The following is a 47,028-nucleotide window of genomic DNA, read 5'->3' as shown; positions in this document are numbered from 1 at the left end:
TAACGTCGTTGCCAAGTGGACCGGCTCCCGGCACGATTGGAAAGGCGCGATGACGCAGTTTGCACTGCTTTACCCGGAGCGATTCAATATCGGAATCTGAGTCTCAACCCGCCTCACACACGAAATTCCGGATACCTCCAAACTGAGGGACGATTGGTTGAAACAGACCAATCCTCCACTGAAGCCAGCCAGCGTGGTGCGGCGCCTCGCTGTCCTCTCCCATGTCTTCAGCATCGCCCGGAAGGAATGGGGCATGGAAAGTCTGCTCAATCCCCTCGAGCTGGTGCGCAAGCCACCGCCCAACAATGCACGCACCCGCCGGATCGCTGCTCCCGAATCTGACACGGAGTCTGCTCGTCAGACGGAAGCCGGGGAGTTGGAGCGTGTCGTGGCGGCAAGTGGTTCGGACTTGCTGCCTGCCATTATTTGGCTCGCCGTCGAAACGGCGATGCGACGCGGGGAAATCGTCGATCTCCAGTGGGAGCACGTTGACCTACGCCGACGGGTCGCACACCTCCCGGAAACCAAGAACGGGAGTTCCAGAGACGTTCCCTTGTCGACACGTGCCGTCGAAGTGCTCAAGGAGCAACGAAAAGCTGCCAAGACGCGTAGCGGCGACGACAGGGTCTTTCCAATTCGCAGTGATGCGGTAACACGGGCGTTCGAACGTGCTGTTGAACGTGCGCGGTCTATCTACGTAACCGAATGCAAAGATGCTGGGACGGTGCCCAGCAAATCCTACCTCGAGGATCTCCGGTTCCACGATCTTCGCCATGAGGCAACTTCTCGCCTGGCGGCGATATTCCCAGTGCACGATCTGGCGAAGATTACTGGACATCGCGACCCGCGTATGCTCATGCGGTACTACCATCCTCGAGCTGAGGATCTGGCGAAACGGCTTAAGTGACTGTCGTGTTGCCCAGGCTCGGCAGTTTTCCGGGGCGGTTGATGTCACCGACCCGTGAGCGTAAAAGGTCCACGATGAATCCCGAACTAGCCGCCGAATTGGCTGACGAGGCGCAACTGAAGGCCGCTATACGCGAGTTGCGTAAGCTGCGAAAAGAAAGCGAGCCTCTTAACCGCGCATGGTCCGATACGCGGGTCGCCAGACTCAGGTACGAGCGGGAATACGTGTCCGTGGTCAAGCAGCTAAAGGAACGGGAGGACCGTATTATGGACGAGCTATGGCCCTATCTCGATAAGATTGAGGCACTAGAGAAACAGGTGAGGAAGCTAGATCGCAAGATGCGGAAAGCGCGGGCGTGATGCATGCCGCGGTGCGTGATGAGGTGTTTCGCGAGGCGTACGCCATCAAGTTTTCGCAACACGCTTTCGTGCTTTTTGCAGGCGCCTCCATCCCGTCCTAAAACGGAGTCAATTCGCATCAGCGGAAATTGGAGTGTCATAACCCGCCGACCTTGTTGGGTGCTACAGATGGTGCTGCGCCAAGGACACAAGCGCCGGGCAGGACCGTGCGCTTTCCTTGTCGTTTTGCTCGGCGACGGCAGCTGCAATGTGCAAAACGTATACGCAATTCGTATTGAACATGGTTTAGATTGAGGTTTTCAGCTATTCTTGAAACACTGGCGACCGCACAGTTACGGGGAAACAATGATCGAGTTCATCAAAAAAAACAATCGCGATACAGTTATATTATTCGTCCACGGTTTTACTGGTGGAAAAGAAACATGGAAGAACGCAGAGCATGGTTATTTCTTCGACCAGCTTTCGCAGTTTCCCTCCATCAGCGAGAATTTCGACATTGCCACATTCGAATATTTCACAAAGCTCTCGAGTCTCTTTGTGGAAATCAATTCGACAATTGGTCGATTGAAATCTCTTTTCACGAAAATTCAACCGAAATCAAAGAAAAATGTCAGTATCGAAGAAATTTCCGCTCTGCTTGGATCACAAATAAGATTCGCGTTGGCCGCGTATGACAATATTATTGTGGTAGCTCACAGTATGGGCGGACTGGTCACCAAGGCATGCATTTTGAATGATCTTCGTCAAGGTCAAGCGAGCAAAATTAAACTCCTCCTTTCGTTGGCAGTTCCCCACTTGGGGGCGAACCTGGCGACATACGGGAAGCTCCTTTCGAATAACAAACAGATAAACGATCTCGCGCCGCTCAGTGAACTATGTCCCACAATGAACAATGAGTGGGTTAAGTATAATTCGAAGCCGGCAATTAAATATTTTTATGGGTCTTATGACGATATCGTCACCAAAGAGAGTGCAATCGGGACCGACAACCTACCCCAAGATACAATAGCCTGCGATGATGATCATCTCAGTATTTGCAAACCTGGTGGGGCGTCAAGCATTGCCATTACTGCGACCAAACAATTTCTAGATGACTTTGTTAAGCAGAGGGAATTGGAAGCTGGATTAACTGCGAAGCGCTTAGTGGATCCAAGCCAATACAAAGACGAAACGTTTGTTCTTAAGCTCATGTTGGCGGATGTCCACAATGCCACAGTTAAGCACTCGAAAGAGCACTTTCTAAATGCGGAGTACGCAAGAAAGCTGTTCAGCAGCACTGCTGATCAGGAAAAACTTCGGTTGCTCTACGATAGAATACGCACGCTCTATCAGAATTGTTACGAAAGCTTTGTGAGTGGCAAGGGCGGAGATTCCACGTTATTGGTGAACGAGGTCCATCAAAAGATCGTATCAGAGGATGCCAACTACTTGAAGACAGCCTTGCCGATGCTCCAAGGGCTGCACAAAATGGGGATGCTCCACCAAATCGCAAATGATCTTCAGGACGACGTGTGGTGGAGCGAGGATCAGTCGATAGAGGCGCTTGAGGCCTTAAAAGTCGAACTTGAAAAAGACAGGTGATTTTCATGCGACCTTTACCCTACGTGGTTCCTGACAGCAGTAGATTTTTGAATGTTGGAATTTTGCTTTTGATGATAAACGTACTTGGGAAAAGTCAGCAGGGTAAAATATTGCTTAATAACGAGCGACTGTTGATTTTTATGTATCTTGTCAAGAATCCAGTCATCTTGGCGCAGCTTTTAATCCGTTTAGGTTCATCGAGGGTTGATTTGGCGACCGAAGACGTTCTCTCCGTTTCCAGTTTATCCGTCAACATGGACTCTTTGTTTGACCACCGCTGGATCAAAGGCTTGCTCAAGCACCTCGCATCTTTGGGTTTTTTGGCAGCAGATTACAGGAAGGCAGATGGGTTCGTTTATTCATTGACTGAGAAAGGAGAGCAGGCAGCTCAAGCATTGGTCGGGAACCATTTCGAGAAAGTACGCCGACTCCTTTACGCACTCGAGCCCGCAAAGACGCAGTCTACATCGTCCCTAAACAAAATCCTTAATGAAATATTTAGAAGGTGACGTCAGTGGAACAAAATAAACCCAGTCTCGTTATTAACCGACTTGTCCTCGTTGGAAGAAGAAAAAACTACGTTATCCCTTTTGCTGAGGGGGTAAATATCGTTTATGGCGACTCGACTACTGGGAAATCGAGTGTGCTGGAATGTATTAACTATCTTCTGGGCTCCTCGAAATTCGTCTACGATCGGGAAATTGAGCTGTCGGTCCGGTTTGTTATGATGGAGGCCAGATTAAATGATCTGCCATACGTTATTAAGCGGGATATATTCAAACCGAATGATCCAATTGAAGTCTATGCTGGCAATTTGGACTCTGTCGAATTGACTTTCCCGAAGAAGTTTACGCCTAATTTCGGCTTGCCGGAGTCTGCGGATGGATTCTTTTCGGATTTTATGATGATGGCTCTTAATATACCAAATATTAAGATGCGTCAAGCTCCATCGAAGGTCGACTCCGCAATGATTCGACTTAGCTTCCGAGATGTTTTCAAATATTGTTATCTCAAACAGGATGACGTAGGGAGCAAAGCGTTGCTGGGCGGTAGCAATTATGCCGTTGCAGTCAAAAACAAAGAAACGTTTAAGTATCTATTCAATCTCCTGGATACCAACGTTTCTGATGCTCACGAGGAACTTTCCAGTCTTGTTAAGCGACGAGATAATGTAAAGGAAAAGTACGATGTAGTATCCGACTTCTTGAGAGAAACCGAGTTTGAATCGGAGTCAAACCTTACTGACGCCCATGAAGCAGTCGCGCTTCAGGAGGAAACTCTGAGGCAGCAGTTGAATGGTGTGAACGCGGCAATGATCGCTGGCAGTGAAAGTTATTCATTTTTAAAAGAGACTCTCCTTGAGCTTTCGGCAAAAATTTCATTGGCGGAACAGGATAGAGCCGCTTCCGAGCGCGCCGTCGATCGCTATGTGAGACTTAGAAACGATTACCAAGTTGACATTGAAAAACTTAAATCGATACGGACGTCTAAGTCAGTTATCGGTGCTCAAGTCGACTCATTTTCATGTCCGCTTTGTGATAGCACTGTTATGTTGGGCGAGATTAAGGTGGAGTTTTCGATCGATGATGGTGATCGTGCGGCCCAAGAAGTGAATGTGCTCGTCAAACGAGTACGCGACCTGAAAGATCTCATTCAGGTCGAGCAAGACAAGCAAGGAATGCTGACGGCGGAGTTGAAATCGCTGAGTGAAGAGCGGGATCGGGCACGCCGACTTCTCGATGAAGAGACGGCAGAAATGATTACGCCGTATCTGTCAGAGCGTGATGGCTTGTCTGCTGAAATCGCCAAACTCGGCGAGAGCCGAAAGCAACTTCGCCAAGCAATAAAGGTGCGCAATCAGCAAAAAGGGATCCTCGCTGAAACCGTCGCTCTCGACGAACGTATCGTGGGGATGCAGGAGAAACTTGATCTGTTGAAAGCGGCAGCTCCCTCTATGGAAGGAATTTTGTCGAAGATCGGAGATTTTTTGAGTGCGTACTTGCGTAAAGTTAAGATCAAGGACCAGCGCGAGGTATCGATTAGTAAGCGGACAATACTTCCAGTGCTCCGATCGCGAGATTATAGTGACATCACCTCCGGCGGCCTTCGGACGATACTCTCCATCGGCTTCTATCTCAGCATATTGGACACGGCGGTTGATTCAACCTGTAATCTGCCGACCTTTCTAATGGTAGACACTGTCGGGAAATATTTGGGTAAGACCCAAAAGCAATATAACGAAACAAATCAGATCGAAGATCGAAGAGAAGAGGTATCCGATCCAAGCAAGTACCTCAACATGTACAGCTATATGTTTTCACTAGCAGATCGCGCGAAACAAAAAGGCGTTGCAACGCAAATTATTGTCGTCGACAACGATGTGCCGCCGGCAATCCAGACGCAGTTCGCAGATTCAATTGTCGCCCATTTCAGTAGTGAGGGGATCGATGGCCTTTCCCGCGGGTTAATTGACGACGCTCACCTGCTCAGTTACTAGAGCGACCTGCTGACTTGATCTTCTCCGATCGGAGAAGATCAACATGCGTCTGGCAATCGATATGGCGAGCGCCTGATAAGAACCTCGTACGGTTGGCGATAGGCAATTCCCGGGCGCCAGTGTCGACAGTGGGCGGTATTGTCTTGGCGTTTAGGTTCACCCCGCAGGTAGCGAGTGCCTGTCGGCGGCGTTGGTGAAATCCGGGTGTTAGAAGACTCGTATAACGCCGACGCCGCTGCGTATCCCGAGTCCCCAAAGCATGTGGTTCGGCAGCGTAGAAGCAATAAGCCATCCAACGCGGGTGGCCCGTGGGGCGTGTTACCTGGGGCGCGACTGGTGACGCTCTCTTTCGGCAATACGTATGGCTTCATCGCGTGCAACAGCGGCCTCATATTTCCGTTGAGTGTTAATCCTGCGGCCCATTTGAATCGCCCCTGCGCGCCAAGTAAAGCAAGAATAGCCGTTCCGACGAATGGTACCGGAACGTAGCCTGAGACTGTGCCGTTCACATCTATGGGCCGCGGCCAGACATCTGCTTCGGGTAGCCCGAGGCACTCGTATATCGCCGACGCTTCCCAAAATGCATAAATCTCGTCCGGCACCGTAACAAATTCCATGCGTATTTACGTACATACATATGTACACAAGTCATTGTTTTTAAAAGAATATTGACGGTATCGGACGCTCGTTCTAAATTACTCCACACAATTCGTGACGGCAATCTCGGATCGTTCGCCATGATGACACTAGAGCCGCTGGGCCAAGTCAGCGAAGAGATAACCCAGCATTAGGCGTCGGGAGTTAGCGAGCAGGGCGGATAACGCGCAAAGCCGCTGTGATCGCTGACTCGGTACTCCGCTAGTCACCCGAATAGGGTCCTCGCACGTGGGGAACGACACCCCACACGCGCTCTTGCTCGTGTATGAGAGGAAAACGTGAGCTCCCTACCAGCCACGGACGGCGGATCCCCGCGCGTCATATTCATCGAACAGCTTGCCGACCTGATCGGCAAAACTCCCGCCACCATTCGCACCTTTGTTTCGAAGGCGCAATATCGGCACCTCATCCCTGCTCCGTTCAAAATGCCGCACAGCCGCAGGCTGTGTTGGTACGAGCACGAGGTTTTCGCCTGGATTGAACAGAGCCATCGGGGCCAGCAATGACGCGCCTCGCTGATACCAACAAGCCGGCTCCTTCTGCCACGACAGGCGAAACCGAAAACACTGCGGTTCTGCTGTGGGCAAAACGCGGGTGGATGATCGCATTCGCTGCGTGCCTGACGGCCGTAGTTCTCATTCACCCCTTCAACTGGATTTGGCTGGCTTCGGCGGCGGTCTGCTTGGTCATCGCCTTGAGCACGCATGAGCGTCTCAACGCCGTTAGAGGCGCTCCGTGTAGGTGGAGGGACGTATTCGATTATGAAGACCCCCTCACTGCATGGCTCAACAAGCGAACTTCCAACTCCCGAGAGGACAAGTGATGGACATGAAGCAAACCGCAAAATCAGCCGGGGTTGAGATCGCAAAACGCCTCTTCCTTCCGTTCTACGCGTTTCGAAAGAACGTGCAATCGTTCAAGGCAGCAAAGCAGCAGCACGACGAAAACATCGTCTACATCAAGGAGCTGTACGCACGCGCGAAACGAAACGCTCGCGCCGAACAGCAAGGCGAAGGCGATACCGCTAAGGAGCAGGGGTTCGAGGAAATGATGCGCAGCCGGTCCGTCGGCGCACCAAGCATTGCTGACCTGCAGCGACGGTTTCTCTTTCAGAAACGTCTCGCCATTGGAACCGGCGCGGTTTTCCTCCTGATGGCCGTCTATGCCCTTTCACGCGGCAACTTGTTCGGCATCTTCACGCTAGTGGCCGGGCTGCCGGTGATGTTCATGGCCAGCCTGACCGCGCAATTCCGCCTGTGGCAACTGCAAAACCGGCGGCTGTCGCGAGCTGAGCGTGGCGGCCTGAATGACTTCATGCGAGAGCCCGGTTGGTTTGTCAGCGTCATCGATCCGGAGCTCTGGAAACAACGGAAAGGAGAACGAGCATGAAGCGCAAAGCAGCACTTTTCATTGCCGCGCTCTTGAACGGTTTGGTCACGTTGCCCGCATTTGCCCAAAGCACGTCACTTGGGGAGATCACGCAGGCTGCGCAACGCTCAGGTGATCTCAGCCGGCAAGCCCTAGTCGGCGTCTTCGGCAACGTGGTGAACAACCCGCTCGCAACAGGTGGAGCTGGAGGCGGCGATACGATCTTCGCGAGTCTGTTCCAGGTGATGAACGGTGGACTACTTGTCGTCGGGGCCTTCTTCGCCTGCTATACGTGGTTCAAAAGGCTCTCTCAAGCCGCTCATAGCGGAGCGGTCTACGGAGAAAACAAAGGCACCATGTGGGGGCCGATCCGCCTCGTGTGGGGATTGGCATCGCTGGTGCCGACGGCGAACGGCTGGGCACTCTCGCAACTGCTGATGTTATGGGCCGCTTCGATTATGGGTGTCGGTATCGCCAACATGGGGACCGACGCAGCAATCCAGGCCTTTTCGGACGGGAAGGGCATGGTGCTGCAACCGGCAATGCCCAACACGATACAGCTCGCGCGAGACCTGTATCAGGCGAACCTGTGTATGCACGCTTACAACGCAAGCCTCTCCATGGTCGCCGCGAACGGGGGCTTTCCGCCGGACCAGAAGGAATACGTGCAGATCACATCAGGCACCCAAGGCCTCGTATTGCGTAACTCCATCGGCACAAAATACTGCGGTGGTGCGGATATCGATACGTCGAAGCTGACTCCGCAAGACCAATCCACCAATTGGTTCAGCGGCACCATTGATACAACCACGCTGTACCAAGCTCACCTGCAGGCCCTCGGAAACATGGAAACCGCGCTGTCGCCGGCGGCGCAAGCATTCGTCAACGCCGTTATCGATCAGCAAACGAACGCCAGCGCCATCCTTCCGGATGCAGAGGTAGCAATCCAGTCGGCCGCGCAACAATATGAGGCCACGATTCAGAGTCAGGCAGCGACAAGCACGGGCAACATCAGCAGCCTGGCCGGTCAGCTCAGTAGCTCGATCAAGGAGGCGGGTTGGTGGTCGCTCGGCGCGTGGTATCAGACGTTTGCGCAGGCCAATAGCAAGCTCTCCGATGCGGTGTCAGCCGTCGCTCGTGTTTACAAAGAGAAGGCGGGAGGGGACGTAGGCGTTTCCCAGCTGCGCGACCAGGTCGACAGGGCGTTCCAGCTTCAAGAAGCCGGCTCGACGACAGCCCAGCCGTTGGGTAACGCGGGAAATGCCAGTGAAAAAGATGGTGGTAAGGCCCTCAGCCAGATCTTCTCGGGCTTTGGACAGAAGATCATTGCCGCGATGAACAGCAGCGGAGAGGCAGAGCGTGGCACCGTAAACCCACTCATCAAGATGAAAAACCTGGGGGACTATGTATTGGGGGGCGTTGACGCTGCTTTCGGTACGTGGGTAGGCCTGAACGTAATTGTCGCGGGTGCGAATGCGAGCATCTGGGGCACACTGGCGAACTTCGCCGCCGGCCTCGGTGCATCTGCCGGAGCGGTACTGCATGCGACGGAGCCGATGTTGTTCACGCTGCTCATTCCGCTCCTGTTCATTGGTGCCGGCTTGTCTCTGTACCTGCCCATGATCCCGTTCATCACCTGGTTCGGGGCCGTCATCAATTGGCTCGTGATCGTGTGCGAAGCCATCGTGGCCGCTCCTCTGTGGGCAATGACGCACCTGGGCGGTGAGGGCGATGGCATGGGTCAACGCACGACGCACGGGTATATCTTCCTGCTAAACGTGACGGTGCGCCCGATCCTGATGGTTGTTGGCTTCTTCTCCGGCGGAGCCGTCCTGGTTGAAGGCGGAACGGTACTCACGAAATTCTTTGGAATCGCGGTCGCGAACGCCCAATTCGATTCGTTGACGGGCATCGTTAGCGTCATCGGGTACCTCGCGATCTATTTCATGCTTGGCGCGAATCTGATTCACACGAGCTTTAGCCTGATCTTCGTTGTGCCCGACCAAGTGCTCAACTGGGTAGGTGGCGTGGCGACGGCGACACTCGGCCGAGAAACGACTGGCGAAGTGCGAGGCGCGCTCGCGGTGTTTTCTAGCAAGCTTGAACGAATCATGCCGAGCACCCCCAAGCGCACCCCTGATAAAGGCGGAAGCCGCCCAGGTCAAAGCGATGGAATGCACTCTTGAGGAAATAAGTTATGCTTAATTTATCAATCGTGTTGGTTCCGGTCGTGCTGGCCCTCGTGTCGATCGTAGGCCTCGTCTTCAGTGGAATTGGGCTGTTCGTGGGCGTAGGCGTGCGCGACGGCATGCCGTGGATCGTAACGTCCGGTGCCGGGCTGGTCATCGCCATTGTCTGGATCCGGATGTTCGCAAGCCATCTGGCCGCGAAACTGCAGCGACAGGTTCAACGCATCGCCCCTCCGGGTTTTCATCCGGCCGTCGAGGCCAGCGACCCGACCGAAGGTCAATACGTAGGGATCTCGACGGAGACCGGGAGCGTGGTAGTCGTTGACAAGAAGAAGGGCATCGCCAAGCAGATGCCGATCGACAAGGTGTCGCGGTGGGAATTCGAAGATGCCCAACGGGGCAGCACATACCTCGTGCTGTGGTTCAACGATCATGCGTTGCCATCGACACGGGTGCTTGTACCACGTCGAAGTGTCGATGACACGGCATCGCGGTTGCAGTTGACGTTGGGGTTCTAGCAAACAAGACCGGGCCTGATGGCCCGGTTTTTCTATACGAGCGTGGCGCGGATCTCGTGCAACTCAAAGATCTCATGCTCCGCCACGCCTCGCCGGTGCAGCTTGAGCGCGGCCGCCGATCGCAGCACCTTGGTGCTCGAGCTGCTGCTCGAGCAACGGGCCCAGCAGAATCACCTAGCCTTCGGCATCGAGGGCCCGGAGCTGCGTCGGGCTCTCGAACGCCCAGCGGTCGAGGATCTGCCAGCCGCGGTAATGGAACGCTGGCCAGCGTAGCCGGCGTCAGCACGCCGGCCGCGATCGACAGCGGCCGGGCGGGTTCGCATGGGCTCTCCAATCGATCGCAGATAGGTGATCATCCGCGTGTTGTTGCCGATCGACGTCGACGGGAAGCCGCCGTTCTTCCGCAGCTCATCGACATGTTCCGGCGAAAAACCCATGTCGGCCAAGGCCGCATCGTCGTCCTTCGCAAGCGCTTTGTTGGCTGCACGCATGAGGTCGTTTGCCGACTGCATACGTGCGATTTCGATCCGGATTGCATCCGGACTGATAGCATACTCAGTTGCCATGTCATCACCTCTAGTCTAGGTGGTGTTGTGGAAGTCCCGTCCGCGTGTTCCAGCACGCGGGCGGGGCGTCTGATCCGAATCAGGTAGACGGTGGGGCCTCCTGGTCCGGCTGCTGCTCGCCGAGCTCGGCGAGAATATCGGGCTGTAGCTCGAGCTGGCCAGCGTAGACCAGCGGTGTGCCGCAGCGAGTGTGATCGTCACTCATTGCCTTTCCTGATCCGTGCCTGTAGCTCGACTCGTTTCCTGGCAAAGCTAGCTTCTGCTTCTTCATTGGATACCCATTTGGTATTCGGATCGTCCGCCTCTTCAAGGCCCCTGCTAACCTCTTCCGAATACCACTGGTCATAGGCTGCTGCGTCGGCAAGCAACTGCAACGTAGGCTCGTGTCGAGTGGTGACCCGCTCGAGGATCAAGCAGTAAGCCTGCAGCGGCGACAGCCCTTGCTCGGCCAGAATGGCCGCCGCCTCGTCGTGGAGCACGTCGATCCGCGCCTTGGCCTCGTCGTCGGTCATGATCAATACCTCGCTTCCTTTTGGTGTCGGACGGTCAAGATTTGCCCAAGTCATGGCTTGCTGGGGCGGCGGGGCGTTTGCCGGTGAAACTGCTGCGCTGCGGCCGCTTCCCTGGCACGCCGCAGCGCTTCCTGCTCGGTGTCTCGGAGCCGGACCTCAATTCGACGTTCGACCATGATGTCGATCGCGCGTCGCTTGAATTCTTCGCTGCCCGTGAGCTCGAATGTGCCCCCGTACTTTTCCGCTGCCAATTGCAGCGCAGTCGTGATTGATACGTCGTCGCGTTTGCCTTTTGCGAGCACGTCAATACGTCGCCCGAGATCGATGAAAGCGTCGCGGCCGTCGTCCAACCGATAGATAACGGCTCCGTCCCGGCGAACGCGGAAATGCAGTCCATCAGCGACGCTTCGTGCAACCGGATCGACATCGTCAACATAAATGATGCCGTCGGCATCATCGTTGGCCAGCGCTCGCACCAGCTCTCGCGTCCGTCGCTTCTCACTGTAGACGAAGCCGCGTAGCTGGCCGATAGCCGCACTGTCGCCGGCGGCCGCCTGGCGCTCGACCCACTCGCGGTACGACAGTCTGCGATTCGTCGGGTCTGCGCATAGTGCCTCACGCTCCCTGCGGATCTCGCGTCGCAGCCGATCGCGGTCCCGCAGCGTCTCGAATGCAACGACGCTGTACAGCACCTTGCGGGCCGAAGCATACGGGACAGTCTCTCGGATCTCGAGCCTCTTCTGGCGGGCAGCTTCGCGGATATCCGAGAATCGCTGCCGCACGGTAGCCGGGTCGAGTCGGCGATATACGAACGCACTCTTGTAGTCACCGTATCGGGCGCGCAGCTCGCGTCGCGCTTGTGCGCGCTCCTGGCGCCGATCCTCCCGCATCTTCGGGTCACGTTTCGGCGGTCGATCCTTGTCGTAGGTCAGAACAGCACCGATCGTCGACGCGGACGGCTCGAACGGCCCGATCCGTTTGGTCAGCCGCGCTTTACCCAGCGCCTCGTGCATGTCGCTGGCCTTGATCGGCGTCGTCGCGACGGCCGCGAGATCATAGATGGCGAAGCCATGCCCCTTCTCGCGGATCTCGAGCCCGTACTTAGCGAGCAGATTGTGCAGTTGACGCCACGTCAGCTGGTCATTTTTCAGCGCGGCCAAGAGCGCTTTGCGCGGCTCTCCGCGCGCATAGGTAAACAGGCTTTCCTGATCAGCGTGCCGCTCCATGTCGGCCGCCGGCGTCGGTCGCTTGCCTTTCGTCGCAGGGTTTTTGCTCGCCCAGTCGATGACGAAGTGACCGCTGCGTTGAAAAACGGCGTAGGGGCCGTTGTCGTGCTGCCAGCCGTATCGGAGCTCGAGCTCGCGCATCGCGCGATCCAGCTTGAAATAGTCGCGCTCGGGATAGACCGCCGCGAACGTATCGGGATTCACGCGATTCACGGCAATGTGCAGGTGCGTATTGTCGGTGTCGCGATGCACGGCAAAAACGTACTGGTGATCCGCCATGCCGACGGCATCAAGCGCGTGTGCGCCACATTCGAACGCCTGTGCATCGGACGGTGATTCATTCGCCGGCCAAGACAAAACGACGTGGTACACGGCGTCCTTAACCCGGGCATTCTGGATCGCCACAGCCTCCATTTCAGCCGCAGCAGACGACAGTGACAAGCAATTGTGTTCGCACGCGACGCCAGTTGGCGTTACGAGACGTTCGGCTTGGCCGAGGAGTCGCCCGGACCAGAGTTCTGCGAGGGCTTCCGCTTCGGCCTGGCTATGCGCTGGCTGAATCGCTTTTTCCTCGAGCCCAAGAAGGGCACGCCGCGAACGTGCCTTTTGTTGGAAATCGCGATCAATTTTCGGCGACTGTCGAAGGTAGTTTGCTGCTGCCCGAAGATGCTCTCGAGCACGCTGAAGAGTCTTGAGATGTTTTTCCCGATCGAGTGGGGCGCTGGGATCAACTTCGTCGCCCAGATATTTCCTCTCTTCATCGCGATTGGTGATGTATTCCACCAAGTCCTTGAAACTCGATTTCAGGTCTTCTCGTCGCGGCGGGATTTTAGCCAACATTTTCAGTCACCGATGCGGGCAATTGCCTCACGAATTTTGACGAGGATGGCAGCGTATTCTTTCGACAGCACTCCGCCGCCTTCATTGAACAGATGCTTCTGCAGACCACCGAGGCGGCAAAGCTCGTTCAGGATGTGCGTATCGATCTTCGTGCGCGTGCGACGGCCAAGCGCTGCCGCGAGCACGAATTGGCCGACGCTCATGCCGCAATCGCGTGCCTTCTCCCGGACCGAAGCTTCCTCGTCTTCATAGCACCGAATTGGTGGAAGCATGCCGGTCCTCCTTCGTTGTTCGCTCGTACTCATTGTTACGCCCTCTCTCTCGAAGTCAGGGTCTCGGGGCGAAGCCCTGAGCAGGGACGGTAGGCTGCGCATAGGGAGTGAAACGACTGGTGCGCTGCCGGTTGGAATGGCGCCAATTTGGCGGTATTACAAACCCTACCCTGTCACCGAAGTTACGCTGTTGTTTGTGGAAGTTTGAAGGTAGCTCGCGTGAACAATTTTTTGAAGCAAAATCGAAGGGTGCGAAGAGGGACTCCGAATAGTTCAAAGCAACTCTTTTCGGCACACTACTCGGTGGATGAAAATGTGTTGTTTCTGCCAGACAAGTGCCAATCAATACGATGGCTTTCGACTGACACGCGAGTCGCGTTCGCGGCCGATACATTGCACACCAATGGAGATATGTCGATGAACATCACGGATCGAGCCGGTAGCGTCCCAAGCGGCGCATTGACGGACGATCAGCTAAGCGATCTCGAACTGGCAGAGGATCTCATCGACACGATGTACAGCATCGTATGGAGTCGCATCTGCAAACAACGCGCGATGCGCGAGCAGAGTGCAGCATCCATCGACGATTTGCGAAAGGTGCTGAGGCAGTGCGATCGCGATCGTCGTTTGCTGAGATTTCATCGACAAGATCTGGTTGCGATGCAAACAATCATCAAGCAATACGGCGCTGGAATACGCGATCAGTTGGCGATGCATTGAAACTTGGATGGAAGGTTGTCGAGGACGTAGACGATACGCGACGTGCCTGGAGCTATGCCGCTGCGGTAGACGCTGGCTTCGACCCTCGGTCGTGTGCATGGAGCGACGTTCCGGAGGGCTCGTGGGCGGCTCGTCTCGACCTAGCCAAACGAGAGCCGATAGGAACGCGGCCGAGTGCAGAAGCCGCCAAGAAAGGCGGATGCGAGAACGTGAGCGCCCAGAGGTTAAGGAACGCCTCAGACCCGGCTTTCTTGGGGAGGCTGCTGCTCGTGTACCCGCTCGCGCCCAAATGGCTTTGCGGGCGTTCGAATGCATAGGTCGGGCATCCTTCACACGCTGATGGGCTGAACCATCGGACGCAGCCTTTGGAACTCGCCAGCGTCGCCGCGGGCTTGGGGGCAGGGAAGGTGGCATAGGCCCGCTTCCTGATTCCTTTCGCTAAGGCTGCCTATTCCGCGCCAGTCAATGACCCCTTTGGCCGGTGCTCCCCCGTTGGGTGCTCGCCGTTCTGGCTGCATGTGGCTTCTGCGCCTGCCATTGTCAGCCTCTGCACGTGGAGCTACGCGCAACCAACGCTTAGGAAGGTTCGAGGCCGCTCCGGCGTTAAAGATTTTAAATATAGGGTTAAATCGCGCGCGCGTTACGGTTTTCCCAAACCAATGCTGTCGCGGGTCTCCGCGCAGGTTGTGCATCTAAATGCACGTACCGTGTGCATCTGAAAGCACGTGCTAATTCACAGGCCTCATGCATGTGAAAGCACGTGCCGATTCACAGAAACGGGTGAATTATCCACAGCCCGAAAGCACGTTCTTTCTCGGGCGTTTATGCTTTTTGATGCTACCTACGAGGTCGGCAATCTCGGCCTTGGCACCTTTCGGGCCGCGGGCGTAGAACGTTAGCGCGTCCGCGTCGGCGTCAAAGACCACCCGGTAGTCGGGCAACTCGTTGGACGCTGCAAGCTTCTTCACGTCTCCCCGGAAGTTTCGCAATTGCGCAGTGCTACCGCTCTTCTCGTGCAGGGTCTTGAGGCTCACGCGCCATTTGGGCTGTGCTCCGCAGTGCTTGCGGGCCAGCTCGTAGATGCGTCGGTCTATCGGCTTACGCAGGCGGAAATAGTCACGGCTGAGGGTCAATACGTGCATGGCTTCTACATTGCGAAACAGCCAGTCGGGCAAGGTCACCTCCATTGCCACCATGCGGCCGTCGCTGTCGCGTTCGACGACCTTTGCCGAGTCAACCAACCCAAAGAACCCGCGCTCCCGTCTGCCGGCCGTCTCGATGTTGGTCTCGATTCGCGTGCCGGTGAGCCGTCCAAGCATTTCGCCCATCCGCCTATAAGTAGTCCCACTGGCGCGACCCTTGGTGCGCCGGTTTGTCACGCGCAGGAAGTCGTATGCGGTGAAGCGCACCGTGCGCGTGATCTCGCGACCACGGTTCTTCGCTTCGACCCACTGGCTAACGCAGTAGATCCAAAGGTCTTTGTCGTGAATCGTTGCACACCCGTAGGTGCCCGGCATTACCTTGACGATCGTGCCGTTGCGCTCGTAGGTGCGCACTCGCATATCCCCCGCCTTCAGCGCGAACAGCGGATGTTCCATACTAGCCAGGTCATCCTTTGGCGCAGCATCGAGAATGTCGGCTACGAAGAAATCTCGCTGGCGTAGACGGTCGGGGGAAAGATGGTTCGTCCCTCGTTCCTTGAATCCTGAATGGCTGGGGTGGCCTACATTTGTGTGGAATTGACAGTCCGTTCTTGCCTCGGGCGCTGATCTCTGTACGCCCTGGTCGGATTCCGCCAAAACGCCGAGCATCCCTTGAAGACTCGTCATTGCGAACCTCCAAGGCTGTGCCCGAACCCCTGTCTCTTGGCGTCGCCCTCAATCCATCCCGAAAAGTACGAAAGTGGGTCGAGATTCTGCGGGCACGGAGTCATTGGGCGACCCGCCTCGCCGGCGTCAAATCCGGCTTGCCATGCCGATGGGTCGATTTGAACCATCATCGTCATTGCGCGCCTCCTGCCAACCCGAACGGGGATGTGGCTTGGGGCGCGTTTGCCTGAGTTTGCAGTTTCGCTACCTGCTGGACCTTCGTCGGCCGGCCTCGGCGGGGGCGCCGATTGGTGGGGTTGGACGGGTCATCAGCACATTGCCGATCGATGAACGCTGCAACATCAACCAGGCGGAAAGCGCGTTTCCGGCCGACTTTGAACGACGGGACAGGGTATGTGCCGGCGCTCAGCCGGTTACGGATGGTCTGGGGGGCTTCGCTGGTGATCTCTGCCACCTGTGCGACGGACAGGGCGGGCGGATACAGCGACGATAGATATGCGAGCGAGGTGCCAGCATGACTGGCGGCGGACAGAGGTTTGGAGCGTTGCATGGACGTACGCCTTCTGCAATCGCCCCATCGCCTGCCGTACGGGTCAGGTGGCAAAAGGAAACGTACGTATTCATCAACGGTGCCCCCGCGCCCAAGGGTATGTGCAGATGTCGCGGTGTGCGGCGCTGTGTGTTCGTTCCGGTCTTGCAGCTATCCTCTCAGGGAAGCGTCCGCGCGCGCATCTGTACATTGAGTCGGTACTCGCCATCGATCCGTTGATTTCTCGATGGTTTTCCTCGCAGGTTCTTCTTCGTTCCACCGGGGCCTGCTCCGACGGCAGAACGTCCTCAAAGAGGCATCAGTGCTCTGTCGCTGGCTCTGCCCGGAAACGTCAACCGGGGTTACTTCCGGTCTGACGGTCTGCTAACGCAGATTAGGGAGCAAGCTGGCCAATTAGCGACAGCCAAAGCGCTGACTAACCCGATTGTACCGGGCTGTACCGATATAATTCAAATCTCGCGAGATGAGAAGCGCGCCTGACGTGGTTTCGACGAACTATCCAGGGCGGACTGTCCGCCAAACCAACGGGCCATCTACGGCGGGAACAAATTCATGACCTCGACAGAAAATCAGATCGAACAGGACTTGATCACCAAGCTCGGCGACCTCAAGTACAGCTACCGGCCCGATATCCGCGATCGTGCCGCTCTCGAAGCCAACTTCCGCGCGAAGTTCGAGGCGCTCAACCGGGTTCGACTGACAGACAGCGAGTTTCAGCGCCTGCTCGACGGCATCATTACGCCCGACGTTTACAACGCCGCTCAGACGCTGCGCAACATCAACAGCTTCGAGCGCGACGACGGAACGCCGCTGAACTACACCCTTGTCAACATCCGCGACTGGTGCAAGAACGACTTCGAAGTGGTCAATCAGTTGCGTATCAACACCGACAACAGCCATCACCGGTACGACGTGATGCTGCTGGTCAACGGTGTGCCGGTAGTGCAAATCGAGCTAAAGACCCTGGACGTCAGCCCGCGTCGGGCCATGCAGCAGATCGTCGATTACAAAAGTGCCCCCGGCAATGGGTACGGCAAGACGCTGCTGTGCTTTGTCCAGCTCTTCATTGTCAGCAATCGCACCGATACGTGGTACTTCGCCAACAACAACGCGCGCCACTTCAGCTTCAATGCTGACGAACGCTTCTTGCCGGTTTACCAGTTCGCGAGCGAGGACAACAAGAAGATCACGCAATTGGACAGCTTTGCCGAGAAATTTCTGGCTAAGTGCACATTGGGGCAGATGATCAGCCGGTACATGGTGTTGGTGGCCAGTGAGCAAAAGCTGCTCATGATGCGGCCATACCAAATCTATGCCGTCAAGGCCATCGTGGACTGCATCCACCAGAATTGCGGCAATGGCTACATCTGGCACACCACCGGCAGCGGCAAGACGCTAACCTCGTTCAAGGCCTCGACCCTGCTCAAGGACAACCCGGACATCGACAAATGCTTGTTCGTGGTGGACCGCAAAGACCTGGATCGCCAGACCCGAGAGGAATTCAACCGTTTCCAGGAAGGCTGCGTCGAAGAGAACACCAACACTGAAACGCTGGTGCGCCGCCTGCTGTCTGACGACTACGCAGACAAGGTTATCGTCACTACCATCCAGAAGCTGGGTTTGGCGCTCGACGGCACCAACAAGCGCAACTACAAGGAACGCCTTGAGCCACTGCGCAACCAACGCATGGTGTTCATCTTTGACGAATGCCATCGCTCGCAATTCGGCGAGAATCACAAGGCCATCAAGGAATTCTTTCCCAACGCCCAGTTGTTCGGCTTCACCGGCACGCCCATCTTCGAGCAGAACGCGAGCTATCAACAAGTCGAGGGGCAACAGGCCAGCTACCGCACCACGGACGACCTCTTCCAGCGCTGCCTGCACCAGTACACCATCACCCACGCTATCGAAGACCGCAATGTCCTGCGCTTCCACGTGGACTATTTCAAGCCCGAGGGCAAGAACCCGCCTAGGCCTGGCGAAGGCTTGGCCAAGGCGAAGGTCATCGAAACTATCCTCGCCAAGCACGATGCTGCCACCAACGGGCGTAAGTTCAACGCCGTACTGGCCACTGCCCGCATCAACGACGCCATAGAGTATTTCGAGGCGTTCAAAACGCTTCAAGCCAAGAAGCTGGAAGAAGACGATACCTTCCAGCCGCTGAACGTCGCTTGCGTATTTTCCCCGCCCGCCGAGGGCAACAGGGACGTGCAGCAGATTCAGGAAGACCTGCCGCAGGAAAAGGAAGACAACCAAGAGGACCCGGAGGGCAAGAAGGCCGCGCTCACTCGCATCATTGCCGACTACAACGCTCGCGTTGGCACTAACCACCGTATCGGCGAGTTCGATCTGTATTACCAGGACGTGCAAAAACGCATCAAGGATCAGCAATACCCCAATGTCGATCTGTCGCATGCCCAGAAGATCGACGTCACTATTGTGGTGGATATGCTGCTCACTGGCTTCGACTCCAAGTACCTCAATACCCTGTACGTGGATAAGAACCTCAAGCACCACGGGCTGATTCAGGCGTTCTCCCGTACCAACCGCGTCCTCAACGACAGCAAGCCCTACGGCAACATCCTGGACTTCCGTCAGCAGCAAAAGCCCGTGGAAGAGGCCATTGCGCTCTTCTCCGGCGAGAAAATCGACAATCCGCGCGAGATCTGGCTGGTAGACCCTGCTCCCAAGGTCATCGACAGCCTGCAGACTGCCACCCAGAAGCTGGCCGACTTCATGCAATCTCAGGAGCTGGCCAATGCACCGGAGGAGGTGGCTAACCTCAGGGGAGACGCTGCGCGTAGCCAGTTCGTCAATCTGTTCAAGGAAGTACAGCGCTTGAACACCCAGCTCGACCAGTACACCGACCTCTCCCAAGAGCAAAGGACGCAGATCGCCGGAATCCTGCCGCCCGATCAGTTGCAAGGCTACAAAGGTGCGTACCTCGAGACAGCCAAGCGTCTCAAGGAGCAGCAGGACAACAGCGAGCAAGCCTTGCCCGAGGTGCAGCAACTCGATTTCGAGTTCGTGCTGTTTGCCTCCGCTGTCATCGACTACGACTACATCATGGGGCTGATCGCCCGCATGACGCAGCAAAAGCCGGGCAAGCTTACCCTCAGCCGCGAGCAGCTCATCGGCTTGATTCAATCCGACGCCAAATTCATCGGCGAGCGCGAGGACATCGCCGACTACATCCGTGGCCTGCCGGTAGGCCAAGCGCTGGACGAAGCCGCCATTCGCGCTGGGTATGAGCGCTTCAAGGCCGAGAAGAAGGCCCGCGAACTAGTCGACATTGCCACCAAACACGGGCTCGAAGGTGCTGCGCTGCAGGCCTTTGTCGATGAGGTACTTCGCCGCCGCATCTTCGACGGCGAACGCCTGAGTGAGCTGATGGTACCGCTCGGGTTGGGCTGGAAGGCCCGCACCCGGAAGGAACTGGCGCTGATGGAAGACTTGACGCCGCTGCTGCGCAAGCTCGCCCAAGGACGGGAGATTTCGGGACTGAGTGTGTATGAGCAATAAGGACAAGAGCGCGATGAGCGAAGAGAAAAACGAAAAGCGGGCGCTTGTGCCACGGCTCCGGTTTCCTGAGTTCCGGGATGCGGGGGAGTGGGAGACCGTGCCAATGGGGAGTCTGTTGGTGCGAAATCCAGAATATGGGGTGAATGCACCAGCCGCTCCCTATTCGGAAGATCTTCCAACTTACTTGAGGATCACCGACATTGACGATGATGGTCGTTTTCTCTCCGAGTCAAAAGTTTCGGTGGATATTGTTGCAACAGATGATAACTATCTAGAGTCGGGGGACATCGTCCTTGCTCGCACCGGAGCGAGTGTTGGCAAGTCATACAGATACCGAAAGGAAGATGGTAGGCTCGTGTTCGCAGGTTTCCTGATAAGAATTAGACCGGAACCGAAGAAGGTTAACTCTATATTTTTAGCCAATTTTCTCACCACACAACAATACTGGAGTTGGGTCGGTGTGACGTCTGCGCGAAGTGGTCAGCCTGGAATAAATGGGACAGAGTATTCATCGTTACCCGTTCCGGTGCCATCGAACGAGGCGGGCAATAACGGCTTATCAGAACAGCAACGCATTGCTGACTGCCTCTTTTCCCTTAACGAGCTGATCGCAGCGGAAGGCCAGAAACTGGGCACTCTCAGGACTTATAAGAAGGGTCTAATGCAGCAGCTTTTCCCTCGTGAAAGCGAGACCCTTCCCCGTCTGCGCTTTTCGAAGTTTCAGAACGCGGGGGAGTGGCAAAAGCGAAAAATATCAACCTTGCTCAATAGGTCGATTAATCCGGTCGATGTAGACGCAGGCGCAATGTATCAGGAAGTTGGCATTCGCTCGCATGGAAAAGGGATATTTCACAAAGAGCTTGTGAGTGGAAAATCGCTAGGAACGAAAAGGGTATTTTGGGTTAAAGAAGATGCTTTTGTCGTAAATATTGTTTTCGCTTGGGAGCAAGCTGTTGCAGTAACGTCAGCAGCGGAAAAGGGAATGATCGCCTCTCATCGGTTTCCTATGTATACGGCGAAACCAAACAAGACGAATGTCAACTTCATAAAGTATTTTTTTCTTACGAAAAAGGGGAAGGAATTGTTGGGAATAGCTTCCCCCGGAGGCGCTGGGAGAAATAAGACTTTGGGGCAGAAGGAATTTGAAAATTTGGAATTTTTGCTGCCGAGCACTGTTGAAGAGCAAAATGAAATTGCGAATTTTCTTTCTTCAATAGACACGCTGATTGCGATCCAAAGCCAGAAGGTCGATGCCCTGAAAAACCACAGGAATAGCTTGATGCAGCAACTATTTCCTATGCTGAATGAGGTGGGGGGATGACAACGGACCAAGCCTTCGCCGACTTGCCAGCCCTGTCTGCGCAATTGCGGCAGGTGTTGGAAGAAAAGAAGGCCATCCTGCTTTATGCCTACAACGGCACCGGCAAGACACGGCTGTCGATGGCATTCAAAGACATTGGCAAGGAGGGCGATGCACGCGACACCCTCTATTTCAACGCCTTCACGGAAGACCTGTTTCACTGGGACAACGATCTGGACGGCGACAGCGACCGCAGGCTCACGCTCAATGGCACATCGCGCTTCTTCGCCGGCTTGGCCGAATTGGAGATGGATAACCGCATCCGCCCGTTGTTGCAGCGCTATGCGGACTTCGATTTCCGCATCGACACGCAGGAGTGGGTAGTGCGTTTCTCGCGCACGGTGGACGGGCAAGTGATCGACAACATTAAGGTCTCGCGCGGTGAGGAAAACATCTTTGTCTGGTGTTTTTTTCTTGCCGTCGTCGAGCTGGCTATGGACTCGGAGATGGAGGTTTACCAGTGGGTCAAGTACCTCTATATCGACGACCCGATTTCGTCGCTGGATGAGCACAACGCAATTGCTGTGGCTAGTCACTTGGCTCAACTTCTCAAGCGGCCCGACAGCAAGCTCAAGACCGTTCTATCGACGCACCACACGCTGTTCTTCAATGTGCTGTGCAACGAGCTGAAGAATGCTAAGCGATATTTCATCAACAAGTGCTCAATCGGTGGCGGTTACGTGTTGCGGGAAGAAAAGGGGGACACGCCGTTCTTTCACCACGTCGCCGCCTTGGCCGAGCTGTATCAGGCCGCGCAGGAAGATCGGTTGTTCACACACCATTTCAACATGCTGCGCACGATCTTGGAGAAGACGGCGAGCTTTCACGGACACAAAAACTTCTCGGTTTGTATTAAGCGAGAAGACGACGATCCGGATGGCATCCTGCACACCCGCCTGATCAACATCCTGAGTCACGGCAATTATTCGCTCTACGAGCCGCAGCAGATGCTGGACGAAAACAAGATGTACTTCAGGAAGATCCTGCATGACTTCCTAAACCGGTATCCCTTCAATCCCGAACTATTCCCTCAGCCTGCTGAGGCAGCCGACGCGCCATGACCGAATTCGAAAAACAGAAACTGGGCAAGACCCTCTGGGCCATCGCCGATCAACTGCGCGGCGCGATGAACGCGGACGACTTTCGCGACTACATGCTGGCTTTCCTGTTCCTACGCTACCTGTCTGATAATTACGAGGCCGCCGCACAGAAGGAACTGGGGCCGGACTACCCGACCCAGCTCGACAGCTCGGTTTCCACGCCGTTGCAGCTTTGGTATGAGGGTAATTCGGAGGATGTGCCTGAATTCGAAAAGCAAATGCGTCGCAAGGTGCATTACGTGATCGAGCCGCAATACCTGTGGGGCAACATCGCGAAGATGGCGCGCGAACAGAGTAAGTACCTGTTGGACACGCTTCAAAAGGGCTTTGAATACATCGAAACAGAATCCTTCGCCAGCACCTTTCGGGGACTGTTTTCCGAGATCAACCTGGCCTCGGACAAGCTCGGGAAGAATTACGACGAGCGCAATGCGCGCTTGTGCAAGATCATCAGCGAAATTGCGAAGGGTCTGACGCAATTTTCCACCGACAGTGACGCGCTGGGCGATGCCTACGAATATCTGATCGGCCAGTTTGCCGCCGGCTCCGGCAAGAAGGCCGGCGAGTTCTATACGCCTCAACCTATCTCCAGCATTCTCTCGGCCATCGTAACACTGGATGGACAGGAGCCCGCCACAGGCCAGCGTAAGCATATGGACAGCGTGCTGGACTTCGCCTGTGGCTCGGGATCATTGCTGCTCAATGTGCGCCACCGCATGGGACCGCACGGCATCGGCAAGATTTACGGCCAGGAAAAGAACATTACCACCTACAACCTGGCGCGCATGAACATGCTCCTGCACGGTGTGAAGGATTCGGAGTTCGAAATCTACCATGGTGACACCCTGCTCAATGAGTGGGACATGTTGCGTGAGACCAACCCGGCCAAGATGCCGAGGTTCGACGCAGTGGTGGCCAACCCGCCCTTTAGCTACCGGTGGGAGCCCACCGAAGCACTGGCCGAGGACGTGCGATTCAAGAATTACGGCTTGGCACCCAAATCGGCTGCGGACTTTGCCTTCCTGATGCACGGCTTCCATTTCCTGAAGCAAGATGGGGTGATGGCCATCATCTTGCCGCATGGCGTGCTGTTCCGAGCTGGCGCGGAGGCGCGCATCCGCACCAAGTTACTCAAAGACGGCCACATCGACTCGGTGATCGGCCTGCCCGCTAACCTGTTCTTCTCCACCGGCATTCCGGTATGTATTCTGGTGCTGAAAAAGTGCAAGAAGCCGGACGACGTGCTGTTCATCAACGCAGCTGAGCATTTCGAGAAGGGTAAGCGGCAGAACCAGTTGCTGCCCGAGCACATCGACAAGATCATCGACACCTACAAGTTCCGCAAGGAGGATGCACGCTATTCGCGGCGGGTGGGTATGGAGGAAATCGAGAAGAACGATTTCAATCTGAACATCTCGCGCTACGTGAGCACCGCAGAAGCCGAGGAAGGGGTCGACCTCGCGGCGGTGCATTCTGAACTGGTTTCGCTGGATAAGAAAATCAAATTGGCTACCGAGCAGCACAACGGATTCCTCAAAGAGCTGGGACTGTCTTTGCTGCGGTGATTACCCACGGGCCGACGCTCCAAATCTGCTCCACTTGACTGCGGATTTTTTCGGTACGATACCAAATCCCAGCGTGTACTCGGATCTACCGAAATTTGTGCACGGCCCGAAATATTCGGCAACCAATTGATTTTCAAGGGTTTTGATCCGTTTCTGAAAAGCTCTTCGGAATCAAGACCTTTGCTCAGATGGAGCGAAGCGGGTTGAAACCTCATTCGCAATGCGAAGGTCGTGAGTTCGATCCTCATCCGCTCCACCATAAATTCCAGTAAAAACAACGCACTACGTCTCGCGATGTAGTGCGTTGTTTTGCTTTCGGGTGCAGAGTTTCGCGCTACGCGTGTGGCAAATTTTTGGCAGACCGCTCGCGCCGGAGCCTATCCGGAACCTTGTGTGTGAGGCATAAACTGATGGCCAAGGAGCCACTTTATGCCACGCAAACGCAAGGAAGAAGTGACGATTGAACCGGGCAAGGGCTTGAACCTTGACCCGGAGCTGATCAAGCAACTGGTGCCCGGGACGCTGGACCGGGCGACGCTCAACGAGCAGCTTGCCGCGCTCAAGAAGGCGATCTTCGAGCGCGCACTGGGCGGCGAGTTGGCCCACCACCTGGGCTACGAGAAGGGCGAAGCCAAGCCGGCTGGCAGTACAAACCACCGCAATGGCACGAGCCGCAAGCGCGTTGCGACCGACGACGACCTGCTCGACGTCGAGATTCCCCGCGACCGCGAAGGGACGTTCGATCCGGTGCTGATTGCCAAAGGCGAGCGGCGCTTCACCGGATTCGACGACAAGATCATCGCGATGTACGCGCGCGGCATGAGCGTGCGGGAGATTCAGGGCTTCCTGCTGGAGATGTACGGCATCGAGGTGTCGCCGGACTTCATCAGCACGGTCACCAACGCGGTGATCGACGAAGTCCGAGAATGGCAGCAGCGGCCGCTCGAGCCGATGTATCCGGTGGTGTTCTTCGACGCGTTGCGCGTCAAGATCCGCGACGAAGGCGTGGTTCGCAACAAGGCGATCTACCTGGCGCTGNCGACGACCTGCTCGACGTCGAGATTCCCCGCGACCGCGAAGGGACGTTCGATCCGGTGCTGATTGCCAAAGGCGAGCGGCGCTTCACCGGGTTCGACGACAAGATCATCGCGATGTACGCGCGCGGCATGAGCGTGCGGGAGATTCAGGGCTTTCTACTGGAGATGTACGGCATCGAGGTGTCGCCGGACTTCATCAGCACGGTCACCAACGCGGTGATCGACGAAGTCCGAGAATGGCAGCAGCGGCCGCTCGAGCCGATGTATCCGGTGGTGTTCTTCGACGCGTTGCGCGTCAAGATCCGCGACGAAGGCGTGGTTCGCAACAAGGCGATCTACCTGGCGCTGGGCGTGCGCCGCGACGGCACACGCGACGTACTCGGNGATTGCCAAAGGCGAGCGGCGCTTCACCGGGTTCGACGACAAGATCATCGCGATGTACGCGCGCGGCATGAGCGTGCGGGAGATTCAGGGCTTCCTGCTGGAGATGTACGGCATCGAGGTGTCGCCGGACTTCATCAGCACGGTCACCAACGCGGTGATCGACGAAGTCCGAGAATGGCAGCAGCGGCCGCTCGAGCCGATGTATCCGGTGGTGTTCTTCGACGCGTTGCGCGTCAAGATCCGCGACGAAGGCGTGGTTCGCAACAAGGCGATCTACCTGGCGCTGGGCGTGCGCCGCGACGGCACACGCGACGTACTCGGCCTCTGGATCGAGCAGACCGAAGGCGCCAAGTTCTGGTTGCGGGTCGTGAACGATCTGAAACTGCGTGGCGTGCAGGACATTCTGATCGCCGTCGTCGACGGCCTGAAGGGCTTCCCGGAAGCGATCAATTCCGTGTTCCCGGAAACGACAGTTCAGACCTGCATCGTGCATTTGATCCGGAACTCGCTCGACTTCGTGAGCTGGAAAGATCGCAAGGTAGCCGCCGCCGCGCTCAAGGAGGTGTACCGGGCGCCGACGGCCGAGGCGGCCGCCGTGGCGCTGGACGCGTTCGACGCCGGCCCATGGGGCACGAAATACCCGCCAATCGCCGCACTCTGGCGGCGAGCCTGGGAGCAGGTCATCCCGTTCTTCGCCTTCGCGCCGGATATCCGAAAAATTGTATATACGACCAACGCCATTGAGTCGCTGCACATGCAGCTTCGGAAGATCATCAAGGCGCGCGGTCACTTCCCGTCGGACGAGGCCGCGCTCAAGCTGATCTGGTTGGCCCTGCGTAACGTCGTTGCCAAGTGGACCGGCTCCCGGCACGATTGGAAAGGCGCGATGACGCAGTTTGCACTGCTTTACCCGGAGCGATTCAATATCGGAATCTGAGTCTCAACCCGCCTCACACACGAAATTCCGGATACCTCCCGAGCGACCAAAGAAAGGTGTGACCAAATACCTCCCCGAGCGTGATCGGGTCGTGTTCGCAAGAAATGACACCAACATGCAAGGTCTTTGTACAATCCATCAAGACACGCGATATGCCGCGCGTCAAGACTACAGCGAGCAGCGCTGTGCCGATTGCGCCACCGGCACGCTGTATCGCGTTCAGTCCACTCGTTGCCCTGGCAACCTCATGCTTTCTCAATGTGCCTAGTGCTGCGCTTGTTGCCGGCATCATCGTCGACCCCTTGCCAAGCCCCTCGATAAATAGCGCAACTTCAATGCTCCAGATTGGCGTTGTGTTGCCTATCATACTCAGGATTAGAATGGAAAGGGTAATACACCCGATTCCCACCAGAACGACTTTACCAGCGCCGATTTTGTCGGTGAGATAGCTCGCCAATGGCATCGACGTTACTGCTCCCAGTGCCTCCGCAGCCATCAGGACACCAGTGTCGAGGGCCGAATATCCGCGCACCATCTGAAAATACAGCGGGAGCAAAATCGAAATGCCGAAAACGGCCGCGCTCAACAGAAAGGTGGTGCAGGCGGCACTCGCAACGACCCGGCGACCAAACAGCCGTACATCAATCAACGCGTCGTCGCGGCGAAGAGCGTGCACAACGAATCCGCCGATCATTGTCAGACCTCCGATCACGCAGCCAGCGTCAATAAGCGACTTGAAGCCACCCGCAGATGTGGTTTGAGCAAGGCCATAGACAAAAATTGCGAGGCCTGGCGAAAGGAGGAGTACGCCGAGCCAGTCCAAAGTGTGGTGTGGTTTTGGCTCGTCATGGTCGAGCACGCGATGCGCGGCATATAACGCAACTACACCAACAGGAAGATTAAGGAAGAAGATCCAGCGCCAGGAAACATCATCAACCAGCCAGCCGCCCAAAGTCGGTCCCAAAATGGGGCCCAGCACAATTGGTACGCCTACGATGCCCATCAGGCGTCCCATTCTTTGCGGGCCGGCGATGTGGCTAAGGACCATCATACCGGTTGGCAGAATCATCCCGCCGCCCAACCCTTGTAGCACGCGGAACAGGATTAGTGTCGACATCGACCAAGCGGCCCCCGACAGGGCCGATCCGGTTACAAACACCAGAATCGAAGCCAGATAGAGGCGCTTAGTACCGAAGCGGTCGGCCGCCCAACCCGTAAGGGGGATGATCGTGGTGAGGGCCAGCATATAGCCGGTCGAGACCCACTGGGTCATTTCCAGCGGTGTCTGGAAGGCCTTCGTTAGTCCGCGGATTGCGACATTAACGACAGTCGTGTCGAGAATCGACATGAAGGCGCCCAGAACGACTACGCCAGCAACACGTAGCACATGCGCATCGAGTGTGTCAGACGATTGAGAATTCGAATGGGTGAGACGATAAAGAAGCTGCGCAATACTCACGAAACCTCCTCGAATTCGCGTCTCATCAATTCGCATTTGCGCTCGGCAGCGTTGACAGCGGCGGTCGGCTCTCCCATTTGGATGGCCTGGGCGATTTCCAGGCTGCAAGAGCGCATCGCTGATGCAATGTTGGATGAAAACTGCGCCATGTCCGCCAATGTTTTACTGAATACGGATTGCAGAGCAAAGCTTCGCACGAAGATGGCGAGAATCGGGTTGTCCATGATGTCGAGAAGTGCGTTCTCGATGTCGATAAGGTCGATCAATGTGGCAATTTTTTTTGAAGGAAGATCTTTGGTCGAAGAATGCGGGGTGCCGCTGTTGCGTTCGGCGGCCAGGCGGACCCCCTCTGTCACGAGTTTGCTCGCAAGCTCGAAGTTTTGCGCAGGAGAGATGCCGCGACTCGCGACACCGGAACTAATCAGACGGACGACGGCCCCAATCCTGGGCGGCGTGCTGATTACACCGCCGCTGCGTCCGCGGCAACACGCAACGATGCCGAGGTCCTCGAGAATCCGCAGGGCAGGGCGGACGATCTCCGCGGCGTAGCCGTAACGGGCACCAATGTCCCACTCCGAGCCGAGCTTGAACGATTCCTCTGTGCCGTGCGACAGAATTTCCTCGACGATCATGCCTGCCAATCGTCCGGATGACTTTTTCAGGTCGAGAAAGGTGGTTGTCTGGACGAAGCTGGTCTGATTCATCGACTGGCTCACTCCAAACCCGTCGAGCGGCTGTACGTGGTTCCGGACCAGGCGACACGCGGTATCCGCATCACCCGACCGGATCGCCTGGATGAAGGCGTTGTCCGGTGGCTCTGTGTAGATCTCAGCCGAAGGGGCTGCCTTCGCGTGATCGGCGGCAGCATAGCGTTGCTGTACGTCATCAAGAAGATCCATCAGGAAAGCAATCGTTTGATCGCCGGAGGCTCGCGCTAGTTGGCGGTAAAAGGCCGATTTCGACTCCTGGCGGGCAATTGGCTGCACATCGCGATACTCAAAATGCCCCCCTCCTCCGATCAGTGAGCGGACGGCAAGCTGGCAAACAATGATGCGAGCATCGCGCAGGGCGTGCAGCGGGGTGTGGCTGAGGGCCAGATACAGAATGAGCGCGTCAGTGGTGTCATTCAATCTTGGGCGGGAGACATATAGGCCGCCGCCGACGCCTCGCCGGACATCGATGAGCCGGCGCGTTTGCATGATGGTGATTGCTTCTTGGCAGGCCTTTCGGCCGACGCCGAATCGTTGACGCAGTTCGGAAACCGAACCTATCAGATGGCCTTCCGGCCAGTCACCGGCAGATAGATCTTCCATCATTGCAGCCACAGTTTCATGGGCCAGTTTACGTGGCCTGCTGCCGGGGCCGACGATGCGCTCACTAAACTCACGTCGAACGTCATTTCTAGGCCTTGAAAAGTTCATCACTTGTCTCCTGCTTTTATATATGCATGGACGCTCGGTCGAGCGTCCAGAATGCAATGCCACGGCCATCGTCGTGGACCGTAGCAGTACATCGTCCTGGATTTTTATCCAAGATCAGGAACGTCAACGCCGCGCTTGAACCCATCCTGTTCGGTAGGGTGGGTCCATTCGGACGGGTATTCCGGCAATAGAAACGCGAGCAGCACGGCCAACAAGGTTAGCGTGGTCAGCACACCGAATGGAACCGAGTAGCTGCCTGTCGCGGTTTGCATGGCGCTCACGAGAAATGGCGAGAGGCCGAGCGTAAGCGTCGAGATGGCGAGCGTCAGACCTTGGAGCTGGGCGAAGCATTTCAGACCAAAATAGCGGGAGATAAGAAACGGCCCCAGCGACGACTCTGCACCCGTCGCAAATCCGAGAAAAGCGGTGGAGACGAACAGAAGCGGGACGTTGCCGCGATTGAAGTAAGACAGCACTAGGCCGATCGGCACGGTTGCAAGTAGCGGGACGATGACCCACGGGCGGCGCGTTCGATCGAGAATCATGCCGCCGAAGAACAGACCGACGATCGAGGCGACGAACAACACGGATTGTGATACTGCGACGGTAGCCGGATCGAAACCACGCTCGGAAAAAAAATTCACCGCGTTCTGACGGACCGCCATGGGCCCAGCAGCCGCCAGTGCCAAGGAAAGAGCGATTAAGATCCAGGTGCGGCTCCGAAGCGCCTGACCCATCGGCACACCGGGAATGGCCTTCAGATTGACTTTGCTCAGCGGTTTGGGAAAGGCCGGCTCCGAAGTTTCGAGGGCAGGTTCAGAGAGCAGGAACAGCGCTGCCGGAACCGCAAGCAACGCAATTGCGGTCGCGACGGCATAGTAGGTACCAGCCCAGCCAAGGCCCGCGAACCCGGACTTATCGCCGTCAATCATCCATTGGAACAGTGGGGAGAGCAAGGCGCTCGCGAGACTCGACACCGTGCCGATCAGGGCGAAGCCGACACCGCGATGGCGTGGGAACCACCCTGTGACCACCTTAAAGACCACGGCGAGACTGGCCATGAAGCCAAATACCGATGCCAGCACGACAACGACGCCGAGTAGCCCGAGAGATGCGCTGCTGATTGGAACCAAAGCGGTAGCTACTCCATAGAGGATCGAGGCCGGGATGGCGACCCGCTTTGCGCCCCATCGATCCACCCACGCGCCGGCGATTGGCAGAACGAATGGCGAAATCAGCAGCGGGATCGCGACAAACAGCAGAATTGCCTCAGGCATTAACTTCCCGGTGTGACGCGCGAACGACGCTGTAATAAAGGGCATCATTGCCGAAAGGCCCGCTGGACTGAGCGTCATCAGGATGAAGCAGCCCGCGAGCGCTGCTTTTGCCCGGCCAGGTGCGCGCAGCAAATCAAGAAGGTAAACTTGCCATGTAGTTCCGGGCAGGTTGCGGCCGGAAAAAGAGGATTGGTCCATTGTCTCCATAGTCTTTCCAACGATATTTTTGCTGTTGAGGACAGGGTATCTTTGTATCAGCGCAGCCGCACGTCCCGTCGATGCGGCGAAACGGCGGGATGGCGCTACCCGTTATGGTTTCCGGAGTCCCGGCGGTTCCCCCGACGCAGGTCCTCGCGGCGGTCCTGGCGGTGCGCTTGACGAAGGTGTCAATGCGGCCATCATTGAAAACGGTTCCAGTCCGAAAATGTCGCGGCCGTTGATCTCGGCCATCGGATCTACGCGGAACGCACCGTGGGTCGCCAGTACATGGATGTCGCGGACGAAACGCTGGATCGGATTGCTCACGCTCACCGTCGAGGAACCCAGCGCCAGCTGGAGGCCGTCGATGGTCCTGAGGCATTCATGAATCTGGTGGACCAGATCCATGGTGATCGCCGGCTCGTCCGGCGGAAAGAAATCCTCGCCCGCGACCGCGCGGCGGTCGACTTCATCGGCATGACGATACAGGACGGCCTCGCACGAATTGATGACTGCGCGTGCCTTGCCGGCGATGACATGGATGCTCGCCATGTCCGACATGGTGTCATAGGGCACGTTGAACGGAGCCCGCTTCTTCGCTTGTTCGGTAAACGCAGCCAACGCGCCCCGGGCCATGCCCAAGGCCAGGGCCGCAAACGACACCGTCATCGCCACCATCGAGCCGATCGGGCTGTGCATGAAGGCAAGGCCCTCGTACTTGCCGCGCAAACCGTTGAGGTGTCCGATCAGTTCGTCCATCTGCACGACTCGATAGTCGGGCACGAAGATCTCTTCTTTGGCCTGCACGCTGTTGCTTGAGGTCGCCTTGAGCCCCATGACTTTCCAGTCATCGAGGATTTCGTACTGGTCGCGCGACAGAATGGCCATGGCGCGGCGCTGCGTGCCAGTGGTCGGGTCTGTGTAGGCGATGCCGACCGAGCCCCACGCGGCTATCTTGCAGCCGCTGCCGAACGGCCATTTGCCCTTAACCATAAAGCCGCCGTCGACCTTGCGGCCTTCGCCGACATGCGGCGCCAGTACAGTCGCGCCGAACATGAGCGGGCCGACCCAGCTGTCCACCACGCTGAACACCTCATTGCGCGCGCGCTCTGGGAAGGCGAGCGTGTTGCGGGCCGCGTTCGAGACGATCACCGTCCAGCCGGCGGAGGCGTCCACCTGCCCCAGCGCGGCAACGATCTCGGCGGTGTCGCGTGCGCCGAGCGCATAGCCACCGAGTTCGATCGGCAGCGTGATCTTGAACGCCCCTGCCTCATGCATGGCCTGAAGCGTAGCAGGGGCGAGTACCCCGAGTTCCTCGCCTTCGAGGGCATGCGCGCGCAGCAGATCCTGCTTCTGCACGATCGCATCCCTGATGCGCTTGCCGGTTTCGCTCAAGTGGGGCGACTCCGGAAACTTCGGTCCTAGCTTTGGAAAACCAAAATCCTTGTTCATGGCAGACCTCAGTCCTTTTTGGGTGGAAACGGATCGGCCATCTTCTTGAAGGTGCTCCAGTGTTCGCAAAGCTTGCCATTGCGGACGCGGAATACCGTGATCATGTACCAGTCGTAGGTCTGGCCAAGTGCCGTCGGATCCGGCTGCGGCTCCTTGAACATGATCGTGCCAAGCTCGCCCTCGACGATCACGCTCACCACAGGCGGCGGAGTGACGCCCACGAGCGGGACGCGGCGGAAATGTTCGATCAGCAGATCCCGGCCGTTGCCCGGAGCGTTGGGATCATGCTGGATATAGTCCTCGGCGATAAAGCGAGTCATCACCTCGACGACTTTTTCCTGCACCGTACCGTCACGCACCATGCGGCTAAGTTCGGCCTCGAACTCGATCAGCAGTCGCTTGATCGCGGTAACTTCCGGCGTGGGCGAAGCTGCCAGCGCATCGATATAGTCGGGGCGATCGAGCCAGGTTTTGTACAGCTCGGGATTGTGAATCTGGGCTACGCCATCAACGATGCTGAAATCGCTCATTTGTTCACAAGCTCCTTGGAAGATTGATTGCCGCGCGCCGGTACAGCGCCGCCGAACATCAGGAACGGTGCAAGTCCAAGGATGCGTCGGCCATTCTGTTCAGACTGTGGATCGACGCGGATTGCGCCGTGCGAGGTCAGAACCCGGGCGTCACGCGCAAACCGTTGGATCGGGTTGCTCAGCGATGCCGTCGACGAGCCGATGGTCTTCTGCACCAGTGTGATAGCGTCTTCGCAGAGATTGCCGGCATAGGCGAGGCTGAGACTGATTTCCGATTCCTCATCGACTGTGAAATCCAGGCCGGCCGCGGTACGCGCGTCGAGCTGGTCCGCCACCCCTTCGATCGTGGCAGCGGCCACCTTGATCATCGCCAGCGTCTTGCCTGCAGCCACCTGGACCGAGGCCATGTCGGCGATGGTCGGGTAGGGCAGACTGAACGGCTTGCGCTTCTTCGCCTGCTCGGCGAAGCACGAGAGCGCGCCGCGGGCCATGCCAAGCACGATGGCGATGTTGGTCAGTGTCACGGTGAGCAACTGAGCCAGGCCACGTTGCTGGAAGCCTGCTCCTTGGAAATGATCGCGGATCTGCTGCATGCGCAGAGGGAAATCGGCGAGATCGAGAAAGCGGTGATCCGGCACGAACTGCTCCTCGATGATTTCGAGACTGTTGCTGGCCGAGCCCGACAGGCCCATCACATGCCAGTCGTCGAGGATTTCGTACTGATCGCGCTGGGCAACCACCACGCCGCGACCCGAACCGCCGGCCACCGAGGCGTCGTATTCGATGCCGAGCAGGGCCCATTTAGCGTGCTTGCAGCCGCTGCCGAAGGCCCACCGGCCTTTCACCATCCAGCCGTCCTCGACCTTGCGGGCGTCGCCGACCTTCGTTGCGTACACCGAGGCGCCGACGATGGACGGACCTGCCCAGCCTTGCGTATCCGCACGCACTTCCTCGATGATCTCGGGTCCGAGCGCCAACAGATTCTTGAGACCCACGCCGACAAAGGCTGCCCAGCCGGCCGACCCATCGGCTTCGCCGAGCACGGTGATGACCTCGACCAAATCGCGTGCGCCAAGCGCGTAACCACCCCATTCGATCGGCGCGCTCATCTTGAAGATGCCGGCGTCGGTGACAGCCTTGAGGACATCCGGCGTCAGGCAGCCGAGCTTTTCGCCTTCGCGAGCCTGCTCGCGGATCAGCGGAATCAGCGCGCGCACCTTGGCGGCGATGTCGCGGCCAGTCTCGCTGAGCCACGGCGATTCGATCACGCCGGTCGGCGCCATCGGTGGCAGCGGCGGCATCGTCTGGCCTGGCTCGAGCGGCGGAAGTTTGCCGGCCTCCATCGGCGGAAACGGCTCGCTCGGTTCCATTGGCGGAAACGGCGCGTTAATGTTGGGGTGTGACATAATTAGTATCCTTAAGCGTTTTTAGTCGACATCGACTGCAGCGCGTAGTGTGCCGACGAGGTCGCAAATTCGACGACCTGGAGGCCGACCAAGCGTAACTGGTTGGCCGCGGCTTCGTTCTGGCAGGCACCTTCGAAGAAGATGCCGCCGCTGGTGTTGATCGCCGCGCCCATCGGTGTCGGCCAGCCGCGTAGCGCATGGACGATCGAGCGCAGGGCACCGAGCGTGCCGCCGGTCGCCTGCCAGCCGTAGGCGGTGGCGATCAGGCCGACCGGCAGTCCATCCAAATAGACGCGCTCGTCCTTAGCTGTTTCCTCGAGATAGTCGATGGCGTTCTTGACCAGGCCGGAGATGGTGCCGTGGTACCCAGGGCTGGCGATGATCAGACCGTTTGCATTACGAACCGCATCGATCAGCGCCTGTCCGTTACTGCCGTGGGCGACTTTGCCCGGGACGTAGTGAGGCAGCGCCAGCAGTTCTTCGCCGCCGAACAGCTGGGTGCGCGCGCCGGCCGCTTCCGCGGTCGCCAGCGCCAGGCTCAAAGCCTGTTCGGTGGAGGAGCCTTGGGCCGCTGTACCGCCGATGCCGACGATAAAGGGTTGGGTAGCGTTGGTGTTCATGATTTGAACTGTCCTTCCATGACCAGCTCTGAAACGGGGCGGCGGACGTTCGGTTGCTCGCGTTCCTGCAGGGGGGGCGGCAGCACGCTTTTATCGCCCTGACGACCGATGGCGATGACCGTTTCGACGCGATAACCTTCTGGCACGTTGAGTGCCTGATAGGCACCTTCAACATTGAAGCCGGCCATGGCGTGGGCTTGCCAGCCGAGGCGCGTGGCCTGCAGGGCCAGATAGCCCCAGGCGGCGCCTGCGTCGAGCGAGTGGCTGTACGACGGGATCGGGCCCGGCGCGCCCGGCGGCTGGGCGGTGGTGGCAGAGATCAACACGACCAGTGCCGCGGCGCGACCGGCCCAGCTTTGGTTCATCGGCACCAGCAGATCGAATAGACTCGTCCATTCCGGCGTATTTCTGCGCGCGTAGATGAAGCGCCAGGGTTGCGAGTTGAACGACGAGGGCGCCCAACTGGCGGCCTCGAAGATCGTCATCAATTCCTGTTCGGAAATGATGGCTTTCTCGTCAAAGGCACGCGGGGACCAGCGGTCCAAAAACAGCGGGTCGATAGAGTAGGACGACGTTCGATTATTCGAAGAGGTAGACATATAGAGTTCTCTCGTAAGGCTCATCAACGCTGGGCCAGACCGCCAGCGAACATGTTGAAAGGCGGAATACCTAGGACATGTCGTCCCGCGATTTCCGCCGCCGGATCCCGGCGGATGGCACCGTGGGTCAGCATCACGCGTGCATCGCGTGCGAATCGTTGGATCGGGTTTTTCAGACTCGCACTCGAGGAGCCGATGCATAGCTGCATCTCGTCGATCGCGTCGCCGCACAGATTGGCGGCGTAGACCAGGCTCATTGTGGCCAGCGATTCCTCGTTGGGTGCGAAGTCCTCGCCACGCAGGGTGCGCGCATCGACTTCATCGGCTGTCTGGGTGATGACCGATTCGGCGGCCTTGATCATGGCGTGGACCTTGCCTGCGACGACCTGGGTCGACGGCATGCTCGCCACGGTCTCGTAGGGCAAGTTGAACGGCATGCGCTTGTTGGCTTGTTCGACGAAGCAATCAAGGCAGCCCTTGGCCATGCCGAGTGCAATCGCGATATTCGCAAGTGCAGTGGACAGCATGGTTGCCAGGGGGCCGAGCCGGTAGGTGAGCCCCTCGTATTTCGTCGGCAGCGCGCCCAGTGCGGCAGGCAGATCGGCGTGACGGATCACGCGATATTCGGGAATGAAGATTTCCTCCCGGGCCGTGATGCTGTTGCTCGAACTCGCGGCCATCCCCGACACATGCCAGTCGTCGAGGATCTCGTACTGGTCGCGGGAAATCAGTGCCAAGCCGCGTGCGGGATGGCCATCCTCTTGCCATTCGATGCCGACTACCGCCCAAGCAGCGTAGCGGGCGCCGCTGCCGTACATCCACTTGCCGGTGGCCATGAATCCGCCGTCGGTACGTCGGGCCTGTCCGACCGTGCTGGAAAAGATCGACGCCCCGATCGCGACCGGACCGACCCAGTCCGTGATCTGTACGCTGACTTCCTCGACCGCCTTCGGGCTAAAGGCGAGGAGCAGACGCACGCCGGAAGCGGCGAAGCCGCTCCAGCCGGCCGATCCGTCGGCATAGGACGCGGCGGCGATGACCTCGACCAGATCACGCGCGCCGAAGGCCGAGCCGCCGAGTGTCTTGGGCAGCGTGGTGCGGAAGTAGCCGGTCTGATCCAGTGCCTGCAACGCTTCGGGTACGAGCGCCGTCGACTTTTCGCTTTCCCAGGCTGTTTCGCGCAGAAGCGGCGTCAATGCCCTGATCGCTTCGCGCATCTTTACGGCTTCCGGACTTGGCCCGGGAGCGCCGGCGAGCCGCGCATCGGTTCCGGTGCCGAAATCCAGCGGCTCCAGCGGCTTGCTGAGTTGGGTCATGGCGTTTTCGTTGTAGGTTGAACACGCTGCAACGGTACCGCCGGTCCAACAGGGCAACCAAGTCTCAGAGGGTTACGTACCGTCGACCGCTTTTTGAATTATTTCGGCTGCTGCCTCGGGCGAAATGTGTGACGTCTTGTGACCTATATGCGGCATGACCCTAATCGGCATAGCGCCATATATATGGATAGAATCAACGGGTTAGTCTGTAATGTCCGAGTAGAGTATGGTCCCAAGTGCCATCGCCCCCCACGAACTGCAAGGGGAGCACGTCACGGCAGCGCTTCACGCAGTGCTGGAAAGTGAAACCTTCCGGCGCGCGAAGCGCTTGCGCGAACTGCTGCAGCATCTCGTATCTGAAACGCTAGCCGGCCGTGGCGAGCGCCTGAAACAATTCACCATCGCCGTGGACGCGTTCGGTCGCGACGGCGCGTTCGACCCCCAGGTCGAGACCAGCGTGCGCACCGAAGCCTGGCGGCTCAGGGCGCGATTGGAACGCTATTACCAGACCGAGGGCGTGATGGATCAGGTGCAAATCTCCTTGCCGAAAGGGGGATTCACACCAAGGTTCCACTATCGAGTCAAGAGCGCCGGATCGCCCGCAATTCAATCAGCGATCCGCGAGGAGTCCCGCCCGCGGCTGTTGATTCTGCCGTTTTCGGGCCTGAATATCGACGATCCGGACATGGTCGCCGCGTTTCACGACGAGATCAGCCTTTATATCTCCAGTCTGCCGGTCGTGGCTGTTCTGTCGCGGAATTCCAGCCAGAGATTTGGCCAGATGGCGACGGAGCTGCCGCTGGTGGTTCGAGCGTCGCAAGCGTCCTACGTCATGGAAGGAAGCCTGTTCCGGCAGGGGAAGACCTATCGGCTCAATCTACGCATTGTCGACCCAGCCCGGGACGTGACGGTCTGGTCCGGACGGCACGAGCAGCAAGTGGAAGACATGATGGGATTTCAGCGGAAGGTCGCCACCGATGTCGCCGCTTCGGTGCAGTCTTGGCTCAGTTCCAGGCCGGCGACCATCATCATTGAGGATGAATTGGCGCCGCGTTACGTCATGCGGGACAACGTGCTGCTGAAGGAGTATCTGCGCGGTGCCATAAGGGACAAGACTGCTGGTGAGCAGGTTGCCCTTGGCGTGGGGCGCCTAACGTGCGGCCGTGCCGATGAGGCGGCATTGATGTTCAGCCAGGCGATCATGGCCAGCCCGGAGGACGGCCTGCCGCATACCGCCATGGGATTGGGACACCTTCAGTCAGGACGTTTGCGGGAGGCATTCGATGCCGCTGCGCGCGGAGTGGAACTGGCTCCACGTTCTGCTTTCGCGCTTTCCTCGCTGGCCGCGATCTGTTTACATATGCGTGATTACGACAGCGCGATCATGTTCGCGCAGAAGTCTGCGGCGTTGGCGCCAGAGTTCGATGCGGTGAAGTTGCTGCTGGGCGATTGTTTTCTTTACGCGGGTTTTCCCAACACCGCTATCGATCAATTGGAAGAAGCCTGTCGTCTGATGGACGAGCACCCGGTAGCCTTGGGGCATGTGGGTTACGCCTACGCCCGGACCGGTCAGCACGGCAAGGCAAGGGATCTTATCAAGACTCTACAGGAAGCAAGCGGAGCCACGGCAGGCCCTAACGCGGCCGCGATGACGCTAATTCACGCCGGACTAGACGACATCGAGCAGGCCTTTCAATGGCTGGATCGCGCACTGATGTCGCGCACGCATATCCAGGAATTATTGCTGCTTACGTCTCCTGCCTACGATGTTCTGCGCGCCCATCGAGACTTCGATGCGCTCGCCGCCCGCCTGAACGTTGCCTAGGCCTAGCTGTCAAGAAGTGACTTGGCGCGACCTGCTGTGACTTCCGTATACACGAGTAGGTCGGCCACACTCTCCATACAGAATCCCGATGTGCTGCAGTAGCAGGGCCGCCATGCCCTGCCGCTCGGCACGCTATGTGATGATCTGACACGGATGATGGAGACTATGGCTAACCCGATCGAATCGGTGGACCAAGCAGCGCGCAACCGCCAGCTTGTGATTGACTTTTACAGACATGTGTTCGATGCCCGCAACCCTGCGGCAGTGAAAGATTTTGTCACTGAGGATTACCATCAGCACGGTTCCCATCTGCCCAGCGGCCGCGCTGGCTTGGAAGCCTTCGTAACCGAAACCTTTCGCGGTCTGCCACCACAGCCCGTCAAGCCGGACCTGACGATGCCGCCGGCGCTTCTCGTGGCAGAGGGCGACATTGTGGTAATTGCGGGCGAGTTCCCGCAGCCTGAGCCGGGCGATCCGACGCGGACTTATCCCTTTTTTGTGTTCGATGCCTATCGCGTCCGTGATGGAAAGCTTGCCGAACATTGGAGCGGTATCAACAAGATCGCACCTCCCAAGCACTCTCAGGGCTGAAAGCGACAAATGTGTGCTGGTCAGATTGTGGAAGCGTTGGATGTAATCGGACCTGCATGGCGAGCTTTCTCTCGCGTGTTCCACGATGCGCGCTGCCGGCCCCGCGTCGGGCTACTGAAGAAACAACCCGTTGCCGAATGCTGCCAGACATCGCCCGTCCAGTTGGCCGTATGTGAGGCCCGAGTCAGCAAGCAAGTACTACTGAAAGGAAAGTGATCGTTGATGTGTGGGGCGCCTTGGTCTTTGTAGTAGAAATCTTTCGTGGTTCGCCTGCGGGCACGGCCCCGGACGGGTACCGTTTGGAAGACTTAAGCGGCCATTTTTTTAAATCCATTCGCCTCTATCCAATATCCGCTTTGGGCGGAAGCGAACCGGGCGGACGCTCATATTGCGCCCATCAGAAAACCAGGGGAGAAATGTGATCACCGTTGAGGACATCGGGTTTGTGCGCTACCAGGTTACGGATCTTGAGCGCATAGGACAGTTTCTGACCGATTTTGGTCTGCACACGGTTGCGCATACCGGCAGCACGCTGTACATGCGTACCGCCGGGGCAGTGCACCACTCGCATATCAGCGAGTTGGGAGTCACCAATAGAACGATCGGTTTCGGGCTGCTCGTACAGAAATACGAAGATCTTGAGCGCCTCGCGGCGCATCTCGGTGTGAGAGTCGAGGACAATTCTGAACCGGGTGGTGGCAAGCGTGTGCGCTTGACCGACCCTGCTGGGTTCGTCGTCGATGTACTACACGGCCAGGCGCGCCATGAACCGCTGCCGAGCCGCGAGCCGGTTGCGATGAATCCGACTGTGCGACGCGAGCGTTTCGGTAAAACAGTTCGTGTGGCGCGCGGACCGAGCTCGGTCGTCCGCCTCGGGCACGTCGCCGTGCTTGTCCCGAACTTTCAGGAAACGCTGGCGTTTTACCGTGACGTTCTTGGCTTTCGTACTTCGGATACCTACTGGGCCGGCGCCGAGCAGAACACGATCGCCGCGTTCTTGCACTGTGGCCTGGACGATCAGTGGACCGATCACCACACTATTGCGCTGGTGGCCACACAGGAAAGCGCTGCGCGCTTCGACCATGCGGCGTTCGAGGTGCTGGATCTCGACGACGTGTTCCAGGGCGGTGAACACCTACGAGCATGCGGTTACACGCACGCATGGGGCGTGGGCCGCCACGTTCAGGGCAGCCAGATCTTCGACTACTGGCGTGACCCGTTCGGCAACAAGATCGAACACTGGACCGACGGCGACCTCGTGAACGACAGCACCCCCGTCGGTCACGCTGAAATCTCCAACGACGAGCTCAGTCAGTGGGCGCCCCCACTGACCCCCGAGTTCTTCTTTTGATCGCCTTCCCGGATATTTTTTAAGGAAACCTTTGCATGAAACTTGCACGCTATACCTACCGAGGCGCCACGACCATCGGCGCGATCGCGAATGAACGCGTCGTGCCGCTGGCGATGCTCGATCCGATTGCGCCCACGACGATCCGCGAGGTGCTGGCTGCAGGGCCGGCTCTCATCGAACGATTGGCGGGAAAGCTGGTTGGCGCGACGGGAGGGGTACCGCTTGCAGAGGTCCGTCTAGAGGCCCCCATTCCTGATCCGCAAAAGTACCTCGCGATCGGGATGAACTATCACGACCACGCCGAAGAGGCGGCGCGCGCCGGCGTCGCTGTGCCAAAGGATCAGTTGTGGTTCAACAAGCAGGTCACCTGTATCACGGGCCCGTACGATCCGATCTACAAGCCTCGCGTGTCGGAGAAGATGGATTACGAAGCGGAGTTGGGCGTCGCGATCGGCAAGCGTTGCCGCTACGTGTCGATCAAAGAGGCGCCCAGCGTGGTTGGCGGGTATTTTGTCGCCAACGACGTGACCGCGCGCGACTGGCAATTCAAGAGCCCGACGTTCACGCTCGGAAAATCCTTCGACAGCCATGGACCGATTGGCCCCTGGATCACGACCGTCGACGAGATCGCCGATCCACACGCGTTGCAGATGAGCCTGTCGGTCAACGGCGAGCCGCGCCAGAGCGCGAGCACCGGCGGCATGATCTACAACATCTGGCAGCAGATCCATGAACTTTCGCAAGTGATGACGCTCGAACCGGGCGATCTGATCGCGACCGGAACGTGCGCGAATGTTGGCATCGCCCTCGGCAAGTTCCTGCAGCCGGGCGACGTCGTGCGAGTCGAAATCGAGCAGCTCGGCTACATCGAGAACACGGTCGCCGAAGAGCGCGTCTGAAGACGACGGGTGGGTCTCTGAAGCGCGTCGCAACGTGTTGCGCATATCTGTGACGGCCCTCGCTAATTTTAAATTCGCAGTACAAAGGATTCAATCATGTTCGAAGTCAATCTTCTGATAGACGGAAAGACAGTACCGTCGTCTTCCGGCGCCACTTTTGAGCGGCGTAACCCGCTTAGTGGCGAAGTCGTCTCTCGCGCCGCCGCTGCGACCATCGACGACGTTCGCGCCGCGGTCGATGCCGCCGCGCGGGCCTTTGTTTCGTGGTCGCAGGTCGGTCCCGGCGAACGCCGCGCGCGGCTGCTCAAAGCCGCCGATGCTGTCGAAGCCCGCGCAGGGCAGTTCATCGAAGCCATGGCATCGGAAACCGGCGCGAGCGCATCGTGGGGTGGCTTCAATGTCAACCTCGCTGCCGGGGTGCTTCGCGAAGCCGCCGCCTTGACCACTCAGGTCAGCGGCGAGGTGATTCCCTCGGATATCCCCAGCAGTCTCGCGCTCGCCGTTCGTCAGCCGGCCGGCGTCGTGCTCGGGATGGCCCCGTGGAACGCCCCGGTGATCCTCGGCATGCGCTCGATCGCCGTTCCGCTTGCCTGCGGCAACACGGTGGTGTTCAAGGGCTCGGAACTGTGTCCGCGTACGCAGGGGCTCATCGTCGAAGCACTGAACGAAGCGGGCTTCCCGCCGGGTGTGGTGAACTTCGTGGTGAGCGCGCCGGTCGATGCGGCGGCGGTGGTCGAAGCGATGATCGCACACACGGCCGTGCGGCGCGTGAACTTCACGGGCTCGACGCGAGTGGGCCGCATCATCGCCACCACTTGCGCGCAGCACCTGAAGCCTGTCGTTCTGGAACTCGGCGGCAAAGCACCCCTCGTCGTGCTCGACGACGCCAATATCGATGCCGCCGTTGATGGGGCGATCTTCGGTGCGTTCGCTAATTCCGGGCAGATCTGCATGTCCACCGAGCGCATCATCGTCGATGCGCGGATTGCGGATAACTTTGCGATCCGCCTCGCGGCTCGGGCACGTGCGCTGCCGCTCGGCGATCCGCGTGGCAAGGATCCGGTCGTGCTGGGGTCGGTGATCGATATGAGCACGGTCGCACGCTGTAACGCATTGATCGACGATGCCATCGAAAAGGGGGCGCGCCTGCTCTGCGGCGGTAAGGCAACGAGCACGCTCATGCCGGCCACCTTGCTGGATCACGTGACGCCGGACATGATGATCTACCGCGAGGAGTCGTTCGGCCCCGTGAAGCCCATCGTGCGCGTGCACGGCGTCGAAGAAGCGATCGCCTGCGCCAACGACAACGAGTACGGCCTTTCCGCGGCGGTATTCGGCAGCGATCTGGCGCGCGCACTGGAAGTCGCGAAGCGCATCGAATCGGGTATCTGTCACGTCAATGGCCCGACGGTGCATGACGAAGCGCAGATGCCGTTCGGCGGCGTCAAGGCCAGCGGTTTCGGTCGCTTCGGCGGTCGCGCTGGCATACACGAATTCACCGAACTGCGCTGGCTGACCCTGCAGACGACGCCGCGTCGCTACCCGTTCTGAAACTGATTGAATACAGGAGCACCTAAATGACAGTCGAATTCAAGCCCGGCATGCGCTATCGCATGCCTGCAGTGTTCGGGCCCGCACCGGGTCCGCGCCAGAAGGCCGACGGCACGATCTGGACGCCCGAAGAGGCGGGCACGATGAAAGCCCAGTGGATGACCGTGAGCTACCTCACCGAGCGCTCAAGCCTCGAACGTATCCTGCCGCCCGGATTCGAGTTGCGCGGCGAGCCGGAGGTCTATGTTTCGCTGGCCTTTTTTCACAATCTCTACTGGCTGGCAGGGCGCGGCTACGGCATTCTCAACGTCGAGGTGCCCGTCGTCTATCAGGGCAAGACGGAGAGGATCGAAGGCGCGTTTTGCCCGGTCCTGTTCGAAGGCGTTCCGGATGCGATCATGACTGGCCGCGAAGAACTGGGCTTTCCGAAGCTTTTTGCGGACATCCCGGACCTGCGTATCGATCACGCGGCGGGTAACGCAGGCGGTGAAGCTTCGTGGTTCGGCTTTCGGTTCTTCGAAATCGACCTGCACGGTCTCGCCGAAACCACGGGCGACAGAAAGCTGCCTGGTCCAGGTGGTGCAACGCTGTTCTACAAATACATGCCGCGAACTGGACCGTCGGGCAGTGGTGGGTGCGACATCGCCTATGCCACGACTTCGCAACCGTTGGCCGGCGCCGCAGGCGATACGTCGCCGATCAAATTCAGCGATGCGAATTTCCGCAAGTGGAAAGGCAAGGGCGGTTCGGTGAGGTGGAATCGCGCAACGTTCGAACAGTTGCCAACCACGTTCCACGTGATAAACGGCCTTGCGGATCTCGAGATCGTCGAATACCTGGGTGCGGAGATGATCGAATTCTCGGGACCGGGCGTTGCAGTCAGCGCCAACGTGATTCGCCCCGTGGAGCCTGCTGCCTGAACTGAAGCGTCTGTCGCGGAGGCCGTCGACAGACGCAATACGGCTCGTGCGGCGGGCAGAGGCATCGACATTAATGTCGATGCCCCGATTGCGAACCGTCAGTCTTTGCCGGAATCGGGTAAGGCGACGCACTTGACGATCAGGACGCGTGCAATAGCGGTTGGTTTTCGCGGCCTGTTATTGCTGTGCCGTGGGGCAATAGGCGTGCTCGGCTCCTATCAGAGCACGGTCGCACAAAAGGCAATGTACGAGAGCCATCTCACATCGTCGATCGCATTTGCACGGGCGGACGCTTCGTTTTCCCACGGTTATCTGGTTCTCCGTCACGTCGCGCTGGCGCCGGACGAGCCAGGCGGTGAAGAAGAGATCAGGCGAGCCCAGCTCATGTTCGACGAGTCGGACAACACTTGGAAGAGCTATACATCCATCACTTCAAGTAACGAAGAAAATCGGCTGGCGCAAGCGGTGGACATCAAGCGCGTCGCATTCTCGGACCGTGGCTATCGCCAGTCGCGCTCAGCATGGTCGGCGGGGCAGAAAGACAAATTTACGGCAATTGTGTCTGTCCAGAGCCCGACGCTTGCGTTCCGTAAAGCTGACGAGTGGATCTCCATGTGCTGGCACCCGAGATCGACGCATTCGTCTCTAAAAGTGCGTGTTTCTCGTTTCTCGGCCCTAATATTCGGTGGGGGGCGGAGCATGTCGCTAAGTCGTGTGCTTCGCTAGCGACCAGGCGTTATATGCGAAGTTGCGCCATCTGTGCGAAGTGTTAAATCTCGACCGAACCGCTTGAAAAGACAGCACCTTTAGTTCGTCGGGCTGTCGGGCGTATGCGTGCCTTGCCCCTTGCCTCCATGAAATTTACGTGATATTTTTTCATGAAATTTCACGCCATAAATTTCACCGGAGCATTCATGTTCGTGCAGTCGGCCCACCACGTCGCGAGCTACTACGCCGGCACCCACCCGGCGCCGATCCCGCTTCATCCCTCGCTGGACGGGCGGGTCGACGCCGACGTGCTCGTCGTCGGCGCGGGCTTCAGCGGGCTGCACACCGCGCTGCGGCTCGCGTCGGTGGGCAAGCGCGTCGTCGTGCTCGAGGCGAGCCGCGTCGCGTGGGCCGCGTCGGGCCGCAATGGCGGGCAGGCGCTGCTCGGCTGGTCGTGCGACATGCCGCCGCTGGAGAATTCGCTCGGTCGTGCCCGCGCGCGCGAGCTGTGGGACAGCATGCGCTGGGCCGCCGCCGAAGTCCGCGAGCTGCCGGTGCGGCACGGCTTCGACATCGACTACCGGCCGGGCAGCCTGTGGGCCGCGGTGCGGCCGCGGCGTGTCGCGCTGCTCGAACAGGCGCGCGACGAGGCGGCCGAGCGCTGGGGCTACGACCGCCTGCGCGTGATCCCGCGCGACGAGATGCCCGAATGGATCGGCAGCCCGCGCTATCTGGCCGCGCTTTACGATCCCGAGGCCGGCCACCTGAATCCGCTGAAGCTCGCGCTCGGCATCGCACAGGCGATCGAGCGCGCCGGCGGCCGCATCTTCGAGCAGAGCCGCGTGCTCGGCTATCAGGAAACGTCGTCCGGCTATATCGCGCGCACCGCGGCGGGCGAAGTGCGCGCGGACGTGCTCGTGCTCGCGTGCAACTCGTACATCGATCGTCTCGACCCCGCGCTCGCGCGGCGCATGCTGCCGGTCGGCACCTATCAGGTCGCGACCGAGCCGCTCGATCCCGCGCTCGCGCGCGCGCTGCTGCCGAAGAACAGCTGCGTGATCGACAACCAGTTCGTGCCCGACTATTTCCGCCTGAGCCCCGACAACCGGCTGCTGTTCGGCGGCGGCTGCACGTATCTCGGCGGCATTCCGGCCGACATCGCGGAGGCGACGCGCCCGCCGCTCGAGCGCGCGTTCCCGCAGTTGCGCGGCGTGAAGCTCGAGTTCGCGTGGGGCGGGCACATCGACATCAGCATGCGCCGCACGCCCGACATCGGCCGACACGGGCAACGCTACTGGCTACAGGGCTTTTCAGGGCACGGCGTGCTGCCGACGCTCGCGGGTGCGCGCGCGGTCGCCGACGCGATTCTCGGCGACGACCGGCTGCTCGCGCTGTATCGCGGTATCCGCAATCCGCGCTTCCCGGGCGGCGAGCGCTTCGCCGCGCCGCTGGAAGCGGTCGGCAAGGCCTGGTACCGTTTGCGCGATACCGTCTGACGCGACCCGTCCAGCGCGCCCCGGCCCGAGTGAGGAACACGATGAACGAGCAGGAAGAGATAGAAAGCCTCGCGATCCTGATCCGCGATCTGCGCAAGCATCGCAAAGTGACGCTGAACGACCTGGCCGACCGGATCGGCCGCTCGGTCGGCTTTCTGTCGCAGGTCGAGCGCGGGCTGTCGCGTCCGACCGTTGCCGATCTGACCGCGATCTGCGAAGCGCTCGACGCGCCGCACACGTACTTCTACAGCCTCAGCAAGCCGCGCTCGGTGCCGTGGGTCACGCGCCCCGGCGAGCGCCGCACGCTGTATTTCGCGGAGGGCATCACCGACGTGCTCGTGTCGCCGAACATGCGCGCGCGCTTCTCGATGCTCGAAAGCCATCTCGCGCCCGGCGCGAGCAGCGGCGAGCGTCCGGTCGACGACCGCGACGAGCAGGGCGGCTTCGTGCTCGAAGGCGAGCTGACGGTCTGGCTCGACGACAGCGAGCCGGTCACGCTCGGGCTGAACGACGCGTTCCAGGTGCCCGCGCATGCGCGGTTCCGCTACGCGAACCTCACCGATCGGCCGACACGGGTCATCTGGGTCTTCACCTGAGTGAGCGCGGGCGGCACGTCGCCGTCCCGCGCGAATCGAATCGTTTGCAGTCCGGATGGACGGGCGCCCGCGACGCGGACGGCCGTCGACGGAGTTCGTCCGGACGTTCCGGCGCCGCCGCGCGCCGTCGCCATTGGCATCGCCATCGCATCAGAAGGACAAGAATCATGAATGCTGCCGTTACCGATCTGGTCGCCGAGGTCCGCGCGTTTCGCGCCGCGCATCCGGAGATCCGCTACGTCGACCTGATCTGCCTCGATCTGCCCGGGCACTTCTATGGCAAGCGCTATCCGATCGACGCGCTCGAGAAGGTCGCG

At 58.5% G+C, this 47,028-nt stretch carries 39 protein-coding genes and 4 pseudogenes (1 of these 43 running past the window's edge); 27 read left to right on the top strand and 16 right to left on the bottom strand.

Annotated elements, in window-relative coordinates; genetic code table 11:
* Positions 1-130: 130 nt before the first annotated feature.
* The 9 genes and pseudogenes from HZI36_RS08545 to HZI36_RS08505 form a co-directional block, all read left to right on the top strand.
* A pseudogene (locus HZI36_RS08545) lies at positions 131-907 on the top strand (site-specific integrase); the annotation flags it as partial.
* Positions 908-981: 74 nt separating this feature from the next.
* Positions 982-1,266, top strand: a complete 285-nt coding sequence (locus tag HZI36_RS08540) for a hypothetical protein (protein WP_179402202.1) — start codon at positions 982-984, stop codon at positions 1,264-1,266.
* A 345-nt stretch (positions 1,267-1,611) separates the two neighbouring features.
* Positions 1,612-2,847 (top strand): ABC-three component system protein, encoded by a 1,236-nt coding sequence (locus HZI36_RS08535; protein ID WP_179402201.1) that lies wholly within the window; start codon positions 1,612-1,614, stop codon positions 2,845-2,847.
* Between the two features lie 5 nt (positions 2,848-2,852).
* A complete protein-coding gene (locus tag HZI36_RS08530) occupies positions 2,853-3,356 on the top strand; it encodes an ABC-three component system middle component 4 (RefSeq protein ID WP_179402200.1) in 504 nt (167 codons plus the stop codon).
* Between the two features lie 5 nt (positions 3,357-3,361).
* Positions 3,362-5,344, top strand: coding sequence for an AAA family ATPase (locus HZI36_RS08525; RefSeq protein ID WP_179402199.1), 1,983 nt, complete (start codon positions 3,362-3,364; stop codon positions 5,342-5,344).
* Between the two features lie 935 nt (positions 5,345-6,279).
* A complete protein-coding gene (locus HZI36_RS08520) occupies positions 6,280-6,507 on the top strand; it encodes a helix-turn-helix transcriptional regulator (protein WP_179402198.1) in 228 nt (75 codons plus the stop codon).
* 316 nt (positions 6,508-6,823) lie between these two features.
* Positions 6,824-7,390 carry a hypothetical protein gene (locus HZI36_RS08515; RefSeq protein WP_246327005.1) on the top strand — a complete coding sequence of 189 codons (567 nt, stop codon included), beginning with the start codon at positions 6,824-6,826 and terminating at the stop codon, positions 7,388-7,390.
* Positions 7,387-9,555, top strand: a complete 2,169-nt coding sequence (locus HZI36_RS08510; RefSeq protein WP_179402196.1) for a DotA/TraY family protein — start codon at positions 7,387-7,389, stop codon at positions 9,553-9,555. Before HZI36_RS08515 ends, HZI36_RS08510 begins: the two co-directional genes overlap by 4 nt.
* 11 nt (positions 9,556-9,566) lie before the next feature.
* Positions 9,567-10,076 carry a hypothetical protein gene (locus tag HZI36_RS08505; RefSeq protein WP_179402195.1) on the top strand — a complete coding sequence of 170 codons (510 nt, stop codon included), beginning with the start codon at positions 9,567-9,569 and terminating at the stop codon, positions 10,074-10,076.
* Positions 10,077-10,246: 170 nt separating this feature from the next.
* Here HZI36_RS08505 and HZI36_RS26940 read toward each other — a convergent pair whose 3' ends face one another.
* The 5 genes from HZI36_RS26940 to mobA all read right to left on the bottom strand — a co-directional run bounded on the left by HZI36_RS26940 (position 10,247) and on the right by mobA (position 13,492).
* Positions 10,247-10,642 carry a hypothetical protein gene (locus HZI36_RS26940; RefSeq protein ID WP_246327004.1) on the bottom strand — a complete coding sequence of 132 codons (396 nt, stop codon included), beginning with the start codon at positions 10,640-10,642 and terminating at the stop codon, positions 10,247-10,249.
* Between the two features lie 79 nt (positions 10,643-10,721).
* Complete coding sequence (locus HZI36_RS27210; protein ID WP_017844250.1) at positions 10,722-10,847, bottom strand: hypothetical protein; 126 nt, start codon at positions 10,845-10,847, stop codon at positions 10,722-10,724.
* Positions 10,840-11,154 carry a hypothetical protein gene (locus tag HZI36_RS08495; RefSeq protein ID WP_179402194.1) on the bottom strand — a complete coding sequence of 105 codons (315 nt, stop codon included), beginning with the start codon at positions 11,152-11,154 and terminating at the stop codon, positions 10,840-10,842. The genes HZI36_RS27210 and HZI36_RS08495 overlap by 8 nt, the downstream gene beginning before the upstream one ends.
* Before the next feature lie 50 nt (positions 11,155-11,204).
* Positions 11,205-13,220 carry a TraI/MobA(P) family conjugative relaxase gene (traI, locus tag HZI36_RS08490; RefSeq protein WP_246327003.1) on the bottom strand — a complete coding sequence of 672 codons (2,016 nt, stop codon included), beginning with the start codon at positions 13,218-13,220 and terminating at the stop codon, positions 11,205-11,207.
* Between the two features lie 2 nt (positions 13,221-13,222).
* Positions 13,223-13,492, bottom strand: a complete 270-nt coding sequence (gene mobA / locus HZI36_RS08485; protein WP_218883739.1) for a plasmid mobilization protein MobA — start codon at positions 13,490-13,492, stop codon at positions 13,223-13,225.
* A 417-nt stretch (positions 13,493-13,909) separates the two neighbouring features.
* Between mobA and HZI36_RS08480 the strand changes: the two genes are divergently transcribed.
* Positions 13,910-14,212, top strand: coding sequence for a hypothetical protein (locus HZI36_RS08480; protein ID WP_179402192.1), 303 nt, complete (start codon positions 13,910-13,912; stop codon positions 14,210-14,212).
* Between the two features lie 785 nt (positions 14,213-14,997).
* Here HZI36_RS08480 and HZI36_RS08475 read toward each other — a convergent pair.
* Together HZI36_RS08475 and HZI36_RS08470 are read right to left on the bottom strand one after the other, a co-directional pair.
* Positions 14,998-16,023, bottom strand: a complete 1,026-nt coding sequence (locus HZI36_RS08475) for a replication initiator protein A (RefSeq protein WP_179402212.1) — start codon at positions 16,021-16,023, stop codon at positions 14,998-15,000.
* 190 nt (positions 16,024-16,213) lie between these two features.
* Entirely contained in the window at positions 16,214-16,591 is a 378-nt protein-coding gene (locus HZI36_RS08470; RefSeq protein ID WP_179402191.1) for a helix-turn-helix transcriptional regulator, read from the bottom strand.
* A 552-nt stretch (positions 16,592-17,143) separates the two neighbouring features.
* Between HZI36_RS08470 and HZI36_RS08465 the strand changes: the two genes are divergently transcribed.
* The 7 genes and pseudogenes from HZI36_RS08465 to HZI36_RS08435 all read left to right on the top strand — a co-directional run.
* A complete protein-coding gene (locus HZI36_RS08465) occupies positions 17,144-20,113 on the top strand; it encodes a type I restriction endonuclease subunit R (protein ID WP_179402190.1) in 2,970 nt (989 codons plus the stop codon).
* A complete protein-coding gene (locus HZI36_RS08460) occupies positions 20,103-21,434 on the top strand; it encodes a restriction endonuclease subunit S (protein WP_179402189.1) in 1,332 nt (443 codons plus the stop codon). The genes HZI36_RS08465 and HZI36_RS08460 overlap by 11 nt, the downstream gene beginning before the upstream one ends.
* Positions 21,431-22,534: an AAA family ATPase gene (locus HZI36_RS08455; RefSeq protein WP_179402188.1), complete on the top strand. Its 1,104-nt coding sequence runs from the start codon at positions 21,431-21,433 to the stop codon at positions 22,532-22,534. The genes HZI36_RS08460 and HZI36_RS08455 overlap by 4 nt, the downstream gene beginning before the upstream one ends.
* On the top strand, positions 22,531-24,138 hold the full coding sequence (locus tag HZI36_RS08450; protein WP_179402187.1) for a type I restriction-modification system subunit M: 1,608 nt from the start codon (positions 22,531-22,533) through the stop codon (positions 24,136-24,138). The genes HZI36_RS08455 and HZI36_RS08450 overlap by 4 nt, the downstream gene beginning before the upstream one ends.
* 429 nt (positions 24,139-24,567) lie before the next feature.
* Positions 24,568-25,176, top strand: a pseudogene (locus HZI36_RS08445) (IS256 family transposase); the annotation flags it as partial.
* Positions 25,177-25,184: 8 nt separating this feature from the next.
* Positions 25,185-25,556, top strand: a pseudogene (locus HZI36_RS08440) (transposase); the annotation flags it as partial.
* 4 nt (positions 25,557-25,560) lie between these two features.
* Positions 25,561-26,496: pseudogene (locus HZI36_RS08435) on the top strand (IS256 family transposase); the annotation flags it as partial.
* Positions 26,497-26,509: 13 nt separating this feature from the next.
* On the opposite strand, the gene HZI36_RS08430 reads toward HZI36_RS08435, so the two are convergent.
* From HZI36_RS08430 to HZI36_RS08390, 9 genes are all read right to left on the bottom strand, one after another.
* Complete coding sequence (locus HZI36_RS08430; RefSeq protein WP_218883737.1) at positions 26,510-27,955, bottom strand: DHA2 family efflux MFS transporter permease subunit; 1,446 nt, start codon at positions 27,953-27,955, stop codon at positions 26,510-26,512.
* Positions 27,952-29,376, bottom strand: a complete 1,425-nt coding sequence (locus tag HZI36_RS08425) for an FCD domain-containing protein (RefSeq protein ID WP_179402185.1) — start codon at positions 29,374-29,376, stop codon at positions 27,952-27,954. The genes HZI36_RS08430 and HZI36_RS08425 overlap by 4 nt, the downstream gene beginning before the upstream one ends.
* A 104-nt stretch (positions 29,377-29,480) precedes the next feature.
* Positions 29,481-30,851 (bottom strand): MFS transporter, encoded by a 1,371-nt coding sequence (locus HZI36_RS08420; RefSeq protein WP_179402184.1) that lies wholly within the window; start codon positions 30,849-30,851, stop codon positions 29,481-29,483.
* 111 nt (positions 30,852-30,962) lie between these two features.
* Positions 30,963-32,303: an acyl-CoA dehydrogenase family protein gene (locus HZI36_RS08415; RefSeq protein ID WP_179402183.1), complete on the bottom strand. Its 1,341-nt coding sequence runs from the start codon at positions 32,301-32,303 to the stop codon at positions 30,963-30,965.
* Between the two features lie 8 nt (positions 32,304-32,311).
* Positions 32,312-32,833, bottom strand: a complete 522-nt coding sequence (locus HZI36_RS08410; protein ID WP_179402182.1) for a nuclear transport factor 2 family protein — start codon at positions 32,831-32,833, stop codon at positions 32,312-32,314.
* Complete coding sequence (locus tag HZI36_RS08405) at positions 32,830-34,239, bottom strand: acyl-CoA dehydrogenase family protein (protein ID WP_218883735.1); 1,410 nt, start codon at positions 34,237-34,239, stop codon at positions 32,830-32,832. The genes HZI36_RS08410 and HZI36_RS08405 overlap by 4 nt, the downstream gene beginning before the upstream one ends.
* 11 nt (positions 34,240-34,250) lie before the next feature.
* Positions 34,251-34,859, bottom strand: coding sequence for an NADPH-dependent FMN reductase (locus tag HZI36_RS08400; RefSeq protein ID WP_179402181.1), 609 nt, complete (start codon positions 34,857-34,859; stop codon positions 34,251-34,253).
* On the bottom strand, positions 34,856-35,458 hold the full coding sequence (locus tag HZI36_RS08395) for a nitroreductase family protein (protein WP_179402180.1): 603 nt from the start codon (positions 35,456-35,458) through the stop codon (positions 34,856-34,858). The genes HZI36_RS08400 and HZI36_RS08395 overlap by 4 nt, the downstream gene beginning before the upstream one ends.
* Before the next feature lie 23 nt (positions 35,459-35,481).
* Positions 35,482-36,774, bottom strand: coding sequence for an acyl-CoA dehydrogenase family protein (locus HZI36_RS08390; protein WP_179402179.1), 1,293 nt, complete (start codon positions 36,772-36,774; stop codon positions 35,482-35,484).
* Between the two features lie 226 nt (positions 36,775-37,000).
* Here HZI36_RS08390 and HZI36_RS08385 point away from each other — a divergent pair, with 226 nt between their 5' ends.
* The 10 genes from HZI36_RS08385 to HZI36_RS08340 all read left to right on the top strand — a co-directional run.
* A complete protein-coding gene (locus tag HZI36_RS08385) occupies positions 37,001-38,599 on the top strand; it encodes a tetratricopeptide repeat protein (RefSeq protein ID WP_179402178.1) in 1,599 nt (532 codons plus the stop codon).
* Positions 38,600-38,764: 165 nt separating this feature from the next.
* Positions 38,765-39,190, top strand: coding sequence for a nuclear transport factor 2 family protein (locus HZI36_RS08380; protein ID WP_179402177.1), 426 nt, complete (start codon positions 38,765-38,767; stop codon positions 39,188-39,190).
* Between the two features lie 418 nt (positions 39,191-39,608).
* On the top strand, positions 39,609-40,541 hold the full coding sequence (locus HZI36_RS27340) for a VOC family protein (RefSeq protein ID WP_179402176.1): 933 nt from the start codon (positions 39,609-39,611) through the stop codon (positions 40,539-40,541).
* Between the two features lie 35 nt (positions 40,542-40,576).
* On the top strand, positions 40,577-41,440 hold the full coding sequence (locus tag HZI36_RS08370) for a fumarylacetoacetate hydrolase family protein (protein ID WP_179402175.1): 864 nt from the start codon (positions 40,577-40,579) through the stop codon (positions 41,438-41,440).
* 96 nt (positions 41,441-41,536) lie between these two features.
* The gene (locus tag HZI36_RS08365) at positions 41,537-42,991 is read left to right on the top strand and encodes an aldehyde dehydrogenase (RefSeq protein ID WP_179402174.1); all 1,455 of its coding nucleotides are present in this window, start codon (positions 41,537-41,539) and stop codon (positions 42,989-42,991) included.
* Positions 42,992-43,017: 26 nt separating this feature from the next.
* Complete coding sequence (locus tag HZI36_RS08360) at positions 43,018-43,911, top strand: acetoacetate decarboxylase family protein (protein ID WP_179402173.1); 894 nt, start codon at positions 43,018-43,020, stop codon at positions 43,909-43,911.
* Between the two features lie 132 nt (positions 43,912-44,043).
* Entirely contained in the window at positions 44,044-44,637 is a 594-nt protein-coding gene (locus HZI36_RS08355; RefSeq protein ID WP_179402172.1) for a Tar ligand binding domain-containing protein, read from the top strand.
* A gap of 188 nt (positions 44,638-44,825) precedes the next feature.
* Complete coding sequence (locus HZI36_RS08350) at positions 44,826-46,115, top strand: NAD(P)/FAD-dependent oxidoreductase (protein ID WP_179402171.1); 1,290 nt, start codon at positions 44,826-44,828, stop codon at positions 46,113-46,115.
* A 41-nt stretch (positions 46,116-46,156) separates the two neighbouring features.
* Entirely contained in the window at positions 46,157-46,711 is a 555-nt protein-coding gene (locus tag HZI36_RS08345) for a helix-turn-helix domain-containing protein (protein ID WP_179402170.1), read from the top strand.
* A 167-nt stretch (positions 46,712-46,878) separates the two neighbouring features.
* On the top strand, positions 46,879-47,028 hold the 5' end (the start) of the coding sequence (locus HZI36_RS08340; protein ID WP_179402169.1) for a glutamine synthetase family protein. The gene runs 1,197 nt beyond the window's last position; only the first 150 of its 1,347 coding nucleotides appear in the window; its start codon is at positions 46,879-46,881; its stop codon lies beyond the right edge, outside the window.

The organism is Burkholderia guangdongensis, assembly GCF_013403875.1.
GTDB classification, from domain to species: Bacteria; Pseudomonadota; Gammaproteobacteria; order Burkholderiales; family Burkholderiaceae; genus Burkholderia; species Burkholderia guangdongensis.
Note: the sequence above shows the minus strand (reverse complement) of the source record. Positions and strands in the feature narration are given on the sequence as shown.

What these genes read in the sequence shown, in the direction of transcription:
- HZI36_RS08540 (WP_179402202.1), top strand. Translation starts at nt 982, where the DNA reads ATGAATCCCGAACTAGCCGCCGAATTGGCTGACGAGGCGCAACTGAAG.
- HZI36_RS08535 (WP_179402201.1), top strand. Translation starts at nt 1,612, where the DNA reads ATGATCGAGTTCATCAAAAAAAACAATCGCGATACAGTTATATTATTC.
- HZI36_RS08530 (WP_179402200.1), top strand. Translation starts at nt 2,853, where the DNA reads ATGCGACCTTTACCCTACGTGGTTCCTGACAGCAGTAGATTTTTGAAT.
- HZI36_RS08515 (WP_246327005.1), top strand. Translation starts at nt 6,824, where the DNA reads ATGGACATGAAGCAAACCGCAAAATCAGCCGGGGTTGAGATCGCAAAA.
- HZI36_RS08510 (WP_179402196.1), top strand. Translation starts at nt 7,387, where the DNA reads ATGAAGCGCAAAGCAGCACTTTTCATTGCCGCGCTCTTGAACGGTTTG.
- HZI36_RS08505 (WP_179402195.1), top strand. Translation starts at nt 9,567, where the DNA reads ATGCTTAATTTATCAATCGTGTTGGTTCCGGTCGTGCTGGCCCTCGTG.
- HZI36_RS26940 (WP_246327004.1), bottom strand. Translation starts at nt 10,642, where the DNA reads ATGGCAACTGAGTATGCTATCAGTCCGGATGCAATCCGGATCGAAATC.
- HZI36_RS27210 (WP_017844250.1), bottom strand. Translation starts at nt 10,847, where the DNA reads ATGAGTGACGATCACACTCGCTGCGGCACACCGCTGGTCTACGCTGGC.
- HZI36_RS08495 (WP_179402194.1), bottom strand. Translation starts at nt 11,154, where the DNA reads ATGACCGACGACGAGGCCAAGGCGCGGATCGACGTGCTCCACGACGAG.
- traI (WP_246327003.1), bottom strand. Translation starts at nt 13,220, where the DNA reads ATGTTGGCTAAAATCCCGCCGCGACGAGAAGACCTGAAATCGAGTTTC.
- mobA (WP_218883739.1), bottom strand. Translation starts at nt 13,492, where the DNA reads ATGCTTCCACCAATTCGGTGCTATGAAGACGAGGAAGCTTCGGTCCGG.
- HZI36_RS08480 (WP_179402192.1), top strand. Translation starts at nt 13,910, where the DNA reads ATGAACATCACGGATCGAGCCGGTAGCGTCCCAAGCGGCGCATTGACG.
- HZI36_RS08475 (WP_179402212.1), bottom strand. Translation starts at nt 16,023, where the DNA reads ATGCTCGGCGTTTTGGCGGAATCCGACCAGGGCGTACAGAGATCAGCG.
- HZI36_RS08470 (WP_179402191.1), bottom strand. Translation starts at nt 16,591, where the DNA reads ATGCAACGCTCCAAACCTCTGTCCGCCGCCAGTCATGCTGGCACCTCG.
- HZI36_RS08465 (WP_179402190.1), top strand. Translation starts at nt 17,144, where the DNA reads ATGACCTCGACAGAAAATCAGATCGAACAGGACTTGATCACCAAGCTC.
- HZI36_RS08460 (WP_179402189.1), top strand. Translation starts at nt 20,103, where the DNA reads ATGAGCAATAAGGACAAGAGCGCGATGAGCGAAGAGAAAAACGAAAAG.
- HZI36_RS08455 (WP_179402188.1), top strand. Translation starts at nt 21,431, where the DNA reads ATGACAACGGACCAAGCCTTCGCCGACTTGCCAGCCCTGTCTGCGCAA.
- HZI36_RS08450 (WP_179402187.1), top strand. Translation starts at nt 22,531, where the DNA reads ATGACCGAATTCGAAAAACAGAAACTGGGCAAGACCCTCTGGGCCATC.
- HZI36_RS08425 (WP_179402185.1), bottom strand. Translation starts at nt 29,376, where the DNA reads ATGAACTTTTCAAGGCCTAGAAATGACGTTCGACGTGAGTTTAGTGAG.
- HZI36_RS08420 (WP_179402184.1), bottom strand. Translation starts at nt 30,851, where the DNA reads ATGGACCAATCCTCTTTTTCCGGCCGCAACCTGCCCGGAACTACATGG.
- HZI36_RS08415 (WP_179402183.1), bottom strand. Translation starts at nt 32,303, where the DNA reads ATGAACAAGGATTTTGGTTTTCCAAAGCTAGGACCGAAGTTTCCGGAG.
- HZI36_RS08410 (WP_179402182.1), bottom strand. Translation starts at nt 32,833, where the DNA reads ATGAGCGATTTCAGCATCGTTGATGGCGTAGCCCAGATTCACAATCCC.
- HZI36_RS08405 (WP_218883735.1), bottom strand. Translation starts at nt 34,239, where the DNA reads ATGTCACACCCCAACATTAACGCGCCGTTTCCGCCAATGGAACCGAGC.
- HZI36_RS08400 (WP_179402181.1), bottom strand. Translation starts at nt 34,859, where the DNA reads ATGAACACCAACGCTACCCAACCCTTTATCGTCGGCATCGGCGGTACA.
- HZI36_RS08395 (WP_179402180.1), bottom strand. Translation starts at nt 35,458, where the DNA reads ATGTCTACCTCTTCGAATAATCGAACGTCGTCCTACTCTATCGACCCG.
- HZI36_RS08390 (WP_179402179.1), bottom strand. Translation starts at nt 36,774, where the DNA reads ATGACCCAACTCAGCAAGCCGCTGGAGCCGCTGGATTTCGGCACCGGA.
- HZI36_RS08385 (WP_179402178.1), top strand. Translation starts at nt 37,001, where the DNA reads ATGGTCCCAAGTGCCATCGCCCCCCACGAACTGCAAGGGGAGCACGTC.
- HZI36_RS08380 (WP_179402177.1), top strand. Translation starts at nt 38,765, where the DNA reads ATGGCTAACCCGATCGAATCGGTGGACCAAGCAGCGCGCAACCGCCAG.
- HZI36_RS08370 (WP_179402175.1), top strand. Translation starts at nt 40,577, where the DNA reads ATGAAACTTGCACGCTATACCTACCGAGGCGCCACGACCATCGGCGCG.
- HZI36_RS08365 (WP_179402174.1), top strand. Translation starts at nt 41,537, where the DNA reads ATGTTCGAAGTCAATCTTCTGATAGACGGAAAGACAGTACCGTCGTCT.
- HZI36_RS08360 (WP_179402173.1), top strand. Translation starts at nt 43,018, where the DNA reads ATGACAGTCGAATTCAAGCCCGGCATGCGCTATCGCATGCCTGCAGTG.
- HZI36_RS08350 (WP_179402171.1), top strand. Translation starts at nt 44,826, where the DNA reads ATGTTCGTGCAGTCGGCCCACCACGTCGCGAGCTACTACGCCGGCACC.
- HZI36_RS08345 (WP_179402170.1), top strand. Translation starts at nt 46,157, where the DNA reads ATGAACGAGCAGGAAGAGATAGAAAGCCTCGCGATCCTGATCCGCGAT.